The 57,671-nt window shown below is 72.5% G+C and carries 44 protein-coding genes (1 of these 44 running past the window's edge); 19 read left to right on the top strand and 25 right to left on the bottom strand.

The window, feature by feature from the left end:
• A protein-coding gene (locus ACZ5CW_RS30625; protein ID WP_468607053.1) for an ATP-binding cassette domain-containing protein crosses the window boundary here: on the bottom strand, window positions 1-343 show its start. The gene continues 1,289 nt to the left of window position 1, outside the view; the window shows 343 of its 1,632 coding nt (coding positions 1-343); its start codon is at window positions 341-343; its stop codon lies beyond the left edge, outside the window.
• A gap of 40 nt (window positions 344-383) precedes the next feature.
• Entirely contained in the window at window positions 384-578 is a 195-nt protein-coding gene (locus tag ACZ5CW_RS30620; protein WP_258781179.1) for a hypothetical protein, read from the bottom strand.
• Between the two features lie 308 nt (window positions 579-886).
• Between ACZ5CW_RS30620 and ACZ5CW_RS30615 the strand changes: the two genes are divergently transcribed.
• The 5 genes from ACZ5CW_RS30615 to ACZ5CW_RS30595 all read left to right on the top strand — a co-directional run bounded on the left by ACZ5CW_RS30615 (window position 887) and on the right by ACZ5CW_RS30595 (window position 6,452).
• The gene (locus tag ACZ5CW_RS30615) at window positions 887-1,279 is read left to right on the top strand and encodes an ankyrin repeat domain-containing protein (protein ID WP_468607051.1); all 393 of its coding nucleotides are present in this window, start codon (window positions 887-889) and stop codon (window positions 1,277-1,279) included.
• A 300-nt stretch (window positions 1,280-1,579) separates the two neighbouring features.
• Window positions 1,580-2,998 carry a HEAT repeat domain-containing protein gene (locus ACZ5CW_RS30610; RefSeq protein WP_468607049.1) on the top strand — a complete coding sequence of 473 codons (1,419 nt, stop codon included), beginning with the start codon at window positions 1,580-1,582 and terminating at the stop codon, window positions 2,996-2,998.
• Window positions 2,999-3,184: 186 nt separating this feature from the next.
• The gene (locus ACZ5CW_RS30605; RefSeq protein ID WP_468607047.1) at window positions 3,185-4,312 is read left to right on the top strand and encodes a glycosyltransferase family 4 protein; all 1,128 of its coding nucleotides are present in this window, start codon (window positions 3,185-3,187) and stop codon (window positions 4,310-4,312) included.
• On the top strand, window positions 4,309-5,484 hold the full coding sequence (locus ACZ5CW_RS30600) for a glycosyltransferase (RefSeq protein WP_468607045.1): 1,176 nt from the start codon (window positions 4,309-4,311) through the stop codon (window positions 5,482-5,484). The genes ACZ5CW_RS30605 and ACZ5CW_RS30600 overlap by 4 nt, the downstream gene beginning before the upstream one ends.
• The gene (locus ACZ5CW_RS30595) at window positions 5,481-6,452 is read left to right on the top strand and encodes an SGNH/GDSL hydrolase family protein (RefSeq protein WP_468607043.1); all 972 of its coding nucleotides are present in this window, start codon (window positions 5,481-5,483) and stop codon (window positions 6,450-6,452) included. The genes ACZ5CW_RS30600 and ACZ5CW_RS30595 overlap by 4 nt, the downstream gene beginning before the upstream one ends.
• On the opposite strand, the gene ACZ5CW_RS30590 is transcribed toward ACZ5CW_RS30595, so the two are convergent.
• The 5 genes from ACZ5CW_RS30590 to ACZ5CW_RS30570 all read right to left on the bottom strand — a co-directional run bounded on the left by ACZ5CW_RS30590 (window position 6,353) and on the right by ACZ5CW_RS30570 (window position 10,885).
• Complete coding sequence (locus ACZ5CW_RS30590; RefSeq protein WP_468607041.1) at window positions 6,353-7,222, bottom strand: 5-oxoprolinase subunit C family protein; 870 nt, start codon at window positions 7,220-7,222, stop codon at window positions 6,353-6,355. The two genes, ACZ5CW_RS30595 and ACZ5CW_RS30590, sit on opposite strands and share 100 nt — an antisense overlap.
• 85 nt (window positions 7,223-7,307) lie before the next feature.
• Window positions 7,308-7,925 carry a 5-oxoprolinase subunit B family protein gene (locus ACZ5CW_RS30585; protein ID WP_468607039.1) on the bottom strand — a complete coding sequence of 206 codons (618 nt, stop codon included), beginning with the start codon at window positions 7,923-7,925 and terminating at the stop codon, window positions 7,308-7,310.
• The gene (locus tag ACZ5CW_RS30580) at window positions 7,922-8,680 is read right to left on the bottom strand and encodes a LamB/YcsF family protein (RefSeq protein WP_468607037.1); all 759 of its coding nucleotides are present in this window, start codon (window positions 8,678-8,680) and stop codon (window positions 7,922-7,924) included. The genes ACZ5CW_RS30585 and ACZ5CW_RS30580 overlap by 4 nt, the downstream gene beginning before the upstream one ends.
• A gap of 49 nt (window positions 8,681-8,729) precedes the next feature.
• Window positions 8,730-9,566: a putative hydro-lyase gene (locus ACZ5CW_RS30575; protein ID WP_468607035.1), complete on the bottom strand. Its 837-nt coding sequence runs from the start codon at window positions 9,564-9,566 to the stop codon at window positions 8,730-8,732.
• Window positions 9,566-10,885, bottom strand: a complete 1,320-nt coding sequence (locus tag ACZ5CW_RS30570; RefSeq protein ID WP_468607033.1) for an MFS transporter — start codon at window positions 10,883-10,885, stop codon at window positions 9,566-9,568. The genes ACZ5CW_RS30575 and ACZ5CW_RS30570 overlap by 1 nt, the downstream gene beginning before the upstream one ends.
• 126 nt (window positions 10,886-11,011) lie before the next feature.
• Between ACZ5CW_RS30570 and ACZ5CW_RS30565 the strand changes: the two genes are divergently transcribed.
• The 4 genes from ACZ5CW_RS30565 to ACZ5CW_RS30550 all read left to right on the top strand — a co-directional run bounded on the left by ACZ5CW_RS30565 (window position 11,012) and on the right by ACZ5CW_RS30550 (window position 19,105).
• Window positions 11,012-11,713: a GntR family transcriptional regulator gene (locus tag ACZ5CW_RS30565; RefSeq protein ID WP_468607031.1), complete on the top strand. Its 702-nt coding sequence runs from the start codon at window positions 11,012-11,014 to the stop codon at window positions 11,711-11,713.
• Between the two features lie 141 nt (window positions 11,714-11,854).
• Window positions 11,855-13,384, top strand: a complete 1,530-nt coding sequence (locus tag ACZ5CW_RS30560; protein ID WP_468607029.1) for a hypothetical protein — start codon at window positions 11,855-11,857, stop codon at window positions 13,382-13,384.
• Between the two features lie 133 nt (window positions 13,385-13,517).
• Window positions 13,518-14,408, top strand: a complete 891-nt coding sequence (locus tag ACZ5CW_RS30555) for a hypothetical protein (protein ID WP_468607027.1) — start codon at window positions 13,518-13,520, stop codon at window positions 14,406-14,408.
• Window positions 14,409-14,446: 38 nt separating this feature from the next.
• Window positions 14,447-19,105: a hypothetical protein gene (locus tag ACZ5CW_RS30550; protein WP_468607025.1), complete on the top strand. Its 4,659-nt coding sequence runs from the start codon at window positions 14,447-14,449 to the stop codon at window positions 19,103-19,105.
• A 66-nt stretch (window positions 19,106-19,171) separates the two neighbouring features.
• Here the strand turns inward: ACZ5CW_RS30550 and ACZ5CW_RS30545 are convergent, their stop codons facing one another.
• The 9 genes from ACZ5CW_RS30545 to ACZ5CW_RS30505 all read right to left on the bottom strand — a co-directional run bounded on the left by ACZ5CW_RS30545 (window position 19,172) and on the right by ACZ5CW_RS30505 (window position 31,167).
• Window positions 19,172-20,725 (bottom strand): GMC family oxidoreductase, encoded by a 1,554-nt coding sequence (locus tag ACZ5CW_RS30545; RefSeq protein ID WP_468607023.1) that lies wholly within the window; start codon window positions 20,723-20,725, stop codon window positions 19,172-19,174.
• 37 nt (window positions 20,726-20,762) lie between these two features.
• Window positions 20,763-22,349: an APC family permease gene (locus tag ACZ5CW_RS30540; protein WP_468607021.1), complete on the bottom strand. Its 1,587-nt coding sequence runs from the start codon at window positions 22,347-22,349 to the stop codon at window positions 20,763-20,765.
• A gap of 19 nt (window positions 22,350-22,368) precedes the next feature.
• Window positions 22,369-23,835: an aldehyde dehydrogenase family protein gene (locus tag ACZ5CW_RS30535; protein ID WP_468607019.1), complete on the bottom strand. Its 1,467-nt coding sequence runs from the start codon at window positions 23,833-23,835 to the stop codon at window positions 22,369-22,371.
• Window positions 23,828-24,958, bottom strand: a complete 1,131-nt coding sequence (locus ACZ5CW_RS30530; protein ID WP_468607017.1) for an aromatic ring-hydroxylating oxygenase subunit alpha — start codon at window positions 24,956-24,958, stop codon at window positions 23,828-23,830. The genes ACZ5CW_RS30535 and ACZ5CW_RS30530 overlap by 8 nt, the downstream gene beginning before the upstream one ends.
• A gap of 11 nt (window positions 24,959-24,969) precedes the next feature.
• Complete coding sequence (gene solA / locus ACZ5CW_RS30525; protein WP_468607015.1) at window positions 24,970-26,124, bottom strand: N-methyl-L-tryptophan oxidase; 1,155 nt, start codon at window positions 26,122-26,124, stop codon at window positions 24,970-24,972.
• Between the two features lie 9 nt (window positions 26,125-26,133).
• A complete protein-coding gene (locus ACZ5CW_RS30520) occupies window positions 26,134-28,689 on the bottom strand; it encodes a GcvT family protein (RefSeq protein ID WP_468607013.1) in 2,556 nt (851 codons plus the stop codon).
• 44 nt (window positions 28,690-28,733) lie between these two features.
• Window positions 28,734-29,117 carry a hypothetical protein gene (locus ACZ5CW_RS30515; protein ID WP_468607011.1) on the bottom strand — a complete coding sequence of 128 codons (384 nt, stop codon included), beginning with the start codon at window positions 29,115-29,117 and terminating at the stop codon, window positions 28,734-28,736.
• Window positions 29,114-30,199: an S-(hydroxymethyl)mycothiol dehydrogenase gene (locus ACZ5CW_RS30510; RefSeq protein WP_468607009.1), complete on the bottom strand. Its 1,086-nt coding sequence runs from the start codon at window positions 30,197-30,199 to the stop codon at window positions 29,114-29,116. Before ACZ5CW_RS30510 ends, ACZ5CW_RS30515 begins: the two co-directional genes overlap by 4 nt.
• A 224-nt stretch (window positions 30,200-30,423) precedes the next feature.
• On the bottom strand, window positions 30,424-31,167 hold the full coding sequence (locus ACZ5CW_RS30505) for an IclR family transcriptional regulator (protein ID WP_468607243.1): 744 nt from the start codon (window positions 31,165-31,167) through the stop codon (window positions 30,424-30,426).
• Between the two features lie 447 nt (window positions 31,168-31,614).
• On the opposite strand from ACZ5CW_RS30505, the gene ACZ5CW_RS30500 reads away from it, so the two are divergent.
• Both ACZ5CW_RS30500 and ACZ5CW_RS30495 read left to right on the top strand, forming a co-directional pair.
• Window positions 31,615-31,938 carry a bifunctional 3-phenylpropionate/cinnamic acid dioxygenase ferredoxin subunit gene (locus ACZ5CW_RS30500; RefSeq protein WP_468607007.1) on the top strand — a complete coding sequence of 108 codons (324 nt, stop codon included), beginning with the start codon at window positions 31,615-31,617 and terminating at the stop codon, window positions 31,936-31,938.
• A 127-nt stretch (window positions 31,939-32,065) separates the two neighbouring features.
• Complete coding sequence (locus ACZ5CW_RS30495; RefSeq protein WP_468607005.1) at window positions 32,066-33,253, top strand: NAD(P)/FAD-dependent oxidoreductase; 1,188 nt, start codon at window positions 32,066-32,068, stop codon at window positions 33,251-33,253.
• Window positions 33,254-33,328: 75 nt separating this feature from the next.
• Here ACZ5CW_RS30495 and ACZ5CW_RS30490 read toward each other — a convergent pair whose 3' ends face one another.
• The gene (locus tag ACZ5CW_RS30490) at window positions 33,329-33,862 is read right to left on the bottom strand and encodes a hypothetical protein (protein ID WP_468607241.1); all 534 of its coding nucleotides are present in this window, start codon (window positions 33,860-33,862) and stop codon (window positions 33,329-33,331) included.
• A 419-nt stretch (window positions 33,863-34,281) separates the two neighbouring features.
• Between ACZ5CW_RS30490 and ACZ5CW_RS30485 the strand changes: the two genes are divergently transcribed.
• Genes ACZ5CW_RS30485 through ACZ5CW_RS30465 form a run of 5 tightly spaced genes read left to right on the top strand, consistent with a single transcriptional unit; the run spans window position 34,282 to window position 42,243 of the window.
• Window positions 34,282-37,122 (top strand): nitrate- and nitrite sensing domain-containing protein, encoded by a 2,841-nt coding sequence (locus ACZ5CW_RS30485; protein WP_468607003.1) that lies wholly within the window; start codon window positions 34,282-34,284, stop codon window positions 37,120-37,122.
• Window positions 37,119-37,553, top strand: coding sequence for a roadblock/LC7 domain-containing protein (locus ACZ5CW_RS30480; protein WP_468607001.1), 435 nt, complete (start codon window positions 37,119-37,121; stop codon window positions 37,551-37,553). The genes ACZ5CW_RS30485 and ACZ5CW_RS30480 overlap by 4 nt, the downstream gene beginning before the upstream one ends.
• 9 nt (window positions 37,554-37,562) lie before the next feature.
• Window positions 37,563-37,958: a DUF742 domain-containing protein gene (locus ACZ5CW_RS30475; protein ID WP_468606999.1), complete on the top strand. Its 396-nt coding sequence runs from the start codon at window positions 37,563-37,565 to the stop codon at window positions 37,956-37,958.
• A 24-nt stretch (window positions 37,959-37,982) separates the two neighbouring features.
• Window positions 37,983-41,657, top strand: coding sequence for a hydantoinase B/oxoprolinase family protein (locus ACZ5CW_RS30470; protein WP_468606997.1), 3,675 nt, complete (start codon window positions 37,983-37,985; stop codon window positions 41,655-41,657).
• On the top strand, window positions 41,638-42,243 hold the full coding sequence (locus ACZ5CW_RS30465) for a GTP-binding protein (protein ID WP_468606995.1): 606 nt from the start codon (window positions 41,638-41,640) through the stop codon (window positions 42,241-42,243). Before ACZ5CW_RS30470 ends, ACZ5CW_RS30465 begins: the two co-directional genes overlap by 20 nt.
• Window positions 42,244-42,406: 163 nt before the next feature.
• On the opposite strand, the gene glpK is transcribed toward ACZ5CW_RS30465, so the two are convergent.
• The 5 genes from glpK to ACZ5CW_RS30440 all read right to left on the bottom strand — a co-directional run bounded on the left by glpK (window position 42,407) and on the right by ACZ5CW_RS30440 (window position 48,562).
• The gene (glpK, locus tag ACZ5CW_RS30460; RefSeq protein WP_468606993.1) at window positions 42,407-43,927 is read right to left on the bottom strand and encodes a glycerol kinase GlpK; all 1,521 of its coding nucleotides are present in this window, start codon (window positions 43,925-43,927) and stop codon (window positions 42,407-42,409) included.
• A 121-nt stretch (window positions 43,928-44,048) separates the two neighbouring features.
• Window positions 44,049-44,798 (bottom strand): MIP/aquaporin family protein, encoded by a 750-nt coding sequence (locus tag ACZ5CW_RS30455; protein WP_468606991.1) that lies wholly within the window; start codon window positions 44,796-44,798, stop codon window positions 44,049-44,051.
• Window positions 44,799-45,143: 345 nt separating this feature from the next.
• A complete protein-coding gene (locus tag ACZ5CW_RS30450) occupies window positions 45,144-46,796 on the bottom strand; it encodes an EAL domain-containing protein (RefSeq protein WP_468606988.1) in 1,653 nt (550 codons plus the stop codon).
• Window positions 46,797-46,928: 132 nt separating this feature from the next.
• Window positions 46,929-48,119, bottom strand: coding sequence for a lipid-transfer protein (locus ACZ5CW_RS30445; protein WP_468606986.1), 1,191 nt, complete (start codon window positions 48,117-48,119; stop codon window positions 46,929-46,931).
• Window positions 48,116-48,562: a Zn-ribbon domain-containing OB-fold protein gene (locus ACZ5CW_RS30440; RefSeq protein ID WP_468606984.1), complete on the bottom strand. Its 447-nt coding sequence runs from the start codon at window positions 48,560-48,562 to the stop codon at window positions 48,116-48,118. Before ACZ5CW_RS30440 ends, ACZ5CW_RS30445 begins: the two co-directional genes overlap by 4 nt.
• Before the next feature lie 224 nt (window positions 48,563-48,786).
• Between ACZ5CW_RS30440 and ACZ5CW_RS30435 the strand changes: the two genes are divergently transcribed.
• Window positions 48,787-49,323, top strand: a complete 537-nt coding sequence (locus ACZ5CW_RS30435; protein WP_468606982.1) for an NUDIX domain-containing protein — start codon at window positions 48,787-48,789, stop codon at window positions 49,321-49,323.
• A gap of 65 nt (window positions 49,324-49,388) precedes the next feature.
• Here ACZ5CW_RS30435 and ACZ5CW_RS30430 read toward each other — a convergent pair whose 3' ends face one another.
• Window positions 49,389-51,749, bottom strand: coding sequence for a glycoside hydrolase family 31 protein (locus ACZ5CW_RS30430; protein ID WP_468606980.1), 2,361 nt, complete (start codon window positions 51,747-51,749; stop codon window positions 49,389-49,391).
• 214 nt (window positions 51,750-51,963) lie between these two features.
• On the opposite strand from ACZ5CW_RS30430, the gene ACZ5CW_RS30425 reads away from it, so the two are divergent.
• A complete protein-coding gene (locus tag ACZ5CW_RS30425) occupies window positions 51,964-53,931 on the top strand; it encodes an acetoacetate--CoA ligase (RefSeq protein ID WP_468606978.1) in 1,968 nt (655 codons plus the stop codon).
• 131 nt (window positions 53,932-54,062) lie between these two features.
• Window positions 54,063-54,953, top strand: coding sequence for a hypothetical protein (locus tag ACZ5CW_RS30420; RefSeq protein ID WP_468606976.1), 891 nt, complete (start codon window positions 54,063-54,065; stop codon window positions 54,951-54,953).
• A gap of 107 nt (window positions 54,954-55,060) precedes the next feature.
• Here ACZ5CW_RS30420 and ptsP read toward each other — a convergent pair whose 3' ends face one another.
• Both ptsP and ACZ5CW_RS30410 read right to left on the bottom strand, forming a co-directional pair.
• A complete protein-coding gene (ptsP, locus tag ACZ5CW_RS30415; protein ID WP_468606974.1) occupies window positions 55,061-56,731 on the bottom strand; it encodes a phosphoenolpyruvate--protein phosphotransferase in 1,671 nt (556 codons plus the stop codon).
• Window positions 56,732-56,810: 79 nt separating this feature from the next.
• Entirely contained in the window at window positions 56,811-57,260 is a 450-nt protein-coding gene (locus ACZ5CW_RS30410) for a PTS sugar transporter subunit IIA (RefSeq protein WP_468606972.1), read from the bottom strand.
• Window positions 57,261-57,671: the final 411 nt, after the last annotated feature.

The following is a 57,671-nucleotide window of genomic DNA, read 5'->3' as shown; positions in this document are numbered from 1 at the left end:
CTTCGGGCGCCGCCGGGGTGCGGTCCCGGCCCTGCCAGGCCGCCGCCGCCATCAGGGTGACGACGGCGAGCAGCGGCCCGTACGGCACCAGCGCCACGACCAGGATCACGGAGGCCACCAGGAACAGCAGCGGCCCGCGTTTGTCCTTGGGCGTGTCCGCCCACTTGCGCCGCCCGGCCGAGGCCAGCCGGCGCAGCCCGCGCGAGACGGTGATCAGCGGGTGGAGGACGTCGGTGGCGCTGTCGGCCGCCGTCCGGGCCAGCTCCCGGCTCCGGGCGATCTGCGTCCGGGCGATCTGGGCGCTGTCCTTGCTCAGAATGCGGGGGAGAGGGCGCCGGGCCACTGCTGTCTCCTGTGGGTGCGTACGGACGGGACCGACGGGATCAGAACTTGATGCCGCCGAGGAGGCTCGCGAGGCTCTCGCCGCCGGCCTTGATGCTGGGGGCGATGCCCGTGCTGGCGAGGTAGAACCCGAACAGCGCCGACGTGCACGCGTGCGAGCCCTTGAGCCCGTCCTTCCGGAAGAAGAGGAAGACGATGATGCCGAGCAGCAGGACGCCTGACAGGGAGAGGATCATTTCGGGTCTCCTGGTGTCGAGAGGGGACAGTCACCATGAGTTCTTCCAGGATCACAGGATGTATCCATACGATTAAAGGTGCAACTGGGTGAAAAGTGGTGGATTTCGCCCACTCGGCGGAGCCGTTCCGGCCCGGTTGACCAGGTCTGTTACCTTCGGCGGGGCCTGCGGGTGATCTTTACCTCGGGCACATCGGGTCATGTACCGCGCGAGCCAGTACGCTGGCGATTCACTCGTACGGCCGCGTTCCGCTCACTGCCGTACGCTCCGTGACATCACCGAAGTTCGAAGGAGAGGCGGTTCGGCCGATGAGTGAAGCCCCCGACCCCGAGGTCGTGGAGCTGGCGACCAAGATCTTCGATCTGGCCCGCCGGGGCGAGACCGAGGCGCTCGTGGCGTACGTCGACGCGGGTGTTCCGGCCAACCTCACCAACGACCGGGGCGACTCCCTGGTGATGCTCGCCGCCTACCACGGTCACGCCGACGCGGTGCGCGCGCTGCTAGGCCGTGGTGCGGAGGCGAACCGGATCAACGACCGTGGTCAGACCCCGCTGGCGGGTGCCGTCTTCAAGGGCGAGACCGAAGTGATCAAGGCCCTCCTGGAGGGCGGAGCCGACCCTTCCGCAGGGACGCCGTCGGCCGTCGACACGGCCCGGATGTTCGGCAGGACGGAACTCCTGGAACTGTTCGGCGTCAGCTGACCCGAACGTCCTGATCAGGTACGACACAGAAAACGGGGGAGGCGGTAAAGGGCCGCCGGAAATACGGTCGCGGCAGCACACACCGCGGGTCATCATGACGTCGTGATTCACGGACGCGATGGCTGGGCAGGTGTTGCCGCACCGCGCGGACCGTGATGCGGTCCGCATGGGCCACCGACGAGAGGCAGAGAGAGATGGTCTACAGCAAGCAAGAGACGGCGGGCGCTCCGACGTTGTGTCACGCGGCCAGGTAGTGCGTGTTCCCCGGTTGCGTCGACGCTTGATGTGAGGCTGTTTCCCATGTTCGATCCGGTCATAGCGCCCAGCGGTACGCTGCTCGGGCTGCTCCAGCGAGGCCGTGGCGACGGCACGCTGCACGCGCTCACCGCCCCGCGCGCCGAAGCGCTCGCGGCCCTGAACCACTGTGTGCTGCGCGACCCCCGCCACGACTGGCAGGTGGAGAACCGCTCCCTCTACTACGCCCGGCTCTACCTCGACCTGAACGGCGAGCTGGACGCCGTCGAGGCGCACCTCTTCGACCCCGAGGACGTCCTCGACACCGACGAGTCCCGTACCGGCCTCGCCCTGGCCGTCCTCGGGCACCTCGCCTCCTACGGCAGGCGCGACGCGCTCGAACTGCTGCGCAGGTACGCCGCCCACGGCTCCAACTGGGCCTGGGCCCTGGACGAGCTGGCCCTGCGGGACGACGACGCGGGCCTGCGCGCCCTCGCCGCTCCCGTCCTGGCCCGTTTCCCCGCCGATCCCGAGGGCGAGGCCGAGCTGGCCGCCGCCGTACGCGACGCCTTCGAACCGCGGCCCTGGCGGCTGTGGGCCGAGGATCCGCGGGAATCGATCGCCACGCGTGTGCGTGCCGCCCAGGAGACCGGCTGTTTCGACCGCTGGCAGCGGCAGATGCGGCCCTCCGGTCCGCGCCCCGGCTGGAGCGTGCGCGCCGTGTTCGAGTGGGCCCAGCAGGGCATGGAGCGCGGTGCCGCCCTCCACGTCCCCGCCGCCCGCTGCCTGGTCGCCGTGGCCGGCCCCGAGGACCGGCCCGAGATCCTCCAGGCGGCCAGGAACGGCATGGACGGAGCCCGCTGCACCGCCCTGCGCTACCTCGCCGACAACAACGACCCCGACGCCCTCGGCCTGATCGAGGCCGCCGTCACCGATGGCACGGCACCCGTCGTGGAGGCGGCCGTCGACGCCTTCGAACGGATGCGCAGTGTCGCCGCCGTCGACCGCGCGCGCGGCTGGGCCCAGCGCCCCGACGTGCTCGGCGCCGCCGCCGGACGCATGCTCGCCTGCCGCGGCGGCACCCAGGACAGCGACCTCGTCCTCGGCGCCCTCCGTGAGGCCGTACGCGGCGAAGGCCCCGACGCACCCACCCTGTGGACCCTCGTCGACGGCGCCGGACGGCTCGGCATCGTCTGCGCGGCCCCCGTGCTGCGCCACGTCTACCGCGAGACGGCCTCCTCCCACCTGCGCGGCCGCGCAGCCCGGGCCCTGGCCGCGACCGACCCCTCCTTCGCCACCGGCTTCGCCGTCGAGTGCCTGTGGGACTGCGAGGAGAGCACCCGCGAGGTCGCCGCCCGGCACGCCGAGACCGGTGACACCCGGGTCGTGGAACGCCTCCGCCGCCTGGCCGCCGACCCGGCCGAGGAGGACGAGGTGCAGACGGCGGTACGCAGCCGCTTCGGCCCGGACACCGCCGTCGGCTGACCCCCTTTTCCGCACACACGGCGGGCGGACGACCGCCCGCTGTGTGAACACCGGGTGACCCGCGGGTCAGGCGGCCATGACGGCCGTCTGACCTGCTCGGGTGTGCAGTCCAACGCTCATGGGACGTTCCCCGCGCGGAAAGATCGAAGTTGACGCGGCCACGTCCAGTACGGCGACAACACCCGTATGCGTGTCGTCATCGTGACCGAATCCTTTCCCCCCGATGTGAACGGCGTGGCCCACTGCGCGCTCCAGACCGCCCGGCACCTCGTAGATCGCGGTCACCTCCCGCTCGTCGTCGCGCCGGCCGCAGCACCCGGCAGCGCCCCGGACACGGACGCCCCGTGCCCGGTCGTCCGTGTCCCCTCCCTCCCCCTCCCCGGCTATCCCCAGGTCCGCGTCGCCCTCCCCAGCCGACGCCTCGCCGCGGCGCTCACCGAGCACCGCGCCGACCTCGTCCACCTGGCCAGTCCCTTCGTCCTCGGCGTCCGCGGCATGGCCGCCGCCGCCCGCCTCGGCACCCCCGCCGTCGCGGTCTACCAGACCGACCTGGCCGGCTACGCCCGCACCTACATGGGCGCGGGAGAGGCGGCCGCCTGGCGGCGGATCCGCTCCGTGCACGCCGCCGCCGACCGCACCCTGGCCCCCTCCAGCTCCGCCCTCGAGGACCTGGAAGCCCACGGCGTGCCCCGGGTGCGGCTGTGGCCACGTGGCGTGGACACCGTACGATTCCGGCCAGAGCGCCGTGACGAGTCCCTGCGCCGCGAACTCGCCCCGAACGGCGAGCCGATCGTCGGCTACGTCGGCCGGCTCGCCCCCGAGAAGCACGTGGAACTCCTCGCCGGAGTCTGCGGCCTGGCGGGTGTACGGGTCGTGGTCGTCGGCGACGGGCCCAGCCAGGCGCACCTGACCGAGGCCCTGCCCGGCGCGGTCTTCCTCGGCCGCCGCACCGGTGACGACCTCGCCCGGATCTTCGCCTCGCTGGACCTCTTCGTGCACACCGGCCCCTTCGAGACGTTCTGCCAGACCGTCCAGGAGGCCATGGCCAGCGGCATCCCGGTCGTTGCGCCGGCCGCCGGCGGCCCGCTCGACCTGGTCGCCCACGGCCGCACCGGCCTGCTCGTCCCGCCACACGACGCCCTCGCCGTCCAGGAGGCGGTCCGCACACTGGCCGCCTATCCCGCACGGCGTGCCGCGTACGGCGCCGCCGCCCGCACCATGGTCGAGGGCCGCACCTGGGCCGCCGTGGGCGACCAGCTCCTCGCCCACTACGACGACGTGCTCGCGGCACGGAAGACGGCGGTGGCGGCATGACCGGCCACCCCCTGCGCATCGTCCGGCTCGCCAACTTCGTCGCCCCGGCCTCCGGCGGCCTGCGCACCGCCCTGCGGGAACTCGGCAGGGGCTATCGCGCGGCGGGCCACGAACCGGTGCTGATCGTGCCCGGCGAACGGCACACCGACCGCGACACCGAGCAGGGCCGGGTCATCACCCTGCCCGGCCCGCCGCTGCCCGGCACCGGCGGCTACCGCGTCCTGACCGACAAGCGGCGCGTGGCCGCCCTCCTGGAGGAGCTGGCCCCAGACCGCCTGGAGGTCTGCGACCGCACGACCCTGCGCTGGACCGGCCGCTGGGCCCGCCGCGCCCGCGTGCCCGCCGTGATGGTCTCCCACGAGACCGCCGACGGCGTACTGCGCACCTGGGGCCTGTCCGAGAACCTCTCCCGCCGGGCCGCCGACGCCCTCAACACCCGCACCGCGCACGTGTACGCGAGAGTGGTGTGCACGACGGGGTTCGCCGAGCGAGAGTTCGTGCGCATCGGCGCGCGCAACGTCGTACGCGCCCCCCTGGGCGTCGACCTGATGGAACGCCACCCCGCCCTGCGCGACCCGGAGCTGCGCGCACAGTACGCGCGCGTGGACGAGGCGCTGCTCGTGATGTGCTCCCGGCTGTCCGTGGAGAAGCGCCCCGGTACCGCCCTGGACGCGCTGGAGGCGCTGCTGCGGCGCGGCCGGCGGACGGCGCTCGTGGTGGCCGGGGACGGGCCGCTGCGGGCCCGGCTGGAGCAGCGTGCGCGCGAGCGCGGGCTGCCGGTGACCTTCCTGGGGCACGTCTCCGACCGGGCCGCCCTCGGTGCGCTCCAGGCGTCCGCCGACGTCTGCCTCGCCCCCGGGCCCGCCGAGACCTTCGGGCTCGCCGCCCTGGAGGCCATGGCGTGCGGCACGCCCGTGGTGGCGAGCGCGTCGTCCGCGCTGCCCGAGGTCGTCGGGTCCGCCGGGGCGACCGCGGCCGGCCACGGGCAGGCGTTCGCGGACGCCGTGGAACTGCTCCTGGAACGCGGCGAGCCCGAGCGGCGGGAGGCCGCACGCGCGCGTGCGGAGTGCTTCGGCTGGGGAACGGCCGTGGAGGCGTTCCTGGCGGCCCACGACGCCCAGGTCCTGCGCCGCACGGACGCGCACCGCACCATGCAGGAGGGCGTGGCATGAGGTCCGTCCGCTTCGTCGCCCTCGGGGACTCGCTGACCGAGGGCGTGGGCGACCCCGCAGGGGCCGGCCGGCGGGGCTGGGCCGCGCTGCTGGCGGCTGCCCTCGCCGCGCGAGCGGGGGAGGCGGCGGACGTCGCGTCCCTGGAGTTCACCAACCTCGCGGTCAGCGGGGCGCAGACCCGGGACGTCCGCGAGCGGCAGACCCCGGCAGCCCTCGATCTGCGTCCCCACCTGGCGTCCGTGATCGTCGGCGTGAACGACACGCTGCGCCACACCTTCGACATCCACGCCGTGGCCGCCGACCTCGACCAGGTCTACGCCGGCCTCACCGGCCAGGGCGCCACCCTGCTCACCGCCTGCCTGCCCGACCCCGGCGCCATGCTGGGGCTCCCAGGGGCGCTGGCCCGCCCGCTGGCCCGTCGGCAGCGGGCGGTCAACACCGTCGTCCACGCGCTGTCCGACCGGTACGGCGCCGTCCACCTGCACGCGGCGGACGGCGACTGGATCTCCGACCGCACCCTGTGGAGCGCCGACCGGCTGCACCCGGGCGAGCGCGGCCACCGGCAGCTCGCCGTCCGCTTCCACGCCCTGCTCGCCGAGGCAGGACAGGCGACCGGCCGGCCGCCCTCGCCCGAACCGGAGTTCCCCGCACCGACCCGGACGGCGAACCTGTGGTGGCTCGCCACCGCCGGTACCGGCTGGGTGGCCCGGCGGTGCGGTGACCTGCTGCCGCAGCTGCTGCGCCTCGCCGCGGACGAACTGCACCACCACGCACGCGGCACCAGCGCACGCCTCGACCTGCGCGCGTCTGCGGCGGCCTCGGCTGCCCTCGCGGCGCTCCCGCTGCGCGCCTCGGACGGCGTCGACGCTCAGCGCCGGCGCACGGCCACGAACCGGACCGGTGTTCCGGGTGTCGCTTGCGCGGCCGCGGGGAGGTCGGTGGGGCGGACCACGGCGATCACCGGGTAGCCACCGGTGGTCGGATGGTCCGCCAGGAAGACCACCGGGCGCCCGTCCGGGGGGACCTGGACCGCGCCCAGGACCATGCCCTCGCTGGGCAGCTCACCGGGCCGGGCCCGCTGCAGCGCGGGCCCCTCGGTGCGCAGGCCGATGCGGTTGCTCGCCGAGGAGACCCGGTACGCGCGCGTGGTGAGATCACGGACCGCCCCGGCCGTGAACCAGTCGGCGCGCGGCCCCGGGGTCACCCGGAGCACGAGGCCGGCCGGAGGCCGCGGCTGCGGCACGCCGTCCACGCGCGCGGGCGGCCCGGCCGAGGTGCCGAGAGGCAGCACCATGCCGTCGGCGAGCGGTGCCGGACCGAGGCCGGACAGCAGGTCCGTGGCACGGCTGCCGAGAACCGGCTCCACGGCGATTCCGCCGGAGACGGCCACGTAACTGCGCACGCCGGCCGTGGCCGCCCCCACCTCCAGCAGCTCACCGGCCGGCACGACGACGGGGGCGCCCCACGCGGCCGGCCGGCCGCCCACCGCGACCGGGCAGGGCGCGCCGCCGACCGCCACGGTCACCGTGGAACGGGGGCGCACCGCACAGCCGTTGAGGGTCGTCTCCAGGACGGCCGCGTCCGGTGGGTTGCCGACGAGCCGGTTGACGAGCGCCGCCGCGGGCGGGTCGAGCGCCCCGGAGCGGGGCACGCCGAGATGCGCGTACCCCGGCCGCCCGCGGTCCTGCACGGTGGTCAGCGCCCCGGAACGCACGACGACGAGCGCGCGGTCGCTCATGCGTCCTCCCCGGGTACGGCGTCCGCGCGCGCGTGGGCGGTCGTCCACGCTGCCCGGACACGAGGCGCACGCGCGCGTGGCCCGCTCATGCGCCCTCCACCGGTACGAACCGCACGCGTGCCCCCGGTGTCAGCAGAGCGGCCGGTACGCGCGCGTGGTCCCACAGCACCGCATCCGTCGTGCCGATCAGCTGCCAGCCGCCCGGCGAGGAACGCGGGTACACCCCCGTGTAGGGGCCCGCCAGAGCCACGGCACCGGCCGGGACCGCGGTGCGCGGGGTGGCCCGGCGCGGGACGTCGTAGCGGGCCGGCAGCCCGGTGAGGTAGCCGAAGCCGGGGGCGAACCCGCAGAAGGCCACCGTGAATTCGATTCCGGCGTGGATGCGGGCCACCTCGGAGTCGGCCACCTTCCAGTGCGCGGCGACCTCCGCGAGGTCCGGGCCGTCGTAGCGCACGGGCAGTTCGATCAGCTCACGTGCGCGTGCAGGCGACGGCGGCACTCGGGAGGAGGTCAGTTCGGACACCCAGCGGACCGGGTCGTCCAGGCCGTCGAGCAGGACCGTCCGGGCCGCGGGCACGATCTCGCGGACGGTCAGCGAGCCCTCCGCGCGGCGCCGCAGCAACTGCGCGTGCAGGGCCTGCGCCTCCTCGCCCGAGGACACCTCGACGAGCAGCGCGTCGTCGCCGACAGGAAGCGCCCTCATGCGAAGGCCTCCACGCGCACCCCCGCCGCCACCAGCCGCTCGCGCACCCGGCGGGCCAGTTCCACCGCGCCGGGCGTGTCGCCGTGCAGACACAGCGAGCGGGCGCGCACCTGGATACGCACGCCGGAGTGCGCGGTGACCGAGCCGGCACGCGCGAGGCCCACCGAGCGCTCCACCACGGCCTCCGGGTCGGTCACCACCGCCCCGTCCCGGCCGCGGGGGACCAGCGTGCCCTCGTCGGTGTAGGCGCGGTCCGCGAACGCCTCCGTGACGGCCGGCAACCCCGCCTTCGCGGCCAGCTCCAGCAGACGCGAGCCGGGCAGGCCCAGCACCGGCAGCCCGGCGCCGGCGAGGAGCACGCCGTCGAGCACCGCGCGGGCCTGTTCCTCGTCGTGCACGACCCGGTTGTACAGCGCCCCGTGCGGCTTGACGTAGGCCACGCGCGCCCCGGCGGCCCGCGCGAACACCTCCAAGGCCCCGATCTGGTAGGCCACTTCGGCCGCCAGTTCAGCGGGCGGCACGTCCATCGCCCGCCGCCCGAACCCGGCGAGGTCCCGGTAGGACACCTGCGCGCCGATCACCACCCCGCGCTCGGCCGCCAGTTCGCACACCCGGCGCATCGTGGCCGCGTCCCCGGCGTGGAACCCGCAGGCCACGTTGGCGCTGGTGACGACGGACAGCAGCTGTTCGTCGTCGGTCAGCCGCCAGCGGCCGAAGCCCTCGCCGAGGTCGGCGTTCAGATCGATCGCGGTCATGGTGTTCTCGTGTCTCCGGTTCGCGTGTCGTCGGTCGGGGTCACCCGGCTCAGTCGATGCCGACCAGCCGGTACTGCTCGTCGCGGGCGTCGGTCAGGAACATCTGGCCCGGCGCGTGGGTGAGGGCGAACGGCGGCCTGGAGGCCGTCACCGCCGCCTGCGGGGTCACTCCGCAGGCCCAGAACACCGGGATGTCGCCGTCGGCGAGGGTCACCGGGTCGCCGAAGTCGGGCCGGGCCAGGTCCTCGATGCCGAGGGCGGCGGGGTCGCCGCAGTGCACGGGCCCGCCGTGCACGGCCGGCAGCAGGCTGCTCTCCCGGATCGCGGCACGGAGGTGCTCGGGCGGCACGGGGCGCATGGACACCACCATCGGCCCGCGCAGCCTGCCCGCGGCACGGCACTCGCGGCCGGTCGCGTACATCGGCACGTTGCGGCCCTGTTCGACGTGGCGGATCGGCACACCCGCCCGGGCCAGCGCCCACTCGAAGGTGAAGCTGCACCCGAGCAGGAACGACACGAGGTCGTCCCGCCAGTACGCGCGTACGTCCGTGGGCTCCTCGACCAGCTCGCCGTCCTGCCACACCCGGTAGCGCGGCAGGTCGGTGCGCAGGTCGGCGCCCGCGGCGAGGACGGTCGTCGTGGCACCGGCGTCCGTGACGTCGAGCACCGGGCAGGGCCTGGGATTGCGCTGGCAGAACAGCATCATGTCGTAGGCCCAGTCGGCGGGCACCGCGATCAGGTTCGCCTGGGTGTGGCCGGCCGCGACCCCGGCCGTGGGGCCGGCCAGGCCCTCGCGGAAGCGGGCCCGCGCGGCTTTCGGGCTCCACGCGTGCGCGTGCTCGTCGATCGTGGCGACCGGCCGGTCCTCGGTACGGTGCGACCGCATCACGCAAGCTCCTTCCCGCGCGTCTCCGGCAGCCCGAGCAGCGCCAGTGCCGCGAGGCCGTAGCCGATCGCCCCGAAGACCAGCGCACCGCCCACGCCCCAGCTGTCCGCCAGGTAGCCCACCAGGGTCGGGAAGACCGCGCCCACCGCGCGGCCCGTGTTGTACGTGAAGCCCTGACCGGTGCCGCGCACCGCCGTCGGGTACAGCTCGCTCAGGTAGGAGCCGAAGCCGCTGAAGATCGCCGACATGCAGAAGCCGAGCGGGAAACCGAGCACCAGCAGCAGGGTGTCGGCGCCGGCGGGGATGTTCGCGTACGCCAGGACGCACACGGCCGACAGCAGCGCGAACAGCCAGATGTTGTTCCGCCGGCCGAGCCGGTCGGTGAGGTGGCCGCCGGTCAGATAGCCGAGGAAGGCGCCGGAGATCAGGAAGGTCAGATAGCCGCCGGTGCCGACGACCGACAGGCCGCGCTCGGACTTCAGGTACGTCGGCACCCACGTCGCCAGCGTGTAGTAGCCGCCCTGCACGCCCGTGGAGAGCAGTCCCGCGAAGACCGTGGTGCGCAGCAGGCCCGGGGCGCCGTCCCGGCCCGGCCGGAAGATCGCCGCGAACGAGCCCCGCCCGGGGTCCTGTTCGCGGGCCACCGTCGCCCTGGGGGCGTCGTGCACCCGGCGGCGCAGCCACACCACGAGCAGGGCGGGCAGCGCGCCGGTCCAGAACATCACCCGCCAGGCCAGGTCGTCGCCGAGGAAGGTGAAGACCAGCGTGTAGACGATCGCCGCCAGTGCCCAGCCGACCGCCCAGGAACTCTGGATCGCGCCGAGCGTACGACCCCGGTGCCGCGCGCTCGCGTACTCGGCCACCAGGATCGCCCCGACCGCCCACTCGCCGCCGAAACCGAGTCCCTGCAGCGCGCGGAAGACCAGCAGCGTCTCGTAGGTGGGCGCGAAGCCGCAGGCCACGGTGAAGACCGCATAGGTGATCACCGTGATCATCAGGGCCCTGACCCGGCCCACCCGGTCCGCGACCACGCCCGCCACGGCGCCGCCGATCGCGGAGACCACCAGCGTGACGGTGGTGAACAGACCGGTCTGGCCGCTGTCCAGGCCGAAGTACGCCGAGAGCGCCACCATGCTCAGGGGCAGGGTGAAGTAGTCGTAGGAATCCAGGGCATATCCGCCGAAAGCACCGGCGAAGGCCCGCCGGCCGCGCGGGCCGAGGGCGCGCAGCCAGCCGAACGCGCCGTCCTCGGTGGTGTGTTCGGCCGAAGCAGGTCGTGTGCCGGAGGGCGCGGACTGTGGTGGTGGGGTCGTGCTCATGGGCACCTCGCAGAAGGGGACGGAGGGTGCGGGGAAGTGAGCCGTGCGGAGCACCGTAGAGGATCGTTCAACAATCCCTCAATACCCACGTTGTTTCGTTCCGGTGTCTGCGATTGAATTCCGGGCATGGCAGAGCAGCTGGCGGGACTGGCCGACGACCGCGCCCTCCTGGGGCGTACCAGCACGGCGGAACGGGTTTCGGACATCCTCAGGAGCCGCATCGCCGACGGGTACTTCCCACCCGGCACCCGGCTGTCGGAGGACAGCATCGGCGGGGCGCTCGGGGTCTCCCGCAACACCCTGCGCGAGGCGTTCCGGCTGCTCACGCACGAACGCCTGCTGGTCCACGAACTCAACCGGGGCGTGTTCGTCCGCGTGCTGACCGTCGAGGACGTCGAGGACATCTACCGCACGCGGTCCCTCGTCGAGTGCGCCGTCGTCCGGGGCCTCGGCGAGCCGCCGTATCCGCTCCAGGGACTCGCCTCGGCGGTCGCCGAGGGCGACACGGCGGCCGTCGAGAATGACTGGAAAGCGATGGGTACCGCCAACATCCACTTCCACCAGGAGCTGGTCGCCCTCGCCGGCAGCGAGCGCACGGACGAGCTGATGCGCAGCGTCTTCGCCGAGCTGCGGCTGGCCTTCCACGTCGTCGACGACCCACGCCGGCTGCACGAGCCGTACCTCGCCCGCAACCGCCAGATCCTGCAGGCACTGCAGGCGGGGGACCGGAGCGGGGCGGAGGGGCTGCTGGAGACCTACCTGGTGGACTCCCTGGACCGGGTGGTGGAGGTGTACCGGCGCCGGGTGGGCGAAGAAGGCGCCCAGTAGGAGCGCCCCTCAGGGGCCCGGGGAACCGGCGACCGGCCACGGACGGCCGGCACCCGGAGAACGACCCGCAGTTCCGGGGGGTCAAACCGGCGGAGCCGCTCGTTTGGGTCGTTGTCGGACCGAGGACCTAGTCTGTGCACCGTGACTTCGCCTGCACCGACGGACAGCGTTCCGCCCCAGCTCAGCGCGGGGCCGCGCCCGGCTCCGGGCCCGGCCGCCGACGAGGGGCTGGCGCGTCGGCTGCGCGCGCTCGCCTGCACCGCGCCGCTGCACGACCTCGACGCACGCAAGGCCAACCTGGCCGGCGAGTACTCGGTGTACGGGATGGCCGAGGTGGCACTGGCCGCCATCGACCTGGTCACACTCAACATGGACTTCGACACCGGTGCCGACCACGAGCAGATCGTGGCCCGGCTCGTCCCGCGCATCGCCGCCCAGGCCCCGCACCGGCCCACCGCCGAGCACGAGCGCGTGGCCCGCTGGGTCCTGGAGAACCTGATCAACGTCGGCAGCGTCGACCGCGGCTTCCGCGCCGTCTACGGCACCTTCGCGCCGGACGGCAGCTACGTCCGCCGTGACTACGACTTCAAGCTGATCGAGGAGGTCCCCGGCCCCGGCGGCACGGTGTATCTGCGCACCACCGACGAGGCGGTCAACGTCCTGGTCGGCGCCCTGGACACCGATGTCACCAGCGCCCAGATCGCCGCCGAGGTCAAGCTGGAGGTACTGATCAACCGCGGCCGCCTCGCCGACGCCCAGCTCGCCGCCGAGCAGGCCCGCTACCGCACGGTGCAGTACTCCGAGACCCTGCGCCGCGCCCTGGACGCCACCCGGCGCAACGTCCGCGCGGTCGACTGGCTCAGCGCCGTGCCCGACATGATCGCCGAGGCCCTCGACCACGTGGCCGAGCGCTACCGCCACGAGAACGCCATCCTCACCAACATCCGCAAGGCCCGCGACGAGACCGAGGACGCCGAGCACAAGCGCCGCGCGGCCGAACTGGTCGACATCGTCAAGGACTGCATCCGGCGCCACACCCAGCTCCAGTCGCGCCTGCTGGAGGCCGGCCCGCTGTTCCGCGCCGAACAGGACCGGCAGGCCTTCGCCACCCCGGCCACCACCTCCGGGACGGACCTGTACGGCCATCTCGTCGCCCCCGTCCTGCCGTTGCCGCTGGAACAGGCGATCCGGGTCACGGACGCGTTCTTCGCGCACGGCACCGGTCTGCGTACGCCGGTGTCGGTACGGGTCGCCGACCTCGTCGACATACTGCTGACGCCGCCGGTGGAGCGGGAGCACCTGGGCGCGGAGATGCCGGAGCCGGACCTGATCGCCACGCCGGACGACAGCCGGTTCAGCGAGGAGCAACTGGCCGCGGCGACGGAGCTGCTGGATCTGCCCGCGGACGCCCCGAGAAGACTGTCCGGTCTGCTCGCCGAGGCGCGGCGGACCGGCGATCCCGACCTGGCCTACCTGGTCGCCCTGCTGGCCGTCCACGCGGCCAGCCCCGCCGTCGGCACCGCGTACCGGCAGGGCGAGGAGAAGCTGTTGTTCGCCGTGGACGACGGCACCGAGCTGGACGATCCCGAGTTCGGCGGGGCGGACCTGATCGTGGGGACCGCCCTGCTGGACGCGGCGGGGATGGCGGCCGACAGGACGGAGGCGGCGTGAACGCTCCGCTGGAAGCGCCGGGAAACGCCCGGTCGCCTTTCGTGTGCGGGCCGTCCGTGGCCGGTCGCGCAGTTCCCCGCGCCCCTGGGCAGGTCGCACCTGCCCTCAGTTCCAAGAGCAAGGAGTTGTGTCCGTGAGCGAGCCCGTCGAGTGGAGTGAGGCGGAGCCGTCCGCCCCGTCGGCATCGGCCGCCGTCACCCCCGCCGACGCCGCCGACGCGGCGCGGCTCGTCGCCTTCGGGCTGCAGCCCAAGCTGCAGCCCGCGCGGGACCAGGAGTACGCGGAGCTGCTGCGCCGCTACCGCGACGATCCGGCGTTCGCGCGCCTCGCGGACGCCGTGGCCACCGGTCTGGGACTCGTCGTGCTGGAGGTGTCCCCGCGCGCGGGCATGGCCGTGACCGCGGCCGAGGACTCCGTCTTCGCGGTCCGCATGGGTGACTACGCGCGTCGCACCGCCGCCGATTCCGGCGACCGGTTCCTGCACGGCCTCGCCCATCTCGCGGCCGCCGCGCTGGCGTTCCCGCGCCCGGAGGACCTGGCCGACGACACCTACTTCGGCCGCGTCACGGTCAACGGCGTCGACGCCTTCGTACGGCAGGCCTGCCGGAGGCTGGAGGAGCGCGCCGAAGAACAGGGCGAGAACACCGACCCGGCGACCGACGCGCCCGGCCTGGAGGCCGCCTGGCGGATCTGGGCCAGACGCAGCGCCACCGGCGCCACCAAGGACGCCCGCCGCCCGGCCGCCTCCACCACCGGCATCGTGGCGAAGGCCCTGGCCTTCCTCACCGACTCGGGCTTCCTGCAGCGCACCGGCGACGACAACGGCGGCACCTACCGCACGACGGCCCGCTATCAGCTCCAGGTCCGTGACATGGCCGGCAGCGCCGCCATGGCCGAGCTGCTGGAGCTGGGCATCGTCCCGGTCACCGACGGCACGGCGAGCCTGCTGCCCGCCGAGGACACCGACGACCTGGAGCTGGTGGCCGACGCCGGGCTGCCCTTCCACGCGCCGTCGCACCCCTGAACCCCCCCGATCTGCCAGAAAACTGACGAGAGTCCGCCATGTACGAGCTGTCCCGGGTCCGCCTCTACTCCATCGGGCCCGCCGGTGCGCGCTACGCCGACACCGTGCTTGACCTGCGGGGTGTGGGCGCGCCCGTGCCCGACCCGGCACCCACGCAGGCGGAGTTCTTCGAGGAGGAGCCGTCCGGGCCGCCGCGCCGGCCCGCGCCCGCGGGCGTGCTGTTCCTGGAGAACGGCGGCGGCAAGTCCGTGCTGCTCAAGCTGATCTTCTCGGTGATGCTGCCGGGTCACCGCAACACCCTCGGCGGGGCCAGTTCCGGTGTGCTGCGCAAGTTCCTGCTCGCCGACGACTGCGGGCACGTGGCCCTGGAGTGGCAGCACGTGCTGACCGGTGAGTGCGTCGTCGTCGGCAAGGTCAGCGAGTGGCGCGGACGCCAGGTCTCCAACGACCCGCGGAAGTTCGCCGAGGCCTGGTACTCCTTCCGGCCCGGCCCCGGCCTGAGTCTGGACAACCTGCCCGTCGCCGAGTCCACCGCCGTCCGCCCGCCCGTCGAGGGCGCCTCCGGTGCCCAGGGCCGCCGCCGCACCATGAAGGGCTTCCGCGACGCCCTCACCGAGGCCGGCAAGGCCTACCCGCACCTTGAGGTGCACTGGGAGGAGATCCACGACCGCTGGATCGAGCACCTCGGCGACCTCGGCCTCGACCCCGAACTCTTCCGCTACCAGCGCGAGATGAACGCCGACGAGGGCGAGGCCGCCGGCCTCTTCGCGGTGAAGAAGGACTCCGACTTCACCGACCTCCTGCTGCGCGCGGTCACCGACACCCGCGACACCGACGGCCTCGCCGACCTCGTCAGCGGCTTCGGCAACAAGCTCGGCCGGCGCGCCGAACTGATCGCCGAACGGGACTTCACCGCAGGCTCCGCCGACCTGCTCGGGCGGATCGTCGAGGCCGCCGAGGCCCGTTCCCGCGCGCGTGACGTCCACGCCGGCGCCGAGCGCCGCACCCGCACGCTGGCCCGGCGGCTGTCCGCGCGGGCCGTGCGGGAACGGGTACGGGCCACCGACCTCGCCCAGCGGGTCACGGCCGCCGCGTACGCCGTCACGCACTCCGAGGGCGCGCGCGAGCGCAGCTCCCTGATCGCCGCCGAACTCGCCTACCGGCACGCCTCCCTGGCACTCGCCGCCGCGGAGAAGTCCGCCGCCGCGCAGAAGCGCGAACTGGCCGACGCCCGCACCCTGCACTCCGCCTGGCAGGCGGCCGAGGCCGTGCTGCGCCACCGCGCCGCCGCCGACCGTGTCGCGCGCGTGTCCGCCGCCATCCAGGAGGCCGAACGGGACGCGGCCCCCGCGCTCGCCGCCCGCGCCAAGGCCGCCGTGGACCTCGTACGGGCCCTGCACGCGGCCGCCGAGAGCGCCGAGACCCTCGCCAACGAGGAGGAGGAGCGGTCCGCCGCCCTGCAGGAGGTCAGCGACTGCGCCTACCGGGACTCCACCGCCGCCGCCACCGAGACGCAGCGCGCCCGCAGCGAGGCCGGGCACCTGCGCCAGCGTCTCGCCGAGGTCGAGCAGGAGACCGCCGAGGCCGTCCGCGCGGGCTGGCTGGACGACAGCGCCCCGGACGCCGACCCGGCGCGCGCCGCGCTCGCCGCCAGCGACGCCGAGAAGACCGCCGTAGCCGCCTGGGACGCGGCCCGCGAGGCCGCCCGCACGTCCACCGAGCACGCGCGCGAGGCGGCCTCCGCCGAGTCCCGCGCGGAGCTGACGGCGGCCCGCGCGGCCGACGCGGCGACCGCCGCCGAGCGCACCCACGAGGCCGAGCGGCGCCTGGCCGAGGCGCTGGCCACCGAGGAGCGGCTCGCGGAGCTGCTGGGCCTGCCGGGCGCACCCGGTGCGGCACGCGTGGGCGTGCCCGCGCCCCGGACGGGAGCGGACGACGCCACCCGCGACCCGTCGCCCACGGACTCCGCGGTACCGGCCGAGGGACCCCTCACCCCCGAGGAACTCGACCGCTTCGCCGACGAGTTGCGCACACTCCTCGACGACGCCGTGTCGACCGCCGAACGGCACCTCTTCGACCTCCGTACGGCCGCCGCCGACGACGCCCGCATCCTCGGCGCCCTCGGTGACGGCGGCCTGCTGCCGCCCGGCCCCGACGTGCTGGCCACCGTCGAGTTCCTCGGCGAGCACGGCATCCCCGCGCTGCCCGGCTGGCGTTACCTCGCGCAGGCCGTCGACCCGGCCGACCACGCGCGCGTGCTCGCCGCCCGTCCCGAGCTGGTCGACGGTGTGATCATCACCGATCCGGACACGCACGCGCGTGCCCGCGAGGCCCTCGGGGACGCCGCCCTGCTGCCCCGCTCCGCCGTCGCCGTCGGCACGGCCGCGGCCCTGCTCGCCCCGACCCCCGCCGCCGACGCCACCCCCGGTGACGTCTTCCTCGTGCCGCCGAACCCGGCCATGCACGACGAGCACGCCGCCGACGAGGAACGACAGACCCTGCGCGCGCGGGCCACCGAACGCGACGAGGAGATCCGCGGCCTCGCCGCCCGGCTCGGCAAGGACCGCGAACTGGCCGCCCGGCTCGCCTCCTGGCGCACCGGCTGCCCCGCCGGACGCCTCGCCGAACTGGCCCGGGCCGCCCAGGAGGCCCGCGCGTTCGCCGAGGAGACCGAGGCGGAACTCGCCGAGGCACGCACCGTGCGTGCGGAGGCCGACGCCTCCGCGGCCGAGGCCGCACAGGTCCGCGACGAACGACAGGAGGCCGCGCAGAAGGCCCGCCGCGCAGCCGACGCCCTGGCCGGCCTCGCCTTCCGGCTCCGCGAGCGCGCCGGCTGGCAGGTGAAACTGCGCGAACTCGCCGACGACGCCGCCGAGTCCGAGGCCCGCGCCCAGGTCTGCCTGGAGCGGGCCCGCGCCGCCGACGAGGACCGCCGTGCCGCCCAGCGCGCCGCCGACGACGCCCGCCGCACCGCGCGCGCCCTGCGCGCCGAGCGCTCCGAGATCGCCGGCGCCCCCGACGACGTACCGGTCGAGGACGCGGACGCCCCCCAGACGTCCCTGCCCGCCCTCCGCGAGGCCTACCGGGCCGCCTCCCAGGTGTACGAGAAGGTCGGTGTCGGCGCCGACCTGCGCGCCGAGCAGGCCCGCGCGGAGAGCGACGAGAGCGCCGCCCGGGCCGAACTGGACCGGCTCAGCAACAAGGTCCGCACCCGCGCCGAGCAGCTCCTCCGGTCGCCCGACGGCTCCGACGGGCCGTCCCGGCAGGCGGCGGCCGCACGCGCGGAGGAGCTGGTGCAGCTCCTGGAGACCCGCATGTCGACCGCGAGCGAGCAGCTCGGCCGGCTGCGCGGCGAGGCCGAACGGCACGCGCCCGAGGACGGCGAGGCACACACCGAACTGCCCGAGGATCTCGTCCCGCGCGACGCCGAGCACGCCCAGGCACTGCTGCGTACGGCCACGACCGAACTGGCCTCCCGCACCGGGGCGCTGGCCGAGGCCCGTGAGGCGCACGCGGAACTGCTGGCGGCCCACCGCGCCGCCGAGGACGCGGCGGGCGGCTTCGACGAGATCGCCGCGATGCTCCGCGACCTGCTGCGCGAGCACGCCGCCGAGGAGGACCAGGAGGAGCCCGAGCCGTACCCCGGCAGCCTGGAGGAGGCCCGGCACTCCGCCGCCGAGGCCCGCCGCTCGCTGCGCGGCTGTGCCGCCGACCTGTCCGCCACCGAGGCGGCCGTGCGCGAGGCGAGCGACGTCCTCGTCCGGCACGCCAACTCCACCCGCTACGAGCAGGTCCGCACCCCCGCCCGGCAGCAGATCCGCGAACTGCCCGCCTCCGCGCTGCCCGAGCACGCGCAGAAGTGGGCGGACGCCTTCGCGCCCCGGCTGCGTGTCCTGACGGACGAGTTGGCCCAGCTGGAGCGCAACCGGGACTCGATCGTGGACCGGCTGCGCGGTCTCGTGGAGTCGGCCCTGGCGACGTTGCGGTCCGCCCAGCGGCTCTCCCGGCTGCCGGAAGGGCTCGGCGAGTGGTCCGGGCAGGAGTTCCTGCGCATCCGCTTCGAGGAGCCCGATCAGGCCACGCTCACCGAACGGCTCGGCGAGGTCATCGACGAGGCCACGCGCGCGGCCGTGAGGAAGAACTCCGATCTGCGCCGCGACGGCATGTCCCTGCTGCTGCGCGGAGTCGCCGCGGCGCTGCAGCCCAAGGGCGTGGCCGTCGAGATCCTCAAGCCCGACGCCGTCCTGCGCGCCGAGCGCGTCCCCGTCGGCCAGATGGGCGACGTGTTCTCCGGTGGCCAGCTGCTCACCGCGGCCATCGCGCTCTACTGCACGATGGCCGCGCTCCGGTCTAACGACCGGGGCCGGGACAAGCACCGGCACGCGGGCACGCTGTTCCTGGACAACCCGATCGGCCGCGCCAACGCCACCTATCTGCTGGAACTTCAGCGGGCCGTCTCCGACGCGCTGGGCGTGCAGCTGCTGTACACCACGGGCCTGTTCGACACGACGGCCCTCGCGGAGTTCCCGCTGGTCATCCGCCTGCGTAACGACGCCGACCTCCGGGCGGGCCTGAAGTACATCAGCGTGGAGGAACACCTGCGTCCCGGATTGCCCCAGCAGCCCCGGGCCGGAGAAGCGGTGCACAGCGAGATCACGGCCACGCGGATGTTCAAGAAGCCGGCCGACAGCGCGTGAGGGCGCGGGGCACTGCGCGACCGGCCACAGCCGGTCCGCAGTCGCCCCACGACCGCAGGGCCCGTGTCAGTGGGCGTCGGACTTCAGAAGATCCGCGCACTTCTCGCCGATCACCATCGTGGTGATGCACGGGTTGACCGCGATCAGATCCGGCATCACCGACCCGTCGGCCACCCGCAGTCCCTCGACCCCCTTGACCCGCAGCCGCGCGTCGAGCGGGGCCGAGGGATCGTCGTCGGCGCCCATCTTCACGGTGCAGGACGGGTGGTAGACGGTGTTGTGTGTCCTGTGGATGTAGTCGAGGAGTTCGTCATCGGTACGGACATCCGGGCCGGGTGCCAGCTCGGCCCCCGCCCAGCCGCTCAACGCGGGCTGAGCGACGATCCGGCGCGCCAGTTTCAGCCCGTACGTCATCACCCGCGCATCGTGCTCGTGCGTGAAGTACCGCGGGTCCACCCTCGGCTTGTCGCGGTAGTCCCGGGTCCGCAGCCGTACCGTGCCGCGCGACTTCGCCTTCGTCACGTTCGGCGTCAGGCAGAACGCGTTCTCCGAGGTGGGGTAGCCCCAGCGCGCGGTGTTCATGTCGAACGGCACCGAGCCGTAGTGGAACATCAGGTCCGGCCGGTCCAGGCCGGGCTCGGTGTCGTAGAAGACGCCCGCCTCCCACCACTGGCTGGAGGTGGTCGTCATCGGCCGCTCGGCCTGCCACATGATGACGCCCTCGGGATGGTCCTGGAGGTTCTCACCGACGCCGGGCGAGTCGACGGCGACCTCGACGCCGACCTCGCGCAGATGCGCGGCCGGGCCGATGCCCGACAGCATCAGCAGCTTGGGCGTATCGATCGAGCCGCACGAGACGATCACCTCGCGCCGGGCCCGTACCGTGCGCGTGTGCACCAGGTCGGGGTCCAGGTACTCGGCGCCCACGCACCGCCGCCCCTCCAGCACCAGCTTCTTGGCCCGCACCCCTGTCCGGACGTCCAGATTCGGACGTCTGCCCAGTACCGGGTGCAGATAGGCCACCGATGACGACTGGCGGATGTTGTTCTCGTCGGAGTTGATCTGGAACCAGTTGGCCCCGCGCACCACGGTCCTGCCGGTGTTGAACGGAACCGTGGGTATGCCGGCCTGGGCGCAGGCCTCCAGCAGCGCCGCGCCGCACGGGTCGCCGCCCTTCAGCGTGCGCAGCCTCACCGGGCCGGAGCGGCCGTGGTGGTCGCCGGGCGCGTCGTTGTTCTCCAGCCGCCGGTACAGCGGGAACAGGTCGGCCGCGCTCCAGCCCGTACAGCCCTGGGCCGCCCAGTCGTCCAGGTCCTCCGCGGGCGCCCAGAAGGCGATACAGGAGTTGTGCGACGAACAGCCGCCCAGCACCTTCGCGCGCGCGTGCCGCATGAAACTGTTGCCGCTGGTCTGTGGCTCGACCGGATAGTCCCAGTCGTAGCCGGACTCCAGCAGGCCCATCCAGCGCTCCAGTCTGAGCACGTCGTCGTCGCCGACGTCGCTCGGGCCCGCCTCCAGGACGCACACCGTCACCGAGGGGTCCTCGGAGAGCCGTGCCGCCACGACGTTGCCCGCGGTGCCGCCGCCGACCACCACGTAGTCGAACTCGTCGATGCTCATGAGCAGTGATCTCCTTGCCAGCCGGGATCAGGCGGAATCAGTCGGCCGCCGGAGCGGCGAGGGGAGCGGCCGGGGCGGTGACCGCGTCCTCCAGGCGGTGCTCGGCGAGGACACCGGTGCGATGCCGCTGGACGAACCAGTAGTAGGCGAAGCCACCGCCGGCGATGACCGCGACGAACAGCACCGCCCCCCAGCGCAGGTACCAGTGGTAGGGCGCGGCCGCGTTGTAGACCGCGGCCCGGGGCCAGATCAGGTTGATCGTCATGGCCGCGCCCCACACCACGGCGACGAGGTTGACGAGCAGCCCCCAACGGCCCAGCGAGAACCTGCCCTCTCCGGCGGGCTGCCACTTCCCGCGCAGCCGGGCCACCAGCATCGGCGCGGTGACGCCGAGGTAGGCGAGGTAGATCATGACGATGCCGATGCTGGTGACGACCGTGAAGATCTGCGGCTGGCGGATGTTGACCACGAGGATCGCCAGCGCCAGCACACCGATGATCACGGCCGGCAGTACCGGGGTCTGGAAACGCGGGCTGACCCGGGCCATCAGCGAGGAAGCGGGCAGGTTGTTGTCCCGGGCCATCGCGAACGCCAGCCGGATCGCCGCCGTGTGCACGGCCAGCGCGCACACGGTGACCGCGATCAGGACGCACCACAGCATCGCCTTGCCGGCCGTCGGGCCGAGCACGTCGAGCACGACGTACTGCAGACCGTCCGTGGACAGCTTGTCGCCCTTGAGGCTGGAGACGCTCATGAGCGCCAGCAGCAGCACCAGGCCGCCCAGGACGAAGGAGGCGACGATCGCGCGGATGATCGCGCGCGGGGCGTTGCGGGACGGGTCGAGCGACTCCTCGCCGAGCGAGGCGGCGGTGTCGAAGCCGTACATGACGTACGCGGACGCCAGCGAGGCCACCAGGAAGGCGCCGAGATAGCCCGTGGAGTAGCCCGCGCCGGTGTGGTTCGTCTGCATGACCACTTGGGGGCCGCGGGTGATGTGGACGGCGAACAGGATGATCAAGACAACCGTCGCGATCAACTCGATGAACACGCCCGCGGTGTTGATCGTGGCCATCAGCTTGACGCCGAAAGCATTGATCAACGTGGTGAACAGGATCAACACGGCGGCCAGGACGACCGCGTTGGTCGCCACGTCGTACTTTCCGGTGCCGTCCCCGACGAACTGGAACGTGGACGAGATCTGCGGCAGCGTCAGTTGATAGGCCAGCGCCACCGCCGAGATGGACACGATCGACGCGATCAACATCATCCACCCGGCCAGCCAGCCGAGATGCGGGTTGCCGATCTTCTTCGACCAGTTGTAGACCGAGCCGGCGACCGGATAGCGGGCGGCCAGTTCGGCGAAGCACAGGGCCACCGTGAACTGGCCGGCGAACACCATCGGCCACGACCACCAGTACGCGGCGCCGCCGCTGCCGTAGCCGAAGTAGAAGAGCTGGAAGGTGCCGGTCAGGATCGAGATGTAGCTGATCCCGGCGGCGAAGGTGTGGAAGTTGCCCAGGGTGCGCTTGAGTTCGGGCTTGTAGCCGAACTCGGCGAGTTCGGCGTCGTCGTGGTGGTGCGGGTCGTGGTGGTGTGGTCCTGGGGATTGCTCGGTGGACGTCATGAGCGGACTCCTCTGGCTGTCAGTCGAACCAGCCCTGGGGTGCCGGCGCCGTGTTGCGCCAGATGTGCTTCGTCTCGCGGTACTCGGCGAGCCCCGCCGGTCCGAGTTCGCGCCCGAACCCGGACTGCTTGTAACCACCCCACTCGGCCTGCGGCACGTAGGGGTGGTAGTCGTTGATCCAGACCGTGCCGAGGCGCAGCGCCGCGGCGACCCGGGCGGCCTTGCCCTCGTCGCGGGTCCACACGGCGCCCGCGAGGCCGTAGATCGTGTCGTTGGCGAGCCGGATGGCCCGCGCCTCCGTGGTGAACCGCTCGACGGTCAGCACCGGTCCGAAGGACTCCTCCCGGACCACCGACATCTCGCTCGTGCACTCGTCCAGGACGGTCGGCAGGTAGTAGAAACCCGCCTCGTGGCCGGGAGCGGAGGGCCGGGCACCGCCGCAGCGCAGCACCGCGCCTTCCCGAAGCCCCTTGCCCACGTAGGCCTCGACCTTCGCCCGGTGGGCCGCCGAGATCAGCGGCCCGGTCTGCGCCCGCTCGTCGAACGGCCCGCCCAGCCGGATGGATCGCGCCCGCCGTACGACCTCGCCCACGAACCGGTCGTGCAGCGCGTCCTCCACCAGCAGCCTGGCCCCGGCGGAGCACACCTGCCCGGAGTGCAGGAACACGGCGGTCAGCGCCATGTCGACCGCCGCCTCGAAGTCGGCGTCGGCGAAGACGATGTTCGGGTTCTTCCCGCCGAGTTCGAGCGCGACCTTCTTCACCGTGCCGGCCGCTGCCGCCATCAGCCGGCGGCCGGTGTGCAGACCGCCGGTGAAGGAGACCAGGTCGACGTCCGGATGGTCACCGAGCGGGGCACCCGCCTCCGGGCCGGCGCCCAGCACCAGGTTGGCGACCCCCGCCGGAAGCCCGGCCTCCGCCAGCAGCCGCACCAGATGGATCGCGGTGTGCGGGGTCAGCTCACTGGGCTTCAGCACGAAGGTGTTCCCGGCCGCCAGTGCCGGGGCGACCTTCCAGGCGGTCTGCAGCAGCGGATAGTTCCAGGGGGTGATCAAGGCGCAGACGCCGACGGGCTCGTGCACCACCCGGCTGTCGACACCCTCCCGGCCGGTCTCGATCACCCGCCCGGTCTCGGTCGCGACCAGCCGCCCGAACCAGCGGAAGCAGTTGACGACGTCGTCGACGTCGTACCCGCTCTCCACCAGCCTCTTCCCCGTGTCCAGCGACTCGGCGCGGGCCAGGCCGTCCCGGTCGCGGACGAGGAGGTCCGCGACCCGCAGGAGCAGAGCGCCGCGTTCCTCGGGCGACGTGCGCGGCCAGGGACCGGTGTCGAAGGCACGCCGGGCCGCCGCGACGGCCTCCACGGTGTCCTTGCCGCCCGCCTCGTCCACGACCCCGACCAGGGAGCCGTCGGCGGGACAGCGGATCTCGCGGGTGCGTTCGTCCAGGGCGCCGCGCCACGCGCCGTCGATGTAGAGGTCAGGCATGGGCGTCTCCCAGCCGGGTCAGCAGCCACTCGTGGAAGATCCCGATGTGGTGCTCGTTGGGGACCAGCACGCCGCCCTCGCGGTAGGCCCGCGAGGACATCGCCGGCTGGGTGCGCTCGCAGGCCTCGAAGTCCTGGACGTTGACCCGGTGGAACAGCTCCACGGACTTCGACACGTCGGCGCCCGACGCCACCACCTCCGGCGCGTACAGCCAGTCGCACTCGACGACCGTGCGGTCCTCGGCCAGCGGGAACATGCGGTGCAGGATCACGTGGTCGGGGACGAGGTTGACGAAGACGGTCGGCTTGACCGTGATGGCGTAGTAGCGGCGGTCCTGGCCGGCACTCACCTCGGGCAGCTTGGCGAAGCCCTCGCTGCCGTCCACCGTGAAGCCCTTGATCTCCGCGCCGAACTCCGCGCCGTGGCCCACGTAGTACTGGGCCGCGTATCCGTCCGCGAACTCCGGCAGGACTTCCGTGAGTTCGGGGTGGATCGTCGCGCAGTGGTAGCACTCCATGAAATTCTCGACGATCAGCTTCCAGTTGGCCTTCACGTCGTAGGTGACGCGCTTGCCGAGGGCCAGGTTCTCGGGGCCGTAGTGCTCGACGGCGGCCGCGTCGCCGAGCCGCTCCACGGCCGCGGACATCACCGTGTCCTCGAAGGAGGGCGGTTCGTCGGCCAGGCACACCCAGGCGTAGCCGAGCCATTCGCGCAGGGCCACCTTGATCAACCCGTACTCGACTCGATCAACGTCCGGCATCTTGATCAAGTTGGGTGCGGCGATCAACTTGCCGTCGAGGTCGTACGTCCATGCGTGGTACGGGCACTGCAGACTGCGCCGCACCTCGCCGGACTCCTCGGTGCACAGCCGGGCCCCACGGTGCCGGCACACATTGAGGAAGGCGCGCAGTTCTCCGCCGCGGGTACGGGTGATGATGACGCTCTCCCGGCCCACCTGGACGGTACGGAAGGCACCCGGCTTGTCCAGGTCGGCGCTGCGGACCGCGCAGAACCACAGGGACTCGAAGAGCCGTTCCTGCTCCCGCCGGAAGACGTCCGGGTCGGTGTAGTAGTGGCCGGGGAGCGTCGCTATGAGGCTGGGGGAGATCGGTGTCGTCGTCACGGGCGGGCTCCTCAGGCGGTCGCGGCGGCGAGGCGGGCGGGGTCGAACAGGCCGATCGGATACGCGGTGGAACCGGTCAGCGCCAGGTCGGCCACGATCTCGCCGACGACCGGCACGAACTTGAAGCCGTGCCCGGAGAACCCGCAGGCCACGGTCACCGACTCCGGGTGGACCGGATGCCGGGCGATCACGAAGTGCTCGTCCGGGGTGTTGGAGTACATGCAGGTGGCGGCCTTGAGGAAGGTGCCGGGCAGGTCCGGGATGCAGCGGGACATGTGGGCGGCCATGGCCCGGACCTCGTCCTCGTGCACGGTCCGGTCGATGGTCTCCGGTGTGGTGACCTGACCCTTCCGGAAGAAGGCGACCTTGGCGCCCAGCCCGGGACCGTCGATGGCCGGGAAGCCGTACACCTGGACTCCGGCCGCGTCCTCCCAGATGTAGATCGGGTGATGGCGGGGGACGAACCGCTCCGTGCCGCCGTCCGGCTGGAACCAGTACATGACCTGCCGCTCGATCGTGAACGGCACCCCGAGATCGGTGAGCAGCTGCGGCGCCCACGCGCCCGGGCAGATCACCAACCGGGCGGCCGTGTAGGTGTTCTCGGCCGTATGGACACGCACCCCGTCCCGGTACGGCTCCCAGCGCAGCATCGGCTCCTCGAAGTGCAGCTCGGCGCCCTGCCGGGTGGCCAGCTGCAGATGCGCGGCGACGGTGTTCTCGGGCCGGAGCAGGCCCGCCTTCTTCTCGTACAGCGCCACCTCGTCGTCGTCCGGGTTCAGCGTCGGGAAGCGGCGGCGGACCTCCTTGGCGTCGAGCATCTCGTGCGGCAGGCCCCACTGCCGTGCCGAGCGGAGCGAGCCGGAGACGGTCCTCGACTCCGGGCGCCCCACCATCACACCGCCATTGAGGATCGCGATCTCCCGGCCGGTGGCCCGCGCCAGGTCCTCGTACAGCTCGTAGGCGCGCAGCAGCAGCGGCACATAGGCCGGGTCCTCGAAGTACGACTGACGGGTGATCCGCGAACCGCCGTGGCTGGAGCCCCGGTTGTGCACCGGGCCGAACCTCTCCAGGCCGAGCACCCGGGCGCCGCGCGCGGACAGGTGGTGCGCGGCGGCGCTGCCCATGCCGCCGAGACCGATGACGATGACGTCGTAAGACGGTGACACGGGCGCCTCCTACCGGCGGATACGGGTCATCTTCGGATCGAACAGCGGCTCCTCGGCGACCGTGGCCGGGACCTTCTCGCCGAAGTACTCGATGTGCACACCCGTGCCGTCGGCGAGTCCGGCAGGCAGCCAGGCGTAGGCGACGCAGCGACCGAGCGTGTAGCCGTACGACGCACTGGTCACGTAGCCGACCGGGGCGCCGTCGACGTGGACGGGCTCCTTGCCGAGGACCACGGCGGCCGGATCGTCCAGGAGGAGCGGGGTGAGCCGGCGGGCGGGCTCGGTCCGGCCGCGCAGGGCCTCCTGGCCGACGAAGCAGTCCTTGTCCATGCGGACCGCGAAGCCGAGGCCCGCCTCGAAGGGGGTGTGCTCGTCGGTCATGTCGGTGCCCCAGGCCCGGTACCCCTTCTCCAGGCGCAGGGAGTTGAAGGCGGAACGGCCGGCGGCGATCACGCCGAGAGCCTGCCCGGCCTCCCACAGCGTGTCCCAGAGCCGCAGACCCAGGTCGGCGGTGGTGTACAGCTCCCAGCCCAGCTCGCCGACGTAACTCAGCCGCATCGCCGTCACCGGCACGTGCCCGACGTACGTCTGCTTGGCCCGGAAGTATCCGAAGCCCTCGTGCGAGAAGTCGTCGCCGGTCAGCGGCTGGACCAGGTCGCGGGCCAGGGGACCCCAGACGCCGATGCAGCAGGTGCCGGAGGTGATGTCCCGGATCTGGACGTCCGCCGGCGCGTGGCGCAGCAGCCGGTCCAGGTCGGCGGGGGAGTTGGCGCCGACCTGGAAACGGTCGGGGGCGAGGCGCGCGACGGTGAGGTCGGAGCGGATGCCCCCGGTCTCGTCCAGGAGGAGGGTGTAGGTGACCGCGCCGGGCTTCTTGCGCAGGTTGTTGCTGGTCATCCGGTCGAGGAAGGCGAGGGCGCCGGGGCCGGTGACCTCCAGGCGGCGCAGCGGGGTCATGTCGTACAGCGCGACCTTCTCGCGGGTCGCCCTTGCCTCGGCCGCGACGATCGGGGACCAGTAACGCGCGGACCAGGCGTCGCGCGCGGGGAGGTCGCCGAGGGCGTCCACGAGCGGGGCGTTGGCCTCGTACCAGTGCGGGCGCTCCCAGCCGGTGCCCTCCAGGAAGAAGGCGCCGAGTTGCTGCTGGCGTGCGTGGAACGGGCTGACGCGGAGGGGACGCGGCCGCTCCATCGGCTGGAGGGGGTGGAGAACGTCGTACACCTCGACGAACTGCTGTGAGCCGCGTTCACGGACGTACGACGGTGAACGCTGCGCCTCCTCGAACCGGGTGAGGTCGCACTCGTGCAGGTCGATGGAGGGCCGCCCGTCGACCATCCATTCGGCCACCGCCTTCGCCACACCCGCGGAATGGGTCACCCAGACCGCCTCGGCAAGCCAGAATCCGCGCAGCTGCCGCGCCTCCCCGAGCACCGGCATGCCGTCCGGGGTGAACGAGAAGACCCCGTTGAACCCGGTCTCGATCTCCGTCCCCCGCAGCGCGGGCAGCAGCCGCCGGCAGTCCTCCCAGCTCGGCGCCCAGTCCTCGGCGGTGAACGGGTACGAGGACGGCATCGCCATGTCCCGGGCGCGCGCCTCGTCGTACGCCGGGACGGCGAACGGGTCCACCGGCAGGGGGCGGTGCGCGTACGAGCCGATCCCGATGCGGTCGGTGTGCTCACGGAAGTACAGATCGCGGTCCTGGAAGCGGAGGATCGGCCTGGAGGCCTCGGCCGTGGCACCGCTCAGCTCGGGAAGCGGCCCGGTCTTCACGTACTGGTGTGCGAGGGGTTGCAGCGGTACGTCGACTCCGGCCATGCGCCCGATGACGGGACCCCAGAAGCCGGCCGCGGAGACGACGTGGTCCGCCGGGAAGGACCCCCGGTCGGTGACGACCGCGGTGACCCGGCCGCCGGCCCGCTCGATGCCGGTGACCGTGTGCCGGTCCAGGAAGCGGGCGCCGCGCGCGGTGGCCCGGTCCATCTGGGCACGGGCCGCGAGCAGGGCCCGGGCCAGGCCGTCGCCGGGGGTGTGGAAGCCGCCGAGGACGACCGAATCGTCCAGCAGGGGCCAGAGTTCCCTGCAGCGGGCGGTGCTCACGACCTCGCCGCGGATGCCCCAGGCGGCGGCGTGACCGGCCCTGCGGTGCAGCTCGGCCAGGCGTTCGGGGGTGGTCGCGAGTTCCAGGCCGCCGACCTGCTCGAAGCAGGACACGCCGGCCACTTCGAGGGAACGGAACTTCTCCACCGTGTACGTGGCGAACGCCGCGAGCGTCTTCGACGGGCTGGTCCGGAAGACGAGTCCGGGCGCGTGGGAGGTGGAGCCGCCCGGGGCGGGCAGGGGACCCTGCTCGAGGACGGTGACGTCGGTCCAGCCGCGGGCGGTCAGCTCGTCGGCGAGGGAGCAGCCGACGATGCCGGCGCCGATGACGACGACACGCGGGCCCTGGGGCCGGTTCTCGGGGGCCTCGGGGGCGTGGGAGCGGTCTTCGGGCGTGCTGGGCCGGCCTCCGGGCGCGCTGCGGTGGGGTTCGGGAGTGCGGCGGTGGTCTTCGGGTGTGCTGGACATGCCCCTCCTTGCGGTGGCGGGGACGGCAGGTGCGGGGAAGCCGTTCAGGCAGCGGAGACGCCCGGCCGCCCGGCGGTGACCGTCGTGTCCCGGCCGTGGCCGGTGTGGACGCCGGTGGCGCCCGGACCGGGCGGCTGGACGACCGTCGGCGCGATGCCCGCGACCGTCAGGACACGGCCGTCGAACCGCTCGCCGTCCGGCTCGTGGGTCGGGTGCGTGCGCGACCGCGGCTCGTGGTCGCCGGGGTGGATCGGGGCGGGCGCCCCGGTCAGGACGGAGGGCGCGGGCGCCGCGTCGATGTGGTCGTCGTGGCCGCGGGCCCAGACGATCGCGGTGACCCGGTGGCCCGCGACGGTGCGGTGGCCCGCGACGGTGCGGTGGCCCGCGTCGGCGCCGGGTCCGTCGGCGCCCGGACCCCGCACCCTCACAGGACCACCACCGAGCGCAGCACCTCACCGCGGTGCATCTTGCCGAACGCCTCCTCCACCTGGTCCAGGGCGATCGTCTCGGAGACGAAGGCGTTGAGGTCGAGCAGGCCGTACAGGTACTGGTCGATCAGGAACGGGAAGTCCCGGCTCGGCAGGCAGTCGCCGTACCAGGAGGACTTGATGGCGCCGCCGCGCGAGAAGACGTCGATCAGCGGGAGTTCGACCTTCATGTCGGGGGAGGGCACGCCCACCTGGACCAGCAGGCCCGCGTGGTCGCGCATGTAGAAGGCCTGCTCGAACGTCTCGGGCCGGCCCACCGCGTCGATCGCGATGTCCACGCCGTGGCCGTCGGTGAGTTCCCTGACCGCCTCGACCGGGTCGGTGCCACGGGAGTTGACGGTGTGGGTGGCGCCGAACTTCTCCGCCTGGTCGAGCTTCCCGTCGTCGATGTCGACGGCGATGACCTTCATGGCACCGTTGAGACAGGCGCCCGCGATGGCCGCGTTGCCGACGCCGCCGCAGCCGATGACGGCGACCGAGTCGCCGCGGCCGACGTTGCCGGTGTTGACCGCCGCGCCGTAGCCGGCCATCACTCCACAGCCGATGAGGCCGGCCGCCTCGGGACGCGCGGCCGGGTCGATCCTCACCGCCTGCCCTGCCGCCACCAGCGTCTTCTCGGCGAAGGCACCGATGCCGAGGGCGCTGCTGAGCGGGGTGCCGTCCCGGAGGGTCATGGGCTGCGCGGCGTTGCGGGAGTCGAAGCAGTACCAGGGCCGGCCGCGGCGACAGGAGCGGCAGCCGCCACAGGGCGCCCGCCAGGCGAGCACCACGTAGTCACCGGGTTTCAGGTCGGTGACACCGGGGCCGACCGCCTCGATCGTGCCGGCCGCCTCATGGCCCAGCAGGAAGGGGAAGTCGTCGGTGATCGCTCCCTCCCGGTAGTGGAGATCCGTGTGGCACACCCCGCAGGCCTGCACGTCGACGAGTACCTCGCCGGGCCCCGGATCGGGGACGACGATCGTCCGCACCTCCACGGGTGCGCCCTTCTTCACAGCGACTACGGCACGGACCTCGTGTGGCACGACAAGCTCCTCTGCTGTTGCGCATTGCACGATGGGTTGCGTGATGGGGAACATACTGAGAACGGCGTCATGGGGCCGTCAAGGGGTGCGCGTTAACCCTTGGCAAAAGGAACCCGGGGGGCGAAATATCCAGGACACACGACGGCGCGGGACCAGGAACGTCCCGGTCCCGCGCCGTCGTCCGTGCGCTGTGAACGCCGCACGCGCGTCTGCCCGCCGCTCGGTCAGAAGCCGTAGCCCATACGGCGCGACAACTCCGCGCCCGCCGCCACCGTCCGCTTCGCCACCTCCGGCAGCCGGTCCGCATTCAGCCGGTACACCGGCCCCGAGACGCTGATCGCCGCGATCACCTTGCCGTCGTGCGCGCGCACCGGCGCCGCGACGGCCGCGAGCCCCAGTTCCAGCTCCTCGATCGTGACGCCGTAGCCCTGTTCGACCACGGCCTCCAGTTCGGCGCGCAGCATCGACGCGCCGGTGAGCGTACGGTCCGTGAACCGCGGCAGCGGACGCGCCAGCAGCCCTTCGCGCAGGGTGGGCGGCATGTGCGCGAGCAGCACCTTGCCGCTCGAGGTGGCGTGCAGCGGGGTGCGTCTGCCGAGCCAGTTCTGCGCGGTGACCGACGCGGTGCCGCGGGCCTGCATGATGTTGACCGCCGCATCGTCGTCCAGCACGGCGATGTTCACCGTCTCGCCCAGCTCGTCGGCGACCTCACGGCAGACCGGGACGCCCTCCTGGGAGATGTCCAGACGCACTGCGGCCGCCCCCGCCAGGCGCAGCACGCCGGCTCCCAGGTAGTACTTGCCGCGGTCCTTCGCCTGCGCCACCAGGCCGCGGTTCTCCAGGACGCCGAGCAGCCGGAACGCCGTGGACTTGTGCACGTCCAGTTCCTCGGCGATCTCGGTGACCCCCGCCTCGCCGTGCCGGGCGAGGATCTCCAGCACGCTCACGGCGCGGTCCACCGACTGCACCGCACTGGCCGTTCCGCGGCCGTTCTGCCTCTCCGGGGCCCTGGGGTTCTCCGTGGTCTCCTCGTTGCGGTCGGACCGCTTCTGCGCGCGGGTCATGGCTCAACTCTCACCACCTGTGGGCCCGGTTCGGGCCGCATCTGCGGGAAGCCCTTGACGCGACGGTCGTCCCGCCCGGATTCTGTTGCGCATAGCGCTAGCTCGTGCGCTATACGAAACATCATGTTACCGAAGCGTCCGGATCCCGGAAGGGTGCCGGGCCCCCGGATCACCCGGACCGGTACCGGCCCGGGCCGGCCCGCGCTCGACGAGTGCCGGGCCACGGACGGTCCGCCACCCCCGTGACGCTTCACCGGCCCGGACCGCCCGAGGTCCGGAAGCCCGGCTGCATCCCTGACGCCTGCATCGAGCAGGTCCCGGACCGAGTGTCCCGGACCGAGAGGGGGGCCCGTGATTCCCGTCTGCCGCCTCGAAGACCTCCCCGAGGGCGAGTCCGTCCGCGTCGAGACCACTCCACCGATCGCCGTGTTCCGCACCGAGCACGGCGAGCTGTACGCCATCGACGACACCTGCACCCACCAGGACGCGTCCCTCTCCGAGGGCTGGCTGGAGGGCTGCCTGGTCGAATGCCCGCTGCACGCCGCGTCCTTCGACCTGCGCACCGGCGAGCCGACCTGCCTTCCGGCCCGCCGCCCCGTCCGCACCCATCGCGTCACCGTCGAGGACGGCGTCGTCCAGCTCCACCTGACGGCGGAGGAGGGCACCGCCGCATGACCGCCGCCGGAGGCCGGTCGGGCCGGCCACCTCGTACGAACACCCCCTTCGCCCTCACCCCCCGTCCGACCGGTACGGAATCCACCGGCCCCCAACGTCCCGCCCGCGTCGCGAGGAGCCGTGCCGTATGAGGACCGTGACCATCGTCGGCGCCTCGCTCTCCGGGCTCTACGCCGCCCGTGAACTGCGCGCCCAGGGCTTCGACGGCCGACTGGTGATCGTCGGCGACGAACCCCACCACCCCTACGACCGCCCCCCTCTCTCCAAGGACTTCCTCACCGGCCTCACCGACGAGGAGCACCTGGCCCTCACCGACGCCGACGAGAGCGCCGGCCTCGACGCCGAATGGCTGCTCGGCGTCCGCGCCCGCGGACTCGACACCCGCGCCCGAACCGTGCTTCTCGCCGACGGGCGAACGGTCTCCACCGATGGCGTCGTCATCGCCACCGGCGCCGCCGCCCGCCGACTCCCCGGCGACAGCCTCGCCGGCGTGCACACCCTGCGCACCCTCGACGACGCCCGCGCCCTGCGCGCCGACCTCACCCGGGGCCCCCGCCGGATCGTCGTCATCGGCGGCGGCTTCATCGGCGCCGAAACCGCCTCCTCATGCGCCCGGCTCGGCCACACGGTCACCGTCGTCGAGGCAGCCCCCTTGCCGCTGACGCTTCAACTCGGCGCACACATGGCCGCCGTCTGTGCCGCCCTGCACCGCCGCGGCGGCGTGGAACTGGTCGCCGGAACCGGAGTGGCCGGGCTGCACGGCACCGCCACCGTCACCGGTGTCGCCCTCACCGACGGCCGCACCCTGCCCGCCGACGTGGTCATCGTCGGCATCGGGGCCGCCCCCAACACCGCCTGGCTGTCGGGCTCGACGCTCGCCCTGCACGACGGCGTGCTGTGCGACGACGGCTGCATGACCGCCCTGCCCCAGGTGGTCGCGGTCGGTGACGTCGCCCGTGTCGGCGGCACCCGGGCCGAGCACTGGACCTCCGCCACCGAGCAACCCCGGGTCGCCGTGACCAACCTGCTCGCCGGCCGCACCCGGGAGAGCGTCCGCACGGTGCCGTACTTCTGGTCCGACCAGTACGGCACCCGCATCCAGTTCGCGGGCCGGTACCGCGACGGCGCCACCGTTCATGTCACCGAGGGCGAGATCACCGACGGCCTGCCCGGTGAGGCCGGTTTCCTGGCCCGCTACGAACGGGACGGCCGTACCGTCGCCGTGCTCGGCCTGGACCGCCCGCGCGCCTTCATGCGAGCCCGGCGCGAACTCCAGCGGCAGGAGCGGCAACAGGCCGAGCCGGCGGTGCTCTGACGGCCGGTGCCGGCCGGGCGAACCCGGTCCGGGACCGCCCGGCACCGGCCGAATCCCGCTCCGCCGGTCTCCGGATCAGGAGTGCGACAGCTGTCCCGTGCCGCCACGCCGACGTATCCGCTCCGGCTCGCCCAGCGTCGCCCGCTCCTCGCGCCGGCGGGCACGCCGCTCCCGCCGGAGCGCCCGAGCCGTGCTGCTCGGCTCGGAGACCACGCCGTACCGCTGGTTCCACACCTGACGGGTCACCCATACGTCGACCACGGCCCACGTCGCCACCACCGTGCTCACCACACTGCTGATCACCATGGGGAACGCCAGCCAGGACCCGGCCATCGTGCACAGGAAGGCCACCATCGCCTGGATCAGCGTCACCGCCATGACGATGACCGCCCGCACCGCCGCCGTACGCACCGGATCAGGCAACGGGTGCCGTCGCGCGGGCTCCTCGATCCACAACGTCCGTGATATCCGCTGCTGTTCACCACCGGTCGACCTCTCCGCGCGCGCAGGCGCCGGAATGTCGCGATCCAGCGCATCGAGGCCTCGCCGCGCCCCCGAGCGCTCCGCCACGCTCTCCTCGGGCGCCACGCGCCGCTCCGCCGTGCCCATCACCGTGTCACTCCCCACTGCCGGCAGACCGCTCGCCCCGGCGTCCGAAGACTCCGACTCCCCAGTGGCTGCCCGGCTTGCGCTGTTTTACGCCGCCGGGACGCGGGATGCGGCTCCTGTGGCCCATTCCGCACCCATCTCCCATAGACAAGGACGAACGAGAGCGCGCGAAGATTCCCAAACAGCGAAAAAATCCAGCCAACCGCCCCCGTGCGCCGCCGAATCCCATCGCGTGCAATCCGCCGGATCGCGGTGGCAATCTCCCGCAATGCCCGGACAACTCGCCATGTCTCGTCGCCAGTGCGGAAGTTCGCCCTCCGGACGTGTCTTCGAGTTAACTGTGAGGCGGTAGTAGGCTCGCGCCGTTTGTTGACGCACATGTGCACCCCCGACCGGCGGGGGTCGAGCTGGGGGAGGCCATGCGCTTTCGCGGGAAGTCGATCCGCCGGAAGATCGTGGCGCTGCTTCTCGTGCCGCTGGTGTCCCTGATCGCCATCTGGGGCTTCGCCACGGTACTCACGGGGCGCGAGGTCGCCCAGCTGTTCCGGGCGTCCGACGTCGTGCAGGACATCGGCTACCCCACCGAGGACACCGTCCGCGTCCTGCAGCAGGAACGCCGCCAGACCCTCGTCTACCTCGCCGACCCGCGAGCCGCCGACGCCCTCACCGCGCTCCACCGCACCCGCGGCGCCACCGACCGGGCGATCGCCGAGATCCGGAAGAACGCCGAGGACGGCGACATCCGCGACGGCATGGACTCGAGCGACAACGAGCGCCTCACCGCCGTCCTGGACGCCTTCGACGGCCTCGACTCGCTGCGCCGCGGCGTCGAGGACGGCACGGTCACCCGCGCCCAGGCCTTCACCCTCTACAACCGCCTCGTCGACCCCTGCTACACGCTGCTCGCCGCCCTCGACGGCATCGACGACGTCGAGATGGACGAACAGGCCCGCGCCCTCGTCAACATCACCCGCGCCCGCGAACTGCTCTCCCGCGAGGACGCCCTCCTCGGCTCCTCCCTGGTCGTCGGCCGGCTCACCCGCGACGAGACCCGTGACATCTCCGACCTCGTCGCGCAGCGCACGCTCCTGTACGACATCAGCCTGCCGCTGCTGCCCGCCGCGGAACGCGAACGCTACGAACACTTCTGGAAGAACGCCACCACCGCCCCGCTGCGCGTGGCCGAACAGGGCGTCATCGGCACGGGCACCGGCACCCCCCGCAGGGTCACCGCCAAGAACTGGGACTCCGCCGCGGCCGGCGTCCTCGACGAACTCGGCACCCTCGACGACCAGGTCGGCGACCGCTTCCAGGACCGGGTGCGCCCCGTGGCCATGGACGTCATCGTGCAGGCCGCCGTCGCGGGCCTGCTCGGCCTGGTAGCCATCCTGCTCTCCATCGTCCTCTCCGTCCGGGTGGGCCGCGTCCTCGTCCGCGACCTCAAACAGCTGCGCCTGGAGGCGCACGAGGCGTCCGGTGTCCGGCTGCCCAGCGTGATGCGCCGCCTGTCGGCCGGCGAACAGGTCGACGTCGAGACGGAAGTGCCACGGCTCGAGTACGACAAGAACGAGATCGGTGAGGTCGGCCAGGCGCTCAACACCCTGCAGCGCGCCGCCGTCGAGGCCGCCGTCAAGCAGGCGGAACTGCGGGCCGGTGTCTCCGAGGTCTTCGTCAACCTCGCCCGACGCAGCCAGGTGCTGCTGCACAAGCAGCTCACCCTGCTCGACACCATGGAGCGCCGCACCGAGGACACCGACGAACTCGCCGACCTGTTCCGACTGGACCACCTCACCACGCGCATGCGCCGCCATGCCGAGGGCCTGGTGATCCTCTCCGGCGCCGCGCCGTCCCGGCAGTGGCGCCGGCCCGTGCAGCTGATGGACGTCGTCCGCGCCGCCGTCGCCGAGGTCGAGGACTACGAACGCATCGAGGTACGGCGCCTGCCGCGCATCGCCGTCACCGGCCCGGCCGTCGCCGACCTCACCCACCTCGTGGCCGAACTCCTGGAGAACGCCACGGTCTTCTCGCCCCCGCACACCGCCGTCCAGGTCCTCGGCGAGCGAGTCGCCAACGGCTTCACGCTGGAGATCCACGACCGAGGCCTCGGCATGACGGCCGAGGCACTCCTGGACGCCAACCTGCGCCTCGCCGAGACCCCCGAGTTCGAACTCTCCGACACCGACCGGCTCGGCCTGTTCGTGGTCAGCCGCCTGGCCCAGCGCCAGAACGTGCGCGTCTCCCTCCAGCCGTCGCCCTACGGCGGCACCACCGCCGTGGTCTTCGTCCCCGACACACTGCTCAGCGACGACGTCCCGGACACCAACGGCATCGGCTTCCGCCTCGACCGGGACCGTCCGGCAAGGGAGTCCGGGCAGCCGGCGAGTCGCACCGCCGGACGGGTCCAGGCACCGGTGCAGTTGCCGGGCCTGCCGACCTCCCTGCTGGACGGCCCGGTCGAGCTGGAGTCCCCCGTCGATCTGGACGCCCTCGACGACTTCCCCGGTGTCCTCGCGGACGAGGACAGCGAGCGCGGCGGACTGTTCCGCCCCCGCCGCTCTCTCGTCGGCGCCGAGGACCAGACGCCTACCCTCCCCGGGGACCGCCCCTCGGGTGAGGACCCCGGCGACCGAGGCCCCGTGCCGCCGCCACGGCGGCAGACGCCCAAACTGGTCAGCTCGCACGGCAAGCCCGTCACCGACCAGCGCCCCCGCCGCGCGGAAGCCGACCAGCAGCCCTCCGGCGGCCCGCGCCGCGCCGACACGGGCGCACTGGCCCCGCTGCCCGCCCGGCGCCGCGGTGCGGCCCCCCGGCGCCCCGCCGAAGTCACCGACCGGCTCGGCGAGCCCGGGACCACCCCGGCGGGCGGCGCCGGCGAGACGTCCGGGCCCCCGGCGCTGCCCAGGCGGACCCGGCCCAAGGCACTGTCCGCCGGCGGTCCGGGCGACACTCCGCCGTCCGGCATCGACGCGGCCCCGACCGGCGGCGCGACCACCCCGTCCGGCGGTGGGGCGGCCGCGGAACCGGGCACCGGGCCGCTGCCCCGGCGCGTCCGCCAGGCCAGCCTGGCCCCCCAGCTCAAGCAGGACACCGAACGGCGCGCCGAGCGCGCGGCCCAGCCCGCCGACCGCGATGCCGAGGAGGTCCGCAGCCGGATGGCTTCCCTCCAGCGCGGCTGGCAGCGCGGCCGTGAGGAGAACGCCGCGGGCGACGGAGCCCAAGACGGCACAGCACAAGGAACCACTAAGGGGGACGGTCGATGACCGCACCGAAGGCGACCGACCACACGGCGACGAACAAGGGGGAGCTGAACTGGCTCCTGGACGACCTCGTCGACCGCGTCGCCAGCATCCGCAAGGCCGTCGTCCTGTCCGGCGACGGGCTGCCCACCGGGGTGTCCAAGGACCTGAGCAGGGAGGACAGCGAGCATCTGGCCGCCGTCGCCTCCGGCTTCCACAGCCTCGCCAAGGGAGTGGGCCGCCACTTCGAGGCGGGCAGCGTGCGGCAGACGGTGGTCGAACTCGACGACGCCTTCCTGTTCGTCACCGCCGCGGGTGACGGCAGCTGCCTCGCCGTCCTCTCCGACGCCGACTCCGACGTCGGGCAGGTCGCCTACGAGATGACACTTCTGGTCAAGCGGGTGGGCGTGCATCTGGGCGCGGCCCCGCGCACCGATCTGCCCGCAGGCGGGTAGTGGGATGACATGAGCGGAGACGGTCAGGGAAGACACCACTGGTTCGACGACGAGGCCGGACCGGTCGTCCGTCCGTACGCCATGACGCGCGGCCGCACCACGAGTGCGGCCCAGCACCGCCTCGACCTCATCGCGGTGGTCGTCACGGAGCCCGACGCGGGCGACCCGGAGACGGATCCGACACTGTCCCCCGAGCACGTGGAGATCGTCGGACTCTGCCGGGACACGCCGCAGTCGGTCGCCGAACTTGCCGCGGAACTCGATCTGCCCACCGGCGTGGTCCGGGTCCTCATCGGCGATCTCGTGCACGCGGAACTCGTTCATGTCACCCGCCCGGTGCCCCCGGCGGAACTGCCGGACGAGAGTATTCTGCGCGACGTGATCAACGGCCTCCGGGCGCTGTGACCGGCGCGGAAGCGGAGTACTGACGTGACAGGCTGGCAGTTCTGGGTCGACCGAGGCGGCACCTTCACCGACATCGTCGCGCGTCGCCCGGACGGCCGGCTGCTCACGCACAAACTGCTGTCCGACAACCCGGCCCGCCCCGACCCCCGGCTCGGCTCGAGCGGGGGGACCCCCCTCACCGACGCGGCCGTCGCCGGCGTACGCGAACTCCTCAACGGCTCCCCGGAGCCCGTCGAGGCCGTCCGCATGGGCACCACGGTCGCCACCAACGCCCTGCTGGAACGCAAGGGCGAACGCACCCTCCTCGTCATCACCCGCGGCTTCCGCGACGCTCTGCGCATCGCCTACCAGAACCGCCCCCACATCTTCGCCCGCCGCATCGAACTGCCCGGACTGCTCCACGAACGGGTCGTCGAAGTGGACGAGCGCGTCACCGCCGACGGCACCGTCCTGCGCGCCCCCGACCTGGACGCCCTCACGGGCCCGCTCCGGCAGGCGTACGACGACGGGATCCGCGCGGTCGCCGTCGTCTGCCTGCACAGCCACCTGTACCCCGCCCACGAACAGGCGATCGGTGACCTCGCCGCCCGCACCGGATTCCCGCAGATCTCGCTGTCCAGCGAGGTCAGCCCCCTGATGAAGCTCGTCCCGCGCGGGGACACCGCTGTCGTCGACGCCTACCTCTCGCCCGTGCTGCGCCGCTACGTGCGCCACGTCGCCGACGACCTGCACGGCGTGCGGCTGATGTTCATGCAGTCCAACGGCGGGCTGACGGAGGCCGGACAGTTCCGCGGCAAGGACGCCGTCCTCTCCGGCCCGGCCGGCGGCATCGTCGGCATGGCACGCATGTCGCAGCGCGCCGGCTTCGACCGCGTCATCGGCTTCGACATGGGCGGCACCTCCACCGACGTCTCGCACTTCGCCGGCGAGTACGAGCGGGTCTTCACCACGCGGATCGCGGGCGTCCGGCTGCGCGCCCCCATGCTGGACATCCACACCGTCGCCGCCGGCGGCGGCTCCGTCCTGCACTTCGACGGCTCCCGCTACCGGGTCGGCCCCGACTCCGCAGGCGCCGCCCCGGGCCCGGCCTGCTACCGCGCCGGCGGCCCGCTCACCGTCACCGACGCCAACGTGATGCTCGGCCGCATCCACCCCGACCACTTCCCGGCCGTGTTCGGACCCGGCGGCGACCAGCCCCTGGACGCGGCCCTCGTCCGTGACCGCTTCACCGCCCTCGCGCGCGAGATCCACGACCGCACCGGCGACGACCGCACCCCGGAGCAGGTGGCCGAGGGCTATCTGCAGATCGCCGTCGCCAACATCGCCAACGCCGTGAAGCGGATCTCCGTCCAGAAGGGCCACGACGTCACCCGCTACGCCCTGACCACCTTCGGCGGCGCCGGTGGCCAGCACGCGTGCCGGGTCGCCGACGCACTCGGCATCCGCACCGTCCTCGTACCCCCCATGGCAGGAGTGCTCTCCGCGCTCGGCATCGGTCTCGCCGACACCACCGCCATGCGCGAACAGTCCGTCGAGGCACCCCTGGAAGCCGCCGCCATGCCCGGCATCCGCAAGACCGCCGACGACCTGGAGGCCGCCGCACGCACCGAACTCCTCGACGAGGACGTCGCGGAGGACCGCGTCCAGGTCACCCGCCGCGCCCAGCTGCGCTACGACGGCACGGACACCACCCTCACCGTCGAGCTGGCCGACCCCGACGCCATGCGACACGCCTTCGAAGAACGTCATCGCGCCACGTACTCCTTCACCCTCGACCGCCCGGTCGTCGTCGAAGCCCTCTCCGTCGAAGCCACCGGCATCACCGCACCCCCCGACCTCTCCGCCCTCGCCCCGTACGAGGGCCGGCCCGCCGCGCCCGAAACCGTCCGTCTCCACACCGGCGGCGCCTGGCGCGACGCACCCCTCCACCGCCGCGAGGCCCTTCCTCCCGGCGAGACCGTCACCGGCCCCGCGATCATCACGGAGGCCGGCGCGACGACCGTCGTCGACGACGGCTGGCGGGCCGCGGCGACCGACGACGGGCATCTGGTCATGGAACGCACGGCGATCACACAGAGTTCCGATCTCGATACACAAGTCGACCCGGTCCTGCTCGAGGTCTTCAACAACCTCTTCATGTCGATCGCCGAACAGATGGGCGCACGGCTGGAGTCCACGGCCCAGTCGGTCAACATCAAGGAACGCCTGGACTTCTCCTGCGCCCTGTTCGACCCGGACGGAAACCTGGTGGCCAATGCGCCCCACATCCCCGTCCACCTGGGGTCCATGGGCACCAGCGTCAAAGAGGTCATCCACCGTCGCGGTACCGCCATGCGGCCGGGCGACACCTACGCCGTCAACGACCCTTACCACGGCGGTACCCATCTCCCCGACGTCACCGTGATCACGCCCGTCTTCGACACCGATCGCGCCACGGGCACGGAGAGTGGCCCGAAGATCCTCTTCTACGTCGCCTCACGCGGCCACCACGCCGAGATCGGCGGCATCGCCCCGGGCTCGATGCCGGCGCACAGCCGCACCATCGAGGAGGAGGGCGTCCTCTTCGACAACTGGCTCCTCGCCGAGCACGGCCGGTTCCGCGAGGAGGAGACGCGGCGCCTGCTCACCGAGGCGGCCCACCCCTCCCGCAACGTGCGGACCAACCTCGCCGACCTGCGCGCGCAGATCGCCGCGAACCACAAGGGCGTCGAGGAAGTCGGCCGCATGATCGGCGAGTTCGGCCTCGACGTCGTCCAGGCCTACATGCGGCACGTCCAGGACAACGCCGAGGAGGCCGTCCGCCGCGTCATCGACGCCCTGGACGACGGCGCCTACGCCTACGAGACCGACGCGGGCGCCGTCATCCGCGTGCGCGTGCGCGTGGACCGCGCCGAGCGCCGAGCGACCATCGACTTCACCGGCAGCTCCGCACAGCTCGCCACCAACTTCAACGCCCCTTTCGCGGTCGCCAACGCGGCTGTCCTGTACGTCTTCCGCACTCTGGTCGCCGACGACATCCCGCTCAACGACGGTTGCCTGCGCCCCCTGGACATCGTCGTGCCGCCCGGCTCGATGCTCGCCCCCGAACCGCCCGCCGCCGTCGTCGCGGGCAACGTGGAGACCTCCCAGGCCATCACCGGCGCCCTGTACGGCGCGCTCGGCGTCCAGGCCGAGGGCTCCGGCACCATGAACAACGTCACCTTCGGCAACGAACGCCACCAGTACTACGAGACCGTCGCCTCCGGATCAGGAGCGGGCGACGGCTTCCCCGGCGCCGACGTCGTGCAGACCCACATGACCAACTCACGGCTGACCGACCCCGAGGTCCTGGAGTGGCGGCTGCCGGTCAGGCTCGAGGAGTTCGCCGTCCGGCGGGGGAGCGGCGGTACCGGACGGTGGCGCGGCGGCGACGGCGCCGTGCGCCGCATCCGGTTCCTCGAACCCATGACCGTCTCGACGCTCTCCCAGCACCGCCGTGTGCCTCCGTACGGCATGGCGGGCGGAGAGCCCGGAGCGCTGGGCGCCAACCGCGTGGAGCGGGCCGACGGCACGGTCACCGACCTCGGCGGCAGCGGCTCGGCGGACGTCGGTCCCGGCGACGTGCTCGTCATCGAAACCCCCGGTGGCGGCGGCTACGGCCGACCGTCGCCCGACACCCATCAAGCAGGAGAAGAGATCGATGATCTTCGGGCGTTCTGAGCGCGGCAAGCCCCCGGTCGAGCCCGTCACGCTCAAGATCCTGGTGGCCGGCGGCTTCGGCGTGGGCAAGACGACCCTCGTCGGCGCGGTCAGCGAGATCAGGCCGCTGCGCACCGAGGAATACCTCACCGAGGCCGGGCGCCCGGTCGACGACACCAGTGGAGTGGAGGGCAAGCACACCACCACCGTCGCCATGGACTTCGGCCGCATCACCCTGCGCGAGGACCTGGTGCTGTACATCTTCGGTACGCCAGGGCAGGAACGGTTCTGGTTCATGTGGGACGAGCTGTCCGAAGGCGCGCTCGGCGCCGTCGTCCTCGCCGACACGCGCCGCCTGGAGGACTGTTTCGCCGCCGTCGACTACTTCGAGCGGCGGTCCATACCGTTCCTCGTCGGCGTCAACTGCTTCGAAGGGGCCGCCCGTTACCCGGCCGATGCCGTCCGCGGGGCCCTCGACCTGGACGAGGACGTGCCCGTCCTGCTGTGCGACGCCCGCGACCGGGAGTCGGTCAAGGAGGTGCTCATCGGCGTCGTCCAGCATGCGATGGAGTACGCGGCCGACAGCCGCCGGGCTGTCAGCACCTGAGCCACGGGTACGGCCCGTACCCCCGCCGACCGGGGTACGGGCCGTGGTCCGGTGAGAGCGTCCACGCGCGCGTGCGGCGATCGTGTGCACCGCCCTCCAGCGGCCCCGCCCGCCGTTCCCGTGCAGCTCTCGGCGCCGTCGGGGGCGCCGGCCTCCGGCGGTCCTACGCGCCGTCCTCCTCCAGCCAGCCGAAGCTCTTCTCCACCGCCTTGCGCCAGTTGTGGTACTCCCGGTCACGCACCGACGCCTCCATGACGGGCGTCCACTCGGCGTCCCTCTGCCAGTGCGACTTCAGCTCGTCCAGGTCGCTCCACACCCCCGTCGCCAGCCCCGCTGCGTAGGCGGCGCCCAGGCAGGTGGTCTCGGACACCCGGGGCCTGATCACCGGCACTCCGAGCACGTCCGCCTGGTGCTGCATGAGCAGGTTGTTCTTCGTCATGCCGCCGTCGACCTTCAGGGTGGTGATCCGCACCCCGGAGTCCTGGTACATGGCGTCCACCACCTCCCGGGTCTGCCAGCTCGTCGCCTCCAGCACCGCGCGCGCGAGATGTGCCTTCGTGACGTATCGGGTCAGTCCCGTGACGACTCCGCGCGCGTCGGAGCGCCAGTAGGGAGCGAACAGGCCCGAGAACGCGGGCACGATGTAGGCGCCGCCATTGTCCTCGACGCTCGCCGCGAGTGGCTCGATCTCGTCGGCGGTGCGGATGATCCCGAGCTGGTCGCGGAACCACTGGACCAGGGCACCCGTTATCGCTATGGACCCCTCCAGGCAGTACACCGGCGCCTCCCCGCCGATCTTGTAGCCCATCGTCGTCAGCAGTCCGCTCTTGGACGGAACCGGCCGGTCGCCGGTGTTCAGCAGCAGGAAGCTGCCGGTGCCGTAGGTGTTCTTCGCGGTGCCGACGTCGTAGCAGGCCTGCCCGAACACGGCGGCCTGCTGGTCGCCGAGCGCGGAGGCCACGGGCACGCCGGCCAGCTGTCCGACCGCGGTGCCGTAGACCTCCGCGGAGGACCTGATCTCGGGGAGCACGGCCTCGGGGACGTTCATGGCGGACAGGATGGAGGGATCCCACTGGAGCGTGTCCAGGTTCATCAGCATGGTGCGGCCGGCGTTCGTGACATCGGTGACGTGCCGGCCGCCGTCGGTGCCGCCGGTGAGGTTCCAGATCAGCCAGGAGTCGATGGTCCCGAAGGCGATCTCGCCGCGCTCGGCCCGTTGCCGCAGACCGGGCACGTGGTCCAGCAGCCAGGCCGCCTTGGGCCCGGAGAAGTAGCTGGCCAGCGGCAGCCCGGTCTGGTCGCGAAAGCGGTCCTGGCCGTCCGTGCCGCCCAGTTCACGGCACAGGGCGGCGGTGCGGGTGTCCTGCCAGACGATCGCGTTGTGCACCGGCTTGCCGGTGGCGCGGTCCCACAGGACCGTGGTCTCCCGCTGGTTGGTGATGCCCAGCGCGCTCAGCTGGTCGGCGCGCAGCCCGGCCTTGGCGAGCGCCCCGGCGACCACGGCCTGCACCTTGGACCAGATCTCGGTGGCGTCGTGCTCCACCCAGCCGGGCTTGGGGAAGATCTGGCGGTGTTCGCGCTGGTCGACGGCGACGATGGCGCCGCTGTGGTCGAAGACGATGCAGCGGCTGGACGTGGTGCCCTGGTCGATGGCGGCGACGTATTTCTCGGCGGTGTCCGTCATGGCTGTCCCTGGGTCGCTGGGTCGGGTCGCTGGGCAGAGGGCCGTGCGGCGGGCCCGCGTGGGGCAGGGCGGGCGGTGTGGGCAGGGCGGGCCGTACAGTGCGGGCGGGCCGTGTGCGGGCTCAGAAGGCCGCGTTGTAGATGAGGCCCGCGAGTGCCCCGCCGATGAGCGGGCCGACGACCGGGATCCAGGCGTAACCCCAGTCGGACGTGCCCTTGTTGGGGATCGGCAGGAAGGTGTGCACGACGCGGGGACCGAGGTCGCGGGCCGGGTTGATCGCGTAGCCGGTGGGGCCGCCGAGGGAGAGTCCGATGCCGACGACGAGAAGCGAGACGATCAGCACCGTGACGCCGGACTCGCCGAGCCCCTTCGTCAGCCCGAAGGCGAGCACGGGCAGCACCAGTGCGACGGTCGCGATGATCTCGGTGACGAGGTTGGCGACCGGGTTCCGGATCTCCGGGATGGTCGAGAACACGCCGAGGGTCGGCACCGGTTCGCCGTCCGTGTCCTCGGTGGTGCCCTCCGTGCGGACGTTGGCCTGGAACTGCGCGAGATACACGAGGTAGGCGAGGACGGCACCCACCATCGCGCCGACGATCTGGCCCAGCAGATACACCCAGACCTTTCCCCACGTGCCGGTGTCCACGGCGATGCCGATGGTGACCGCGGGATTGAGATGGCCGCCGGAGAGGGGAGCGGCGGTGTACGCGCCGGCGAGCACGCCGAAGCCCCAGCCGAACGCGATCACGACCCAGCCCGAGGCCCGCGCCTTGGAGTGTCTGAGGGTGACGGCGGCGCAGACACCGGCACCGAACAGGATCAGGATCGCGGTACCGATGACCTCGCCGACGAATATGTCTCCGTTGCTCATGGCGGCTCCCTTGGCGCCGGTGGGGGCGATCAGCCCCGACCCTCCGTGCAGGAACGGTTCCCTTGGCGACTTCAGCCGAAGGCAGGGAGGCCTCGCGCCCCGCCCGGCGTCCGTGACGAGCGTGCCGTCGCAGCCGTATCGCCATGGAGGGACGGGCCGTGGAGCAGGACAGACCCGGGCGCAGTGCCTGATAACGCCGAGAATGTACGGCGATGTCGGCTGACACCGGGAAGTGTTCACCGGCGTCCCGGGGGCGTCAAGGTTGCCGACGACGACGGTGACAGCCGCACGCCCCCGCGGGCCCGTACGGCAGGGCACCGCAACGGGCTTGTGCGGGAGGCCGGTTCACCACCCTGGCTCGGCGGCCGCGTACCCGGCCTGGGCGGGTGCCGCCCCCGAGTCGCCGCGCCGTACCTCGTGGCCGGGCAGCCCGGCGCGGCCGAGCACCCAGCTCGCACCGTTCAGGGCTTTGGCCGCCTTCTTCAGCGGGGCGAGACGGGCGGCGGCCTGGCGGTGATCACTCACGCTGCCCGGAGAGCACACGATGGTCGCGAGGGAGAGCGTGACCGGCCGGCCGCCCGCCGACCAGGGGGCGTGGAGCACGGCGGCGACCAGCGGATCGAGCGCGTCCTCGTCGGCCAGCACCAGGAAATCGTCACCGCCGATGTGACCCACGCGCGCGTGCCCCGCGACCGCCTGCTGCAGCGCGCGGCCCACCGACCGGATCAGTTCGTCACCGGCCGCGAAGCCGGCACCGTCGTTGACCTGCTTGAAGTGGTCGATGTCCAGCCAGCTCAGCGCGAACGCCCGCCCGTCCGCGATCCACCGGTCCACCTCACCCGTGATCGCGTCCGAGCCGGGCAGCCGGGTCAGCGGATTGAGCCCGGCCGCCTCCTCGACCCGGCTCTCGGCCAACGCCCGCACCAGGTCCGCGAGCCGTACGACACCCACGCACCGGCCGTGCTCGTCGATCACCGCCACATCGTCGGAGGTCCGGCCCCGGCCGCCGACCGCGACCACGTCCAGCACCTCCCAGGCGGTGGCGTCGACGCCGACGGTGCGGGGTGCGTCCCCGAGCTTGAAGGCCGGTCGGTCGGCGTACAGGGCATGCCCGTAGCGGCCCGACAGCGACAGCAGGAACCGCGAGCGGTGCACCGACCGGACGGGCCGTCCGGCCTGGTCCACCAGCAGCACACCGGAGACATCAGGCGAACCGGTCAGCAGTGCCCGTACCTGGCCCGCCGAAGCCGTCACCGGCAGGACGGCGGCCGGGCGCACGAACTCCCTTACCGAGGGCCCCGACCGGGGCATGGGCAGCGAGCCGGGCGAGCGGGGTGGAACGTATACGTCCGCCGCCGGGAGCCGGGCCGGCGGCGCGAACAGCTGCCCCTGCGCCAGCTGGGCGCCCGCCGACACCGCCGCCGCGCACTGCAGCTCGGTCTCCACGCCCTCCACCGCGACCAGGGCTCCCAGCTGTTCGCACAGCGTGCGCATCGCCCGCACCGCGGCGGGGCGGGTCAGCAGCGAGGCGTCGAGTTTGACCAGGTCGGGCACGAGGTCCGTGAGCAGTCTGAGCGGCACGTCGCCGTCCCCGATGCCGTCCGCACAGATCCGGAACCCCTGTTCGCGGAGGGCGGCCACCGCCTCCTGCAGAGCCCGCTGCGGCACGTGCGTGTACGGCGGGACGATGTCGAGCGTCACCTCCCAGCACATGCGCCCCGCCGCGCGTACGGCGTCGTGCAGCGGTGTCAGACCGCCGAGGTCGGCGAGGGTGGCCGCGAACACGTTCAGGTGGAGCGGCAGCAGCGTCTCCTTGCGCGTCGCCGCGCGGAGGGCCAGCACCGTGAGCATGCCGTCGAGTTCGGGGTCACGGCGGGCTTCGGCCAGGATGTCACCGGTCTCCGGGCGGGCGAGTATCTCCAGTGCGGCGACCGCGCCCGTCCTCAGGTTGACCACCGGCTGGAAGGCGAAGCGGAGAGTATCCGTCCAGGAGTGCACGGGAGCATGATGGCGCCGCCGGCACGCCCCCAAGCGCAGTTCATGAGACGTTCACACAGGATTCCGGGCTGATCACGCAGCGTGGAAAGCCTCACCGGCGCCCTCGCCGTACGGCGTGTTCCGCCCTTGCGGTCATCGCACCGTGATCACCGACGATCCATGCCCGAACAGCCCCTGGTTGGCGGTGATGCCCACGCGCGCCCCGGCGACCTGCCGGTCACCGGCCGAACCCCTCAACTGCCAGGTCAGCTCGCAGACCTGGGCGATGGCCTGCGCCGGTACCGCCTCACCGAACGAGGCGAGCCCGCCACTGGTGTTGACGGGTATGCGGCCGCCCGGTGCCGTCGTGCCCTCGCGCAGCAGCTTCGCGCCCTCGCCCTCACCGCACAGCGCCAGATCCTCGTACCACTGCAGTTCGAGCGCGGTCGACAGGTCGTACACCTCGGCCAGATCCAGGTCCTCGGGGCCGATGCCCGCCTCCTCGTAGGCCGACCTGGCGATGGACGCCCGGAAGGTCTCGGCCGGGGGTTCGACCGCGACCGCGGAGTCGGTGGCGATGTCGGGCAGGTCGAGCACCGTGTTCGGGAAACGCGGGGTCACCGTGGAGACCGCCCGGATCCGCACCGGCCGGGGCACCCCGTGCCGGTGCGCGAACTCCAGGCTGGACAGCACCAGGGCCGCGCCGCCGTCGGAGGTGGCGCAGATGTCGAGCAGGCGCAGCGGATCGGCGACCACCGCGGACGCGGCGACCTCCTCCATGGTGACCCGCTTGCGGTAGCGGGCGTACGGATTGAGCGCCCCGAGCGCCGCGTTCTTCACCTTCACCAGGGCGAAGTCCTCCGGCGTGTCCCCGTGCACCGCCATCCGCCGCCGGGCGTACAGCCCGAAGTACACCGGGTTCGTCGCACCGAGCAGACGGAAGCGCAGCCAGTCCGGATCGTCGGGACGGTCCCCGCCCGCCGGCCGGAAGAACCCCTTGGGCGCCGCGTCCGCCCCGACCACGAGCACGACGTCCGCGAGGCCCGCGAGGATCTGCGCCCGCGCCGTGGAGATCGCCTGCGCCCCCGACGCACAGGCCGCGTACACACTCGCGACCCTGGCTCCCTGCCAGCCCAGGGCCTTGGCGAAGGTCGCTCCCGCCACATGTCCGGGATATCCGCCCCGCACGGTGTCCGCGCCCACGATCGACTGCACGTCCCGCCATTGCAGGCCGGCGTCCGCGAGCGCCGCGCGGGCCGCCGCCGTCCCGTACTCGACGAAGCCGCGCCCCCACTTGCCCCAGGGGTGCATGCCCGCGCCGAGCACCGCCACCTCCGCCGTCATGCCGTCACCCCCGTCGGCCGCCAGTGCCAGATCGTCCAGGCCGTCTCCGCGTCCTCGTGGAGCACCCCGGGGACGACCTCCACCTCCATGCCCACCGTCAGATCGGCGACGGTGATCCCGGGAGCCGCCTGTCCCAGCACCACGATCCGCTCGGACTCCAGCTCCACCGCGATCAACGCGTACGACTCCCACGGAAGTTCCGGACTACTCACATAGGGTGACGGAGGACGGTATCGACTGTCGGTGTACGACCAGATTCGCCCCCTTCGTGACAGCGGAACCTCCTCCAGGGGGCCACCCGCGCAGTACGGGTTGCGGCAGTGGACGTCCTCGCGGGGGAAGAAGACCGAGGCGCAGGACGAGCAGCGGGTGCCCAGGAGCCGGAAGCCGTCCCCCTCGCCGGTGAACCAGCCCCCGACTGCGGGTGCGCGTGTATGCGGCAAAGCCCCTCCCCGTGACGTTATCTGACGGAGCGTCAGAAGTGTGCCACGGGTCACGTGAAAAGGGCAGGCCGCCCTTGTGAACCGTGCGTCCCCTTCCGGCGTCCTGGTACGCGAGGGGCGGCCGGGATCGACGGGGGTGATTCGGGCCGCCCCTCCTGGTTCCCGTCGTTCCTTGCGCGTCACTGCCGGAAGACGTCCTTCCCTTGATCGGATACAGTCCGCGCGTGTCCGAAACTCAGCAACTAACTGCCAACTCCGCCCCAGGCTCGCACTGTTCGAGCTGCGGAGCGCCCTATGGAGAAGGCGTTTCCGGCTGGCCGCGCACCTGCCCGAACTGCGGGACGGTCGCCTACCGCAATCCGCTGCCGGTCGCGATCGCGCTCCAGCCCGTGTACGACACCAAGGGAACGGCCTTGGTCGTCATCACCCGAACCATCGCCCCCGCGCGCGGAGGCACGGCCCTGCCCGGTGGGTACATCGACGACCGGGAGGACTGGAAGCAGGCCGTCGTACGCGAACTCAAGGAGGAGACCGGCATCGACGCGGCCACCCGCGACGTGCGGCTCGTGGACGCCATGAGTTCGCCCGACGGGCATCTGCTGCTCTTCGGCCTCCTCCCGGAACGGCCGGCCGACGGACTCCCGCCGTCCGACCCCACCGACGAGACCGAGGGCTGGCACCTGCTGCGCAGGCCCGAGGAACTCGCCTTCCCGCTGCACACCGTGGCCGTACGGGCCTGGTTCGAGGGCCGGTACGTCTGAGCCGCGCTCCGGACGGGCCCCCGCACGCGGCGCGGCTCAGCCGAGTCGACCCCAAGAGGCGCGGCTCAGCCGAGCCCCCGTACCCGCACCGGGTAGGGCGGCTCACCCATGCCGTCCTCCCGCTCCCGGGTGACGACCACCCCCGGGCCCTGCCGGCGGGCGACGTAGCGTTCGACCTCCGGGTCGTCCCAGCCGTCGCCCGTGTCCGGCACCACCAGGCCGCCTCCGGTCCGGCCACGCGCGGGCGCCCACACCTCCAGCTCGAGCCCCCCGTCGGCGCCCCGGACGGGCACGACCGCTCCCGCGCGCGCGAAGACCGGTATCCGTGACAGCGGCGCGTCGACGAGAACCTGAGCCGGACCCTCGTACGCCTCCTCCGTCACCACGTCGTACCAGCGGCCCCGCGGCAGTTGCACCACGCGCCGGTCGGCACCTGGGGCCAGCACCGGAGCCACCAGCAGGCCGTCACCGAGCAGAAACGCGTCCTCGCAGTCGCGCAGCGCCCGGTCCTCCGGCGTCCCCCACCACAGCGGCCGCACATAGGGCGCGCCGGTCCGCCGGGCCAGATGCGCCAGTGTCACGAAGTAGGGCAGCAGCCTCCGGCGCTCGAGCAGCGCCACGCGCGCGTGCTCCAGCACCTCGGCACCGAACTCCCACGGCTCTCTGCGCCCCGCCCGCAGACCCGCGTGCGTACGGAACAGCGGCAGGTAAGCGCCCAGCTGGAACCACCTCAGGTACAGCTCCGGCGACGGGCTGCCGTCGAAACCGCCGACGTCCGGACCCGAGTACGGCACTCCGCACAGCCCGAGTCCCAGCACCAGCGACAAGGACGCCCGCAGCCCGGCCCAGCCCGTCGCCACGTCCCCCGACCAGGCGCCCCCATAGCGCTGCGTCCCCGCCCAGCCGGAGCGCGAGAACAGGAAGGGCCGCTCCCGCGGCGACAACTCGCGCAGCCCCTCGTAGCCCGCCCGGGCCATGCACAGCGCATAGACGTTGTGCGCCTCCCGGTGGTCGCCGCCACGCCCCTCCAAGGCGTGCCGGGCCGAACGCGGCAACGTCCGCTCACCGAAGGCGTTGAACGACGTCGGCTCGTTCATGTCGTGCCAGAACCCCGCGAAGCCCTGACCGAGCCGCTCCTCGTAGAGCCCGCCCCACCACTTGCGCACGCGCGCGTGCGTGAAATCCGGAAAGACCGACTCACCGGCCCACACCTCGCCCCGCACCGTGCGCCCCGAGGCGTCCCGCACGAATGCGTCCAGGGCCGAACCGCTGTCGTAGACGGCATTGCCCGGCGCGACCTTCACCGCCGGATCGACGATCGACACCAGCCGGATCCCGTCCCGGCGCAGCTCCTCGGCGAGCACGGGCAACTTGGCGAAGCGCTCCTGGTCGACGGTGAACACCTGGTGCTCTTCGTAGTGGTCGATGTCCAGGTGGACGGCGTCCAGGGGCAGACCGTGCTCCTGGTAACCCGTGACGATCCGGCGCACCTCCTGCTCACTGCCGAAACCCCACCGTGCGTGATGGTGGCCGAGCGCCCACGTGGGCGGCACCGCGGGCGCGCCCGTCAGCGAGGCCCAGGTGTGCAGCACGCGCGCGGGAGGGCCGACCATCACCCAGCAGCGCAGCGGACCACCGTCCATCCGCACCTCGCAGCGTCCCGCCCGGTCGTGTCCGGACCCGGCGCCCTCCTCACCCTCCCGCAGCACCACCGTGCCGTCCCACGTGGTGTCGTGGAACACCAGATGCGTGCCGGCGTCGGCCACCACCACCTGCAGCGGCATGGTCAGGTACAGCGGATCGTCACCGGGCCCGAACGCGCGGCCCGGATCGGTGTTCCACAGCCGGTACGCGCCGTCCCGCAGCCGCGGCCCCGACGCCCGCCCGCCCAATCCGAAGAACCGGGCGTCCGCCGTCACCTCCGACCGCTGCATCCACCGCGCCGCACCCCCGTCGACCGGCTCCCACCAGCGCGGCGGCAGGTCCCGCCGCAGCGTCACCCCGCCGGGCGTGCACACCTGCACCGCGCCGTGCCGTGACACGACGACCGTCACCCGCTCGGCGACCACCCGCCAGCCACCGTCCTTGTCCGGCTCCAGAACCGCCCGCGGATCCGGCTCCGGACCGCTCCCCGCGAGCGCGTACGACGGCTGCGGGCCGGCCCCGTCCCACCCCCAGAAGACGGCCCCGTTCACCGCGACGGTGATCCGCAGCTCGGACCGGGTGAAGCGGATCAGCCCGCCCCCCGGCCCCGGCTCCACACCCTGGACCTGCCCCGGGACCCGTGCCCGCTCGGCCCCCCGCTGCGGCAGTCCGGCGGCGTCGATACGCCTCCTGCGCCACGCGGCCCGTACGGTACGCAACCCCCGTGCCGCCCTCCCCGAACCGACCCCACTCATCGAACGCACCAGGTCACGACCGTCCATGCTGTTCACCCTGCCACTGAGCCCGCCACGCGGGCGTGTCGTTCAACTGCCGTTCACCCGTGACCGGGCCACATCTTCACGACACGGACTATGTGGGGCCCACCCTGGTGCAGAAGTCGATCACATGGCATCGTCCCTGTCAGCCGCGTCACGCGCACACCCCAGCCCGTGCGCGGACCGACGCACACGACGCGCACAGTCCGGGAGCCGCCCCATGTCGACCGCGAACCCCCAGCCGCTCTGGCAGCCCGATCCCGAGCGGATCACCCAGGCACGCATCACCCGGTTCCAGGCCTGGGCCGCCGAGCACCACGGCGCTCCGGCCGAGGGAGGCTATCCAGCTCTGCACCGGTGGTCCGTCGAGCAGCTGGACACCTTCTGGAAAGCCGTCACGGAGTGGTTCGACGTACGGTTCACGACCCCCTACGCGCGCGTGCTGGGCGACCGCTCGATGCCAGGCGCCCAGTGGTTCCCCGGAGCCACCCTCAACTACGCCGAACACGCCCTGCGCGCCGCGCACGACCGCGCTGAGGAACCCGCCCTCCTCCATGTGGACGAGACGCACGAACCGCGCCCGGTGACCTGGTCCGAGCTGCGCCGGCAGGTCGGCTCCCTGGCCGCCGAACTCCGCGCCCTCGGCGTACGCCCCGGCGACCGCGTCAGCGGTTACCTCCCCAACATCCCCGAGGCCGTCGTCGCCCTCCTCGCCACGGCCGCCGTGGGCGCCGTCTGGACCTCCTGCGCCCCCGACTTCGGCGCCCGCAGCGTCCTCGACCGTTTCCAGCAGGTCGAGCCCGTCGTCCTGTTCACCGTCGACGGCTACCGCTACGGCGGCAAGGAGCACGACCGCCGCGAGATCGTCGCCGAACTGCGCCGCGAGCTGCCCACCCTGCGGGCCGTCGTGCACATCCCGCTCCTCGGCACCGAGGCGGCGGAAGGCGCCCTGGACTGGTCGGCGCTCACGGCGGGGGACACCGACCCCGTCTTCGAGCAGGTGCCGTTCGACCACCCCCTGTGGGTCCTGTACTCCTCCGGCACGACCGGCCTGCCCAAGGCGATCGTCCAGTCCCAGGGCGGCATCCTGGTCGAGCACCTCAAGCAACTCGGACTGCACTGCGACCTCGGCCCACAGGACCGTTTCTTCTGGTACACCTCGACCGGCTGGATGATGTGGAACTTCCTCGTCTCCGGCCTGCTCACGGGAACGACGATCGTCCTGTACGACGGCAGCCCCGGCTACCCGGACACCGGCGCCCAGTGGCGGGTCGCCGAACGCACCGGAGCCACCCTCTACGGCACCTCGGCCGCCTACGTCATGGCCTGCCGCAAGGCCGGCGTCCACCCCGCCCGCGACCACGACCTGTCCACCGTGCGGTGCGTCGCCACCACCGGCTCGCCCCTGCCGCCCGACGGCTTCCGCTGGCTGCACGACGAGGTCCGCGACGACCTGTGGATCGCCTCCGTCAGCGGCGGCACCGACGTCTGTTCCTGTTTCGCCGGAGCCGTACCGACTCTCCCCGTCTACATCGGCGAACTCCAGGCCCCCGGCCTCGGCACCGACCTGCAGTCGTGGGACCCCAGCGGCAAGCCCCTCGTCGACGAGGTCGGGGAACTGGTCGTCACCAACCCCATGCCGTCCATGCCGATCCACTTCTGGAACGACCCCGAGGGCAGCCGCTACCACGACAGCTACTTCGACACCTACCCCGGCGTCTGGCGCCACGGAGACTGGATCACCGTCACCTCGCACGGGTCCGTGATCATCCACGGCCGGTCCGACTCCACCCTCAACCGGCAGGGCGTGCGCATGGGCTCGGCCGACATCTACGAAGTCGTCGAGCGGCTCCCCGAGATCAGGGAATCCCTCGTCATCGGCATCGAGCAGCCCGACGGCGGCTACTGGATGCCGCTGTTCGTGCACCTCGCACCGGGTGCCGCCCTCGACGAGACCCTCCTGAACCGGGTCAAACAGGCCATCCGTGAACAACTCTCGCCCCGGCACGTACCGGACGAGATCATCGAGGTGCCCGGCATCCCGCACACCCTCACCGGCAAGCGCATCGAGGTTCCGGTCAAACGCCTCCTGCAGGGCACACCGCTGGAGAAGGCCGTCAACCCCGGATCCATCGACAACCTCGCCCTGCTCGGGTTCTACGAGGAACTCGCCCGCAAGCGCGCCTGACCCGAGACAGACGCCCCCCGACGCCTGCGCAGTCGACCGTAGCGCCCGATCCGCGACCTCCAGCGGCACCCGTTGTCAGTGCCGCCGGTTACGGTGAGTGAGCATTGATCGACTGCGCATCAGGGGGAAACATGGCGCACACCGAGCACCAGACCATGCGACGCGTCCTGCGCCGCGAGATCGCCGGCACGATCGGCCTGCTCACCGACGAACACGACTTCCGCGCCATGCGGCGCTACCGCAGCTTCACCTTCGACGACCACGCCACCTACCTGCGGCAGGTGGAGGCCGTCCTCAGGACCCGGGCCGCCCAGGGCACCCACACGACGCTCGCCCTGTTCGACCCGGAGGACTACGCCGCCTACTGCGCCGACGCCGGCCTCGACCCGGAAGCCCCGGCCAGCCGCACCCGCTTCACCGCGGAACTCGCGGCCACCGGCCCCACCATCCCCTACGACGGCCGACCCCTCGCCGCTCTTGTGCCCGCCCTCGTCGACGAAGCCGTACGCCAGGCCACCTGGGAATACGCCACCACCCTGCTGACCCGCCTCGGCCCCTGCCCCACCTGCGGCGAGGACATCGGCAGGGCGGCCTTCACCCGCGCTTCCGACCTCCTGGTCCGCATCCTCGACAGCGCACCGCCCGGCGACCGGCACATGGTGTGCAGCGTCTCGGGACCACCGGACACCCTCCTCTCCGTCCTGCACGGCGACCAGGACCCCCAGGGAGCCACCCGGCTCGACGAGGCCGAGGCCCTCGAATTCACCAGCGTCCTGGCCCTCGGCCTCGCCACCCGCAGCCTCGGCGGACTCGTCATGCGCACCAGTGCCCCCGGCACGGCCGACCGCGTCTACGGCTGGCGGCTGCGCGTCGGCGAACTCGAACCGCTCACCGCCTCGGAAGTGTTCGACGCCTACTGCACCGACGTCGAGTCCGGCGACCTCATCTCGCCCGAGTCCGGTGTCGACTACTGCGAGCCACCCGACCTCGGAGAGGAGAGCACACCGGGGCACCGCCACTGAGCGCACACCGAAGGCATACGGAACGAGGCACACAGAACGCGCCAGGGGCGCCCCACCCGAAGGCGGGACGCCCCTGATCACCCGGCACGCCACACGCGCCGGCACGGCTACTCGCCGGACAGCACCGCCTGGGCCGCGCCGCGGGCCTCCTCGGCGCTGTCCGCCGCACGGGCGGCCGCCGCGGCCCGCTCGCACTGCGCCAGCGTGTACTTCGCCAGCGTCGCCCGGACATACGGCAGGGACGCCGCGCCCATGGAGAGGGAGGTGACACCCAGACCGGTCAGCACACAGGCCAGCAGCGGGTCGGACGCGGCCTCACCGCACACGCCGCAGCTCTTGCCCTCGGCCTTGGCCGCCTCCGCGGACAGGGCCACCAGGTCGAGCAGCGCCGGCTGCCACGGGTCCTGAAGCCGCGAGACCGCACCGACCTGCCGGTCCGCCGCGAAGGTGTACTGCGCGAGGTCGTTGGTGCCCAGCGACAGGAACTCGACCTCCTGCAGGATCGAACGGGCCCGCAGCGCGGCGGAGGGGATCTCCACCATCGCGCCGAACTTGGCACGCAGGCCCGCCTCGCGGCAGGCGTCCGCGAACGCCTTCGCGTCCGAGCGGTCGGCCACCATCGGCGCCATGACCTCGAGGTAGACGGGCAGCCCCTCGGCGGCCTTCGCCAGCGCGGTGAGCTGCGTGCGCAGGATCTCGGGGTGGTCGAGCAGCGTGCGCAGACCACGGACACCCAGCGCAGGGTTCGGCTCGTCCGCCGGCGTCAGGAAGTCCAGCGGCTTGTCCGCACCGGCGTCCAGCACACGCACGACCACGCGGCCCTCGGGGAACGCCTCCAGCACCTGCCGGTAGGCCTGCACCTGCTTCTCCTCGGAAGGAGCGTTCTTGTTGTCGTCCAGGAAGAGGAACTCGGTACGGAAGAGACCGACACCCTCGGCCCCGGCCGCCACGGCCGCCGGTACGTCCGCCGGGCCGCCGACGTTGGCCAGCAGCGGCACCTTGTGTCCGTCCGCGGTCGCGCCCGGCCCGGTCGAGGCGGCCAGCGCCGCCTTGCGCTCGGCGGCCGCGGCCTCCAGCTCGGCCTTCTTCTCCGCGCTCGGGTTCACGAAGACATCACCGGTGCTCCCGTCCACGGCGACGACAGCGCCCTCGGCCAGCTCAACGGCACCCGGCAGCGCGACGACGGCCGGTACGCCCAGGGCACGCGCCAGGATCGCGCTGTGACTGGTCGGACCGCCCTCCTCGGTCACGAAACCGAGCACCAGAGACGGGTCGAGCAGTGCCGTGTCGGCAGGAGCCAGGTCCCGAGCAACCAGCACATAAGGCTGGTCGCTGTCCGGGACGCCCGGCATCGGAACGCCCAGCAGTCGCGCGACGATGCGATTCCGCACGTCATCGAGGTCGGCCACCCGCCCGGCGAGGTACTCACCCGCGCCGGCCAGCAGCTCCCGGTAGGCCGCGAACGCGTCGTACACCGCGCGCTCGGCCGTGCTGCCGACGGCGATCCGCCGGTCCACGTCAGCCATCAGTTCGGGGTCCTGGGCCATCATGGCCTGGGCCTCGAGCACGGCCTGGGCCTCGCCACCCGCCAGATTGCCACGCGCCATCAGGTCGGCGGCCACAGCGTCCACGGCCTGGCGAGCACGGCCCTGCTCGCGCTCCGCGTCCTCGGCGGGGATCTGCTTGGCCGGCGGCTCCAGCACCGCCGTACCCATGTGCCGAACCTCGCCGATCGCCACGCCATGGCTCACGCCGACGCCTCGCAGCGTTGTCTCCATCTCACCCGTCTCCGATAAGTGCGGCGGGTCCCGCCGCCGCGGTGGTTGTCCTGTCGCCGTCCCGCAGACGGCACTGCCGTCAGTTCCAGGCGAAGAGACTGTCGCCGGCCTTCACGTCCCCGCTGTCACGGAGATCGGAGAGGGACTCGGCCGTGGCTTCGAGCGCGACGACGGGGCACACCGGGGACTTGCCGGCGGCCTCCACCGCGGAAGGGTTCCAGCGCACGATGCTCTGCCCGCGCGTCACGGTGTCGCCCTTGTTGACGAGCAGCTCGAAGCCCTCACCGTTGAGCTGCACGGTGTCGATGCCGAGATGCGTGAGCACGCCGTGCCCGCTCTCGTCCACCACCACGAAGGCGTGCGGGTGCAGGGAGACGATGACGCCGTCCACGGGCGCCACGGCCTCGGAAGGCTCACGCACGGGATCGATGGCGGTGCCCGGGCCGACCATGGCCCCGGAGAAGACCGGATCCGGCACCGAGGCCAGTCCGATGGCACGTCCGGCGAGAGGGGACGTCACGGTGGTCATGGGAAGCCTCCCAAGGAGTGGGGCTGCTTACGGGCCGTCACTGTCCGTCCCGGACGACCTGAGCAGCAGGGTATGTCAAATGAACTGGCGGTTCCGGATAGAAGCTACCAGCTAGTGGTCTAGACCACCAACCCAGTGGATTTGCACCGCCTTCGAGGCCCCGTGTACAGTCGTACTCCTGCTTAGGGCGGAGGGGCGCGACAGCGTCCACGCTCGGCAGAACCCAAACTCTTCAGATCCTATCTCTGGGTCTCCTTCTGCGTGCTCGCAGGAGGGTGGTCAGAGAGACAGAAAAACCCTGGTAGAGTTTGAAACGCCGAAGGGAAGCCCGGAGGAAAGCCCGAGAGGGTGAGTACAAAGGAAGCGACCGTTCCTTGAGAACTCAACAGCGTGCCAAAAATCAACGCCAGA

Source organism: Streptomyces sp. NPDC031379, from assembly GCF_055569615.1.
The sequence above is the reverse complement of the archived record's forward strand: the minus strand, read 5'-3'. Positions and strand labels throughout refer to the sequence as shown.

Coding starts and splice junctions, on each gene's coding strand:
- ACZ5CW_RS30620 (WP_258781179.1), bottom strand. CDS start 578: ATGATCCTCTCCCTGTCAGGCGTCCTGCTGCTCGGCATCATCGTCTTC.
- ACZ5CW_RS30615 (WP_468607051.1), top strand. CDS start 887: ATGAGTGAAGCCCCCGACCCCGAGGTCGTGGAGCTGGCGACCAAGATC.
- ACZ5CW_RS30610 (WP_468607049.1), top strand. CDS start 1,580: ATGTTCGATCCGGTCATAGCGCCCAGCGGTACGCTGCTCGGGCTGCTC.
- ACZ5CW_RS30605 (WP_468607047.1), top strand. CDS start 3,185: ATGCGTGTCGTCATCGTGACCGAATCCTTTCCCCCCGATGTGAACGGC.
- ACZ5CW_RS30600 (WP_468607045.1), top strand. CDS start 4,309: ATGACCGGCCACCCCCTGCGCATCGTCCGGCTCGCCAACTTCGTCGCC.
- ACZ5CW_RS30595 (WP_468607043.1), top strand. CDS start 5,481: ATGAGGTCCGTCCGCTTCGTCGCCCTCGGGGACTCGCTGACCGAGGGC.
- ACZ5CW_RS30590 (WP_468607041.1), bottom strand. CDS start 7,222: ATGAGCGACCGCGCGCTCGTCGTCGTGCGTTCCGGGGCGCTGACCACC.
- ACZ5CW_RS30585 (WP_468607039.1), bottom strand. CDS start 7,925: ATGAGGGCGCTTCCTGTCGGCGACGACGCGCTGCTCGTCGAGGTGTCC.
- ACZ5CW_RS30580 (WP_468607037.1), bottom strand. CDS start 8,680: ATGACCGCGATCGATCTGAACGCCGACCTCGGCGAGGGCTTCGGCCGC.
- ACZ5CW_RS30575 (WP_468607035.1), bottom strand. CDS start 9,566: ATGCGGTCGCACCGTACCGAGGACCGGCCGGTCGCCACGATCGACGAG.
- ACZ5CW_RS30570 (WP_468607033.1), bottom strand. CDS start 10,885: ATGAGCACGACCCCACCACCACAGTCCGCGCCCTCCGGCACACGACCT.
- ACZ5CW_RS30565 (WP_468607031.1), top strand. CDS start 11,012: ATGGCAGAGCAGCTGGCGGGACTGGCCGACGACCGCGCCCTCCTGGGG.
- ACZ5CW_RS30550 (WP_468607025.1), top strand. CDS start 14,447: ATGTACGAGCTGTCCCGGGTCCGCCTCTACTCCATCGGGCCCGCCGGT.
- ACZ5CW_RS30545 (WP_468607023.1), bottom strand. CDS start 20,725: ATGAGCATCGACGAGTTCGACTACGTGGTGGTCGGCGGCGGCACCGCG.
- ACZ5CW_RS30540 (WP_468607021.1), bottom strand. CDS start 22,349: ATGACGTCCACCGAGCAATCCCCAGGACCACACCACCACGACCCGCAC.
- ACZ5CW_RS30535 (WP_468607019.1), bottom strand. CDS start 23,835: ATGCCTGACCTCTACATCGACGGCGCGTGGCGCGGCGCCCTGGACGAA.
- ACZ5CW_RS30520 (WP_468607013.1), bottom strand. CDS start 28,689: ATGTCCAGCACACCCGAAGACCACCGCCGCACTCCCGAACCCCACCGC.
- ACZ5CW_RS30495 (WP_468607005.1), top strand. CDS start 32,066: ATGAGGACCGTGACCATCGTCGGCGCCTCGCTCTCCGGGCTCTACGCC.
- ACZ5CW_RS30490 (WP_468607241.1), bottom strand. CDS start 33,862: ATGGGCACGGCGGAGCGGCGCGTGGCGCCCGAGGAGAGCGTGGCGGAG.
- ACZ5CW_RS30485 (WP_468607003.1), top strand. CDS start 34,282: ATGCGCTTTCGCGGGAAGTCGATCCGCCGGAAGATCGTGGCGCTGCTT.
- ACZ5CW_RS30480 (WP_468607001.1), top strand. CDS start 37,119: ATGACCGCACCGAAGGCGACCGACCACACGGCGACGAACAAGGGGGAG.
- ACZ5CW_RS30475 (WP_468606999.1), top strand. CDS start 37,563: ATGAGCGGAGACGGTCAGGGAAGACACCACTGGTTCGACGACGAGGCC.
- ACZ5CW_RS30465 (WP_468606995.1), top strand. CDS start 41,638: ATGATCTTCGGGCGTTCTGAGCGCGGCAAGCCCCCGGTCGAGCCCGTC.
- glpK (WP_468606993.1), bottom strand. CDS start 43,927: ATGACGGACACCGCCGAGAAATACGTCGCCGCCATCGACCAGGGCACC.
- ACZ5CW_RS30455 (WP_468606991.1), bottom strand. CDS start 44,798: ATGAGCAACGGAGACATATTCGTCGGCGAGGTCATCGGTACCGCGATC.
- ACZ5CW_RS30445 (WP_468606986.1), bottom strand. CDS start 48,119: ATGACGGCGGAGGTGGCGGTGCTCGGCGCGGGCATGCACCCCTGGGGC.
- ACZ5CW_RS30430 (WP_468606980.1), bottom strand. CDS start 51,749: ATGGACGGTCGTGACCTGGTGCGTTCGATGAGTGGGGTCGGTTCGGGG.
- ACZ5CW_RS30425 (WP_468606978.1), top strand. CDS start 51,964: ATGTCGACCGCGAACCCCCAGCCGCTCTGGCAGCCCGATCCCGAGCGG.
- ACZ5CW_RS30420 (WP_468606976.1), top strand. CDS start 54,063: ATGGCGCACACCGAGCACCAGACCATGCGACGCGTCCTGCGCCGCGAG.
- ptsP (WP_468606974.1), bottom strand. CDS start 56,731: ATGGAGACAACGCTGCGAGGCGTCGGCGTGAGCCATGGCGTGGCGATC.
- ACZ5CW_RS30410 (WP_468606972.1), bottom strand. CDS start 57,260: ATGACCACCGTGACGTCCCCTCTCGCCGGACGTGCCATCGGACTGGCC.